Origin of the sequence: Gordonia sp. NPDC057258, assembly GCF_042668985.1 — a bacterium.
GTDB lineage: Bacteria > Actinomycetota > Actinomycetes > Mycobacteriales > Mycobacteriaceae > Gordonia > Gordonia hongkongensis.
In genome coordinates this window covers 1-57,671 of record NZ_JBHUXZ010000003.1, presented here as the reverse complement: position 1 = coordinate 57,671, position 57,671 = coordinate 1, and the positions used below count along the sequence as shown (strand labels likewise).

The 57,671-nt window shown below is 67.3% G+C and carries 48 protein-coding genes (1 of these 48 running past the window's edge); 38 read left to right on the top strand and 10 right to left on the bottom strand.

The features are described 5' to 3' along the window. The 8 genes from ACFUEJ_RS03560 to ACFUEJ_RS03525 all read left to right on the top strand — a co-directional run. Positions 1 to 292: the 3' portion of a CoA ester lyase gene (locus ACFUEJ_RS03560; RefSeq protein ID WP_058251675.1), read on the top strand. 623 nt of this gene lie to the left of the window's left edge; the window shows 292 of its 915 coding nt (coding positions 624-915); the start codon falls outside the window, past its left edge; the stop codon is at positions 290 to 292. Positions 293 to 347: 55 nt separating this feature from the next. Beyond that, positions 348 to 1,991: an AMP-binding protein gene (locus ACFUEJ_RS03555; RefSeq protein ID WP_078113395.1), complete on the top strand. Its 1,644-nt coding sequence runs from the start codon at positions 348 to 350 to the stop codon at positions 1,989 to 1,991. 38 nt (positions 1,992 to 2,029) lie between these two features. After that, complete coding sequence (locus tag ACFUEJ_RS03550) at positions 2,030 to 3,982, top strand: acetoacetate--CoA ligase (protein WP_388027772.1); 1,953 nt, start codon at positions 2,030 to 2,032, stop codon at positions 3,980 to 3,982. Between the two features lie 171 nt (positions 3,983 to 4,153). Continuing rightward, positions 4,154 to 5,353 (top strand): DUF5336 domain-containing protein, encoded by a 1,200-nt coding sequence (locus ACFUEJ_RS03545; RefSeq protein ID WP_388027770.1) that lies wholly within the window; start codon positions 4,154 to 4,156, stop codon positions 5,351 to 5,353. A 136-nt stretch (positions 5,354 to 5,489) separates the two neighbouring features. Further along, positions 5,490 to 7,112 carry a DUF6350 family protein gene (locus ACFUEJ_RS03540; RefSeq protein ID WP_388027617.1) on the top strand — a complete coding sequence of 541 codons (1,623 nt, stop codon included), beginning with the start codon at positions 5,490 to 5,492 and terminating at the stop codon, positions 7,110 to 7,112. A gap of 77 nt (positions 7,113 to 7,189) precedes the next feature. Then, complete coding sequence (gene purN / locus ACFUEJ_RS03535) at positions 7,190 to 7,813, top strand: phosphoribosylglycinamide formyltransferase (RefSeq protein WP_265968870.1); 624 nt, start codon at positions 7,190 to 7,192, stop codon at positions 7,811 to 7,813. Next, on the top strand, positions 7,810 to 9,384 hold the full coding sequence (gene purH, locus ACFUEJ_RS03530; protein ID WP_388027614.1) for a bifunctional phosphoribosylaminoimidazolecarboxamide formyltransferase/IMP cyclohydrolase: 1,575 nt from the start codon (positions 7,810 to 7,812) through the stop codon (positions 9,382 to 9,384). Before purN ends, purH begins: the two co-directional genes overlap by 4 nt. Continuing rightward, a complete protein-coding gene (locus ACFUEJ_RS03525) occupies positions 9,371 to 10,114 on the top strand; it encodes a sulfite exporter TauE/SafE family protein (RefSeq protein WP_211540117.1) in 744 nt (247 codons plus the stop codon). Before purH ends, ACFUEJ_RS03525 begins: the two co-directional genes overlap by 14 nt. 843 nt (positions 10,115 to 10,957) lie before the next feature. Here the strand turns inward: ACFUEJ_RS03525 and ACFUEJ_RS03520 are convergent. Then, positions 10,958 to 12,217, bottom strand: coding sequence for an HNH endonuclease signature motif containing protein (locus ACFUEJ_RS03520; protein ID WP_165630354.1), 1,260 nt, complete (start codon positions 12,215 to 12,217; stop codon positions 10,958 to 10,960). A 667-nt stretch (positions 12,218 to 12,884) separates the two neighbouring features. On the opposite strand from ACFUEJ_RS03520, the gene ACFUEJ_RS03515 reads away from it, so the two are divergent. The 10 genes from ACFUEJ_RS03515 to ACFUEJ_RS03470 all read left to right on the top strand — a co-directional run bounded on the left by ACFUEJ_RS03515 (position 12,885) and on the right by ACFUEJ_RS03470 (position 22,890). Continuing rightward, complete coding sequence (locus ACFUEJ_RS03515) at positions 12,885 to 13,517, top strand: hypothetical protein (protein WP_078112197.1); 633 nt, start codon at positions 12,885 to 12,887, stop codon at positions 13,515 to 13,517. A 137-nt stretch (positions 13,518 to 13,654) separates the two neighbouring features. Continuing rightward, positions 13,655 to 14,521 (top strand): ABC transporter permease, encoded by an 867-nt coding sequence (locus ACFUEJ_RS03510; RefSeq protein WP_078112196.1) that lies wholly within the window; start codon positions 13,655 to 13,657, stop codon positions 14,519 to 14,521. A gap of 5 nt (positions 14,522 to 14,526) precedes the next feature. Next, on the top strand, positions 14,527 to 15,600 hold the full coding sequence (locus ACFUEJ_RS03505; RefSeq protein WP_078112224.1) for an ABC transporter substrate-binding protein: 1,074 nt from the start codon (positions 14,527 to 14,529) through the stop codon (positions 15,598 to 15,600). Beyond that, positions 15,581 to 16,423: an ABC transporter ATP-binding protein gene (locus ACFUEJ_RS03500; RefSeq protein WP_388027609.1), complete on the top strand. Its 843-nt coding sequence runs from the start codon at positions 15,581 to 15,583 to the stop codon at positions 16,421 to 16,423. The genes ACFUEJ_RS03505 and ACFUEJ_RS03500 overlap by 20 nt, the downstream gene beginning before the upstream one ends. A gap of 335 nt (positions 16,424 to 16,758) precedes the next feature. Next, positions 16,759 to 17,664: a TauD/TfdA family dioxygenase gene (locus ACFUEJ_RS03495; protein WP_137808924.1), complete on the top strand. Its 906-nt coding sequence runs from the start codon at positions 16,759 to 16,761 to the stop codon at positions 17,662 to 17,664. Between the two features lie 177 nt (positions 17,665 to 17,841). Continuing rightward, the gene (locus ACFUEJ_RS03490; protein WP_065630232.1) at positions 17,842 to 18,237 is read left to right on the top strand and encodes a helix-turn-helix transcriptional regulator; all 396 of its coding nucleotides are present in this window, start codon (positions 17,842 to 17,844) and stop codon (positions 18,235 to 18,237) included. Next, the gene (locus tag ACFUEJ_RS03485) at positions 18,234 to 18,728 is read left to right on the top strand and encodes an SRPBCC domain-containing protein (RefSeq protein ID WP_137808923.1); all 495 of its coding nucleotides are present in this window, start codon (positions 18,234 to 18,236) and stop codon (positions 18,726 to 18,728) included. The genes ACFUEJ_RS03490 and ACFUEJ_RS03485 overlap by 4 nt, the downstream gene beginning before the upstream one ends. 11 nt (positions 18,729 to 18,739) lie before the next feature. Beyond that, positions 18,740 to 19,348 carry a maleylpyruvate isomerase N-terminal domain-containing protein gene (locus ACFUEJ_RS03480; RefSeq protein ID WP_068970438.1) on the top strand — a complete coding sequence of 203 codons (609 nt, stop codon included), beginning with the start codon at positions 18,740 to 18,742 and terminating at the stop codon, positions 19,346 to 19,348. After that, a complete protein-coding gene (locus ACFUEJ_RS03475) occupies positions 19,317 to 20,795 on the top strand; it encodes a sigma 54-interacting transcriptional regulator (RefSeq protein WP_058251515.1) in 1,479 nt (492 codons plus the stop codon). Before ACFUEJ_RS03480 ends, ACFUEJ_RS03475 begins: the two co-directional genes overlap by 32 nt. A gap of 91 nt (positions 20,796 to 20,886) precedes the next feature. Beyond that, entirely contained in the window at positions 20,887 to 22,890 is a 2,004-nt protein-coding gene (locus tag ACFUEJ_RS03470; protein WP_388027604.1) for a VWA domain-containing protein, read from the top strand. Between the two features lie 60 nt (positions 22,891 to 22,950). On the opposite strand, the gene ACFUEJ_RS03465 is transcribed toward ACFUEJ_RS03470, so the two are convergent. Next, the gene (locus tag ACFUEJ_RS03465) at positions 22,951 to 23,649 is read right to left on the bottom strand and encodes a hypothetical protein (RefSeq protein WP_058251513.1); all 699 of its coding nucleotides are present in this window, start codon (positions 23,647 to 23,649) and stop codon (positions 22,951 to 22,953) included. A 193-nt stretch (positions 23,650 to 23,842) separates the two neighbouring features. Between ACFUEJ_RS03465 and ACFUEJ_RS03460 the strand changes: the two genes are divergently transcribed. Continuing rightward, positions 23,843 to 24,481, top strand: coding sequence for a DUF1707 domain-containing protein (locus tag ACFUEJ_RS03460; RefSeq protein WP_175401102.1), 639 nt, complete (start codon positions 23,843 to 23,845; stop codon positions 24,479 to 24,481). Between the two features lie 6 nt (positions 24,482 to 24,487). On the opposite strand, the gene ACFUEJ_RS03455 is transcribed toward ACFUEJ_RS03460, so the two are convergent. Further along, positions 24,488 to 25,423 carry an AEC family transporter gene (locus tag ACFUEJ_RS03455; protein WP_065630228.1) on the bottom strand — a complete coding sequence of 312 codons (936 nt, stop codon included), beginning with the start codon at positions 25,421 to 25,423 and terminating at the stop codon, positions 24,488 to 24,490. A gap of 61 nt (positions 25,424 to 25,484) precedes the next feature. Between ACFUEJ_RS03455 and ACFUEJ_RS03450 the strand changes: the two genes are divergently transcribed. The 4 genes from ACFUEJ_RS03450 to ACFUEJ_RS03435 all read left to right on the top strand — a co-directional run bounded on the left by ACFUEJ_RS03450 (position 25,485) and on the right by ACFUEJ_RS03435 (position 28,417). Beyond that, a complete protein-coding gene (locus ACFUEJ_RS03450; protein WP_388027600.1) occupies positions 25,485 to 26,234 on the top strand; it encodes a DUF4190 domain-containing protein in 750 nt (249 codons plus the stop codon). A 151-nt stretch (positions 26,235 to 26,385) separates the two neighbouring features. Beyond that, positions 26,386 to 27,336, top strand: coding sequence for a DUF4190 domain-containing protein (locus ACFUEJ_RS03445; RefSeq protein WP_388027597.1), 951 nt, complete (start codon positions 26,386 to 26,388; stop codon positions 27,334 to 27,336). 180 nt (positions 27,337 to 27,516) lie between these two features. After that, positions 27,517 to 27,690: a 50S ribosomal protein L32 gene (rpmF, locus tag ACFUEJ_RS03440; RefSeq protein WP_004020060.1), complete on the top strand. Its 174-nt coding sequence runs from the start codon at positions 27,517 to 27,519 to the stop codon at positions 27,688 to 27,690. A 118-nt stretch (positions 27,691 to 27,808) separates the two neighbouring features. Further along, the gene (locus tag ACFUEJ_RS03435) at positions 27,809 to 28,417 is read left to right on the top strand and encodes a TRIC cation channel family protein (protein WP_311277420.1); all 609 of its coding nucleotides are present in this window, start codon (positions 27,809 to 27,811) and stop codon (positions 28,415 to 28,417) included. 82 nt (positions 28,418 to 28,499) lie between these two features. Here the strand turns inward: ACFUEJ_RS03435 and ACFUEJ_RS03430 are convergent, their stop codons facing one another. Together ACFUEJ_RS03430 and ACFUEJ_RS03425 are read right to left on the bottom strand one after the other, a co-directional pair. Continuing rightward, complete coding sequence (locus tag ACFUEJ_RS03430) at positions 28,500 to 29,423, bottom strand: hypothetical protein (protein WP_058251509.1); 924 nt, start codon at positions 29,421 to 29,423, stop codon at positions 28,500 to 28,502. A gap of 125 nt (positions 29,424 to 29,548) precedes the next feature. Then, the gene (locus tag ACFUEJ_RS03425; RefSeq protein WP_211540828.1) at positions 29,549 to 30,319 is read right to left on the bottom strand and encodes an SDR family oxidoreductase; all 771 of its coding nucleotides are present in this window, start codon (positions 30,317 to 30,319) and stop codon (positions 29,549 to 29,551) included. Positions 30,320 to 30,512: 193 nt separating this feature from the next. On the opposite strand from ACFUEJ_RS03425, the gene ACFUEJ_RS03420 reads away from it, so the two are divergent. The 6 genes from ACFUEJ_RS03420 to ACFUEJ_RS03395 all read left to right on the top strand — a co-directional run bounded on the left by ACFUEJ_RS03420 (position 30,513) and on the right by ACFUEJ_RS03395 (position 36,820). Beyond that, positions 30,513 to 31,436, top strand: a complete 924-nt coding sequence (locus ACFUEJ_RS03420; protein ID WP_004020056.1) for a diiron oxygenase — start codon at positions 30,513 to 30,515, stop codon at positions 31,434 to 31,436. After that, positions 31,436 to 33,055, top strand: a complete 1,620-nt coding sequence (locus ACFUEJ_RS03415; protein ID WP_058251507.1) for an FAD-dependent oxidoreductase — start codon at positions 31,436 to 31,438, stop codon at positions 33,053 to 33,055. The genes ACFUEJ_RS03420 and ACFUEJ_RS03415 overlap by 1 nt, the downstream gene beginning before the upstream one ends. A gap of 79 nt (positions 33,056 to 33,134) precedes the next feature. Beyond that, positions 33,135 to 33,485 carry a DUF2834 domain-containing protein gene (locus ACFUEJ_RS03410; protein ID WP_058251506.1) on the top strand — a complete coding sequence of 117 codons (351 nt, stop codon included), beginning with the start codon at positions 33,135 to 33,137 and terminating at the stop codon, positions 33,483 to 33,485. A gap of 115 nt (positions 33,486 to 33,600) precedes the next feature. Further along, on the top strand, positions 33,601 to 33,948 hold the full coding sequence (locus tag ACFUEJ_RS03405) for a molybdopterin oxidoreductase (protein ID WP_211540833.1): 348 nt from the start codon (positions 33,601 to 33,603) through the stop codon (positions 33,946 to 33,948). After that, positions 33,948 to 36,455, top strand: coding sequence for a nitrite reductase large subunit NirB (gene nirB, locus ACFUEJ_RS03400; RefSeq protein ID WP_388027590.1), 2,508 nt, complete (start codon positions 33,948 to 33,950; stop codon positions 36,453 to 36,455). Before ACFUEJ_RS03405 ends, nirB begins: the two co-directional genes overlap by 1 nt. Next, a complete protein-coding gene (locus ACFUEJ_RS03395; RefSeq protein WP_388027588.1) occupies positions 36,452 to 36,820 on the top strand; it encodes a Rieske (2Fe-2S) protein in 369 nt (122 codons plus the stop codon). Before nirB ends, ACFUEJ_RS03395 begins: the two co-directional genes overlap by 4 nt. 242 nt (positions 36,821 to 37,062) lie before the next feature. Here ACFUEJ_RS03395 and ACFUEJ_RS03390 read toward each other — a convergent pair whose 3' ends face one another. Next, complete coding sequence (locus ACFUEJ_RS03390; RefSeq protein ID WP_388027767.1) at positions 37,063 to 37,347, bottom strand: GIY-YIG nuclease family protein; 285 nt, start codon at positions 37,345 to 37,347, stop codon at positions 37,063 to 37,065. 254 nt (positions 37,348 to 37,601) lie between these two features. After that, positions 37,602 to 41,717, bottom strand: coding sequence for a molybdopterin-dependent oxidoreductase (locus tag ACFUEJ_RS03385; RefSeq protein ID WP_388027765.1), 4,116 nt, complete (start codon positions 41,715 to 41,717; stop codon positions 37,602 to 37,604). 240 nt (positions 41,718 to 41,957) lie between these two features. Here ACFUEJ_RS03385 and ACFUEJ_RS03380 point away from each other — a divergent pair, with 240 nt between their 5' ends. The 7 genes from ACFUEJ_RS03380 (at position 41,958) to ACFUEJ_RS03350 (ending at position 50,881) form a co-directional block, all read left to right on the top strand. Continuing rightward, entirely contained in the window at positions 41,958 to 42,644 is a 687-nt protein-coding gene (locus ACFUEJ_RS03380) for a response regulator transcription factor (protein WP_058251501.1), read from the top strand. After that, positions 42,644 to 44,182 (top strand): HAMP domain-containing sensor histidine kinase, encoded by a 1,539-nt coding sequence (locus ACFUEJ_RS03375; protein ID WP_277244454.1) that lies wholly within the window; start codon positions 42,644 to 42,646, stop codon positions 44,180 to 44,182. The genes ACFUEJ_RS03380 and ACFUEJ_RS03375 overlap by 1 nt, the downstream gene beginning before the upstream one ends. Positions 44,183 to 44,388: 206 nt before the next feature. Next, complete coding sequence (locus ACFUEJ_RS03370) at positions 44,389 to 45,873, top strand: S1C family serine protease (RefSeq protein ID WP_388027585.1); 1,485 nt, start codon at positions 44,389 to 44,391, stop codon at positions 45,871 to 45,873. Positions 45,874 to 45,985: 112 nt separating this feature from the next. Next, positions 45,986 to 46,654 carry a molybdenum cofactor biosynthesis protein B gene (locus tag ACFUEJ_RS03365; RefSeq protein ID WP_058251498.1) on the top strand — a complete coding sequence of 223 codons (669 nt, stop codon included), beginning with the start codon at positions 45,986 to 45,988 and terminating at the stop codon, positions 46,652 to 46,654. Positions 46,655 to 47,358: 704 nt separating this feature from the next. Then, entirely contained in the window at positions 47,359 to 48,036 is a 678-nt protein-coding gene (locus ACFUEJ_RS03360; protein WP_388027582.1) for an MspA family porin, read from the top strand. Between the two features lie 73 nt (positions 48,037 to 48,109). Beyond that, positions 48,110 to 48,793, top strand: coding sequence for an MspA family porin (locus ACFUEJ_RS03355; protein WP_388027579.1), 684 nt, complete (start codon positions 48,110 to 48,112; stop codon positions 48,791 to 48,793). 186 nt (positions 48,794 to 48,979) lie between these two features. Beyond that, positions 48,980 to 50,881, top strand: coding sequence for an ABC transporter ATP-binding protein (locus ACFUEJ_RS03350; protein ID WP_388027576.1), 1,902 nt, complete (start codon positions 48,980 to 48,982; stop codon positions 50,879 to 50,881). On the opposite strand, the gene ACFUEJ_RS03345 is transcribed toward ACFUEJ_RS03350, so the two are convergent. The 3 genes from ACFUEJ_RS03345 to ACFUEJ_RS03335 form a co-directional block, all read right to left on the bottom strand. Next, positions 50,816 to 51,769, bottom strand: a complete 954-nt coding sequence (locus tag ACFUEJ_RS03345) for an alpha/beta hydrolase (protein WP_388027762.1) — start codon at positions 51,767 to 51,769, stop codon at positions 50,816 to 50,818. The genes ACFUEJ_RS03350 and ACFUEJ_RS03345 overlap by 66 nt on opposite strands. 89 nt (positions 51,770 to 51,858) lie before the next feature. Next, on the bottom strand, positions 51,859 to 53,760 hold the full coding sequence (locus tag ACFUEJ_RS03340; RefSeq protein ID WP_388027574.1) for an ABC transporter ATP-binding protein: 1,902 nt from the start codon (positions 53,758 to 53,760) through the stop codon (positions 51,859 to 51,861). Further along, a complete protein-coding gene (locus tag ACFUEJ_RS03335; protein WP_388027571.1) occupies positions 53,753 to 55,516 on the bottom strand; it encodes an ABC transporter ATP-binding protein in 1,764 nt (587 codons plus the stop codon). The genes ACFUEJ_RS03340 and ACFUEJ_RS03335 overlap by 8 nt, the downstream gene beginning before the upstream one ends. A gap of 637 nt (positions 55,517 to 56,153) precedes the next feature. Between ACFUEJ_RS03335 and ACFUEJ_RS03330 the strand changes: the two genes are divergently transcribed. Then, complete coding sequence (locus tag ACFUEJ_RS03330) at positions 56,154 to 56,777, top strand: hypothetical protein (RefSeq protein WP_159370356.1); 624 nt, start codon at positions 56,154 to 56,156, stop codon at positions 56,775 to 56,777. Between the two features lie 289 nt (positions 56,778 to 57,066). After that, positions 57,067 to 57,671 (top strand): helix-turn-helix domain-containing protein (locus ACFUEJ_RS03325; protein ID WP_388027569.1); only part of this gene is annotated, 605 nt, incomplete at its 3' end.

Here is a 57,671-nt window from a genome sequence, read left to right as displayed (position 1 = left end):
CGACATCTCCGACGTCGACGGACTCGTCGCCGAGGTCCGCGACGCGGTGGCCCTGGGATACACCGCGACCGCATGCATCCATCCGTCCCAGGTCGATCACATCCGGAACGGTTACCGCCCGTCGGACGAGGCGGTCGAGTGGGCGCGCAAGGTCCTCGACGGTGCGGCCGAACACGCGGGCGGGGTGTTCAGCCTCGACGGTCAGATGATCGACGGGCCGGTCCTGCGCCAGGCGGAGGTCGTCCTGTCCCGTGTGAGCGGTACGCGTACCGATCCCGCCCCCGAGAACTGACGAAGCCCCCGACCATCCGGGCATCCACCCCCCGAGAACAGACCGGAGCAAGAACATGAGCACCGAGGCTCACCCGAAGCCTGCACACACGCGCGGTGAGGAGACACCGGCACTGCTCACCGAGACCATCGGAGCCACCCTGGCCCGAACCGTCGCGGACCACGGCGAGCGAACCGCGTTGATCGACGCCGCCGCACGGCGGGAATGGCGATACACCGAGTTCCACCGTGACGTACGCGCGCTCGCGGCCGGACTGCTCCGACTCGGCGTGTCGGTCGGCGACCGCGTCGGGCTGTGGTCGCCGAACCGGTTCGAATGGGTGTTGACCCAGTACGCCGCGGCCGAGATCGGCGCCGTGCTGGTCAATCTCAATCCCGCGTACCGGCAGAACGAGATCGAGTACGCGCTGCAGCAGTCCGGGACGAGCGTCGTCCTGGCCGCCGAGAGCTTCAAGGACTCGGCCTATTCGACGATGCTCGAACAGGCCCGGCCACAGTGCCCGGAGCTGCGCGAAGTGGTCCTGTTCGAATCCCCCGGCTGGGATGCGCTGTGTGTCGAGCCGAGCGCCGACGAGCTCACACGCGTCGACGAGATCGCTGCGTCGCTCTCACCCGACGACCCGATCAACATCCAGTACACCTCGGGTACAACGGGTTTCCCGAAGGGTGCGACGCTGTCGCACCGGAACATCGGGAACAACGGGTACCTCGTCGGCGAACTGCTGAACTACACCGCCGACGACCGGATCTGCCTACCCGTGCCCTTCTACCACTGCTTCGGCATGGTGATGGGTAACCTTGCGGCGACGAGTCACGGTGCGGCGATGGTGATTCCGGCGCCGGCCTTCGACCCGCGGGCCACCCTCGAGGCGGTCGCGGAGTACCGCTGCACCAGCCTCTACGGCGTGCCCACCATGTTCATCGCCGAACTCGGCCTGCTCGACGACGGGCTCGACATCGACCTGTCGAGCCTGCGCACCGGCATCATGGCGGGGTCGCCGTGCCCCGAGTACGTCATGCGGCAGGTCGTCGACCGCATGCACATGCGCGAGGTGTCGATCTGTTACGGCATGACCGAGACGTCGCCGGTGTCGACGCAGACGCGGGTCGACGATCCCCTCGAGTTGCGTGTGACCACCGTCGGGCGGGTCGGCCCGCACCTGGAGATCAAGGTCGTCGATCCCGGAACCGGGGAGACCTCGGCGCGCGGCGAGACGGGCGAATTGTGTACGCGCGGTTACTCGGTGATGACCGGATACTGGAACGACCCGGAGAAGACGGCCGAGGCCATCGACGCCGACGGCTGGATGCACACCGGCGACCTCGCCGACATGGACGAGAACGGTTATGTCCGGATCACCGGGCGCATCAAGGACATGGTGATCCGCGGCGGGGAGAACATCTACCCGCGCGAGATCGAGGAGTTCCTCTACACCCATCCCGACATCCTCGACGCCCAGGTGATCGGGGTGCCCGACGTGAAATACGGCGAGGAGCTGATGGCCTGGGTCCGGTTGCGCGACACCGCAACAGAATTCACCGCCGACGACCTGCGCGAGTTCGCGACCGGCAAGATCGCGCGACACAAGATCCCGCGGTACGTCCATGTGGTCGAGGAGTTCCCGATGACCGTCACCGGGAAGGTCCGCAAGGTGGCGATGCGCGACGAGGCGGTCTCGATCCTCGAGCAGTTGCGATGAGCACGTCGAGGACTGCGGAGCGGGTCACGAGCACCCAGATGGACCGGTTCGGCCGCTTCGTCGCCGAGCGTTTCGAGACCGGGCGGTTCGAGACCGACACAGGCGATTACGACGATCTGTGGTCGTGGTCGGTGGAACATCCGGCCCGGTTCTGGCGTGCCGTCTGGGAATTCTTCGACCTCGACGCCCTCGCCGCGGAACCGCTCGGGCCCGGGGACGAGGCGGTGCTCGCCGACGACCGGATGCCCGGTGCGGTCTGGTTCCCCGGGATGCGGTTGAACTACGTCGATCAGATCCTCCGGCACGTCGCCCTGCCCGGTGCCGCGATCGTGGGCATCGACGAGGCCGGTGACCGTTCCGAGATCGCGTGGGCGGAACTGCCGGCGCAGGTCGCGGGCCTGGCCGCGACCCTGCGTGCGCGCGGAGTGGGGTCGGGGGACGTGGTGGCCGCCTACCTCCCCGACATCCCGGAGGCCGTCATCGCCTTCCTGGCCACCGCATCCCTGGGCGCGATCTGGTCCGGATGTGGACAGGACTATGCCCCGCAGGGGGCAGCCGGCCGACTCGGCCAACTCGCACCCAAGGTCCTGTTCACCGCCGCCGGATATCGCTACAACGGCAAGGTCGTCGACAAGCGCGCCGACAGCGCCGAGCTCGCCGGGCTACTGCCGGACCTGGTCGCGCACATCACGATCGGCGCGACCGAGGAGTCCTCGTCGGCCCTCGACTATGCCGACGCCGTCACCAGCGACCCCGGCGACTTCCACCCCGTCAAGGTGCCCTTCGATCATCCGCTCTGGGTGCTGTTCAGTTCCGGCACCACCGGACGCCCCAAAGGCATCGTGCACGGACACGGGGGAGTCCTGCTGGAGCACCTGAAAGCCGGTGCCCTGCACGGCGATCTGTCCGCAGACGACGTGTTCTTCTGGCAGACCGCGCTCAGCTGGATGATGTGGAACTATCAGGTCGCCGGACTTCTCTGCGGTTCGCGGATCGTCTGTTACAGCGGTTCGCCCCTGTACCCCGACGCCGACCGCCTGTGGCAGGTCGTCGACGACGAGCGCGTCACCTACTTCGGCACGAGTCCCGGCCAGCTGCAGGCCTCGCGGAAGGCGGGTCTGGAGCCGGGGCGTCAGCACGACCTCGGCCGATTGCGAACACTCGGCAGTACCGGATCATCGCTCGCCGCAGACCTTTTCACCTGGGTCGACGACCACGTCCGATCCGGTCTGCCCATCTCGTCGATCAGCGGGGGCACCGACATCGTCTCCGCGTTCGCCGGTGGCTCGACCGGTGTGCCGGTCGTCCCGGGGGAGCTGTCGGTGCGCTACCTCGGTGTGGCACTGGAGAGTTGGTCACCCGACGCCCACCCGCAGGTGGGGGAGGTCGGTGAACTCGTCGTCACCGCGCCGATGCCGTCGATGCCCGTGAGTTTCTGGGACGACGCCGACGGTTCCCGATACCGCACTGCGTACTTCGCCCACGAATGGGAGGGCACGGCGTCGAATCCGCAGAAGCCGGTCTGGCGGCACGGCGACTGGGTGACGGTGACCGAACGCGGGTCGCTCGTGATCCACGGCCGCAGCGACGCGACGTTGAACCGCCACGGGATCCGGATGGGATCGGCCGACATCTACGAGGTCGTCGAAGCGCTCGACGAGATCGCCGAGGCCTTCGTGCTCGGTGTCGACGGACCGGACGGCGCCTACTGGATGCCGCTGTTCGTCACCCTGGTCCCCGGCGCGACGCTCGACGACGCGCTGATCGGCCGGATCGCGGGCGCGGTCCGCGACCGCCTCTCCAAACGCCATGTGCCCGACGAGGTCATCGAGGCCCCCGGGATTCCGCACACCCGGACCGGGAAGAAGCTCGAGGTTCCGGTCACCGCGATTCTGGCGGGCCGTTCCGAGGTCAACATCGACCCCAAGGCGGTCGACGACTACGCGCTGATCAACTGGTACGCCGAGCAAGGGCGCGCGCATCGCTGGTGAGCGGGATTCGTGGCCCGGCGGGGCGACCCTGATGTGCAAGGGTCATGGGACCCGGCGGGTATGTGTACTAGCGTGGTCGACAGTTCTGCGCTCGTGGGGGGCGACGGCCGGACGCCGTCACCTCGACGCGACCCGCTGATCCTGACCGACCGACCCGACCAGGAGATCGTCATGACCTACCCACCCGGCGGCTACGGGCAGCAGCAGCCCGAGTCCGGCCAGTCCTACGGCCAGTACGGCAATCAATCCGGATATCCCCAGTCCGGCGGGCACAACACGGGTCCGCAGGCGAGCCCCGCGCCCGGTTCCGATCAGTACGGTCAGGCCCAGCAGTACGGGGGTCAGCAGTACGGGGGCCAGCAGTACGGTCAGAGCGGACAGTCCTACGGTCAGGGGCAGCCGGGTTACGGCCAGAGCCCCGCGCCGGGATATGGCCAGCAGGGATACGGCCAGCAGGGGTACGGCCAACCCGGATACGGCCAGGACCAGCAGGGCCAGCAGGGCTACGGCCAGTACGGATATTCCCCGCAGCCGACCAAGGCGCCGAGTCAGGGACTGCCGGCCATCACCCCGGTTCTCCTCGCCGCCGCGATCGGCGCCTTCGGCCTCATCGTCCTCTTCAGCGGGTTCCTGTCCGCCGCCGAGACCTATGACTTCGCGCTCAAGCTGTTCCAGACCCAGTACAACGCGCCGTACACGCTGATCAGCGTTGCCGGGATCCTGGCGCTCATCTCGCTGATCCCGGGCATCAAGGTGCCTGCGGCGCCGATCGTGGCGTCGCTGGCGATCACCTCGTTCCTGATCACGGTGTTCCAGTTCCTCAACATCGACGACAACGGTGCCGGGGCGATCGTGCTGCTGATCTTCACCCTCCTGTCCGCGGTCCTCGCGGTCGTGTGGTTGCTCGTCGACGCCGGCGTCATCAAGGTGGCGCCCGCGGTGGGCTCGGCAACCGCAGCGGTGGCCCCCGGCTCGTCGGCCGCGCAGTCCGACACCGGCGCTCACCAGCAGACCGGTGGCTACGGCGACGCGCAGACCACCGCCTACGGCACCGGCAGCGCGCAGGCTCAGTACGGCCAGCAGTCGTCGGCGAACTACGACCCGTCGGCCTACTCGCAGTCGTCGGGCGCGTCGACCGCCGGTCAGAGCGGTTACTCCGGCGGTGCGAGCGAATCGTCGGCATCGGCCTCCGGTCACGGCGAGTCGGGCTACGGGGACTACCGTCCCGGCCAGTACGCGGCCGGCGCCTCGGGCGCATCCCCGGCCGCGCCCGGTGGATCCGCTGGCCCCTCGGGCATCGACACCCCGGCCGGAGACCACTCGACCACGGTCTTCCAGAAGCCGGAGCCGCCCACCGGCAGCGGCAACTGACAGAACCCACAGTGCCCCGTCGACCATCGGTCGACGGGGCACTGTCGTTGTGCGGACGGTCCAGCGGTGAGCTGACTCCCTTTCGCAGCCCGCTCGGCGCGTCTACGACAGCCTCGGCCGGGACCGTGTCAGGCTCATGACGATGCCCTCCCTCAAGTCGGACCCGACCACGGACAATCTGGCGTCGCAGCTGCGTAACCTGCGGCGATCACGTCGTGCGCAGCGCACGGCGGCCGAGGGCTCGGCCCGGCAGCTCGCGGTTGTCGCGTTCACCGTTCCCGCGATAGCGCTGGTGACGCTGATCGTCGTGATGCTCTCGGTGCTGCTCCTGGCCGGCAGCGGCCTGACCGGACTGCCGAGTGCGATCGCCTCGGGCTGGCTGGCCGTCCACCAGGTGCCGGTCACGATCAGCGGGGTCACCATAGGTGTGCTGCCGCTGCTGCCGACGCTGGCGGTCGCCGCCGGCACTGCCTGGCTGACGGCCCGGGCCGTCGCCGGTGGCACGAACTCGAACGAACGCGATCGGCACGACCTGTTCGACCTCGGCGCCGTCGTGTTCTCGGCGGTGATCGGTCCCGTTCTCATCACCGCGATGTCCCTGGCGGTCGTCATGGACGGCGGGTCGGTCCTGCCGGTGCAGACGCCCAACGCGCTGCTTGCGTTCCTCTACACCCTCGGCGTACACGGCGGTGCGGCGGTCGCCGGTGTCGTGTGGAGCCGACGACGCGACTTCGCCGTCCGCGGGGGTGTGACCCACGCCGATCGTCGCGGTTTCCGGTACGGGCTGGTGGCGGCCATGCTGCTACTGGTGGCCGGAGCCGTGCTGGTGTGTCTGCGCATGTTGATGAGGCACGGGCAGATCGGTGAACTGATCGAGATCGGTTACGACTTCGATGGGTTCCTGGGACTCACCCTGCTGTCGATGCTCTACCTCCCGAACGTGATGGTCGCCGCGATGGCGGTGCTCGTGGGTTCCGACGTCCAGATCGGTGCGACGACGGTCGACCTGTTCACGGTCCGCGGTGACGCCGTCCCGCCCGTCCCGGTTCTCGCGGTCCTTCCCGACGGGCCGGGTGCCGGGGCATGGGGATTCGTCGGACTGCTCGTGCCGGCCGGTGTCGCCGCGTTCGTCGGCTGGCGATGCCGCGACCTCGATCCCATGGCCCACGTGCGTTCGGTGGGTGTCGCCGCGGCGGTCGCGGCTTCGGTGGTCGCCGTTCTCACCGTCTCGGCGGGTGGAACGCTGGGGGAGTTCGGCGAGGTCGTCGTGACGGTGTCGGCGGCCGGGGTCTTCACGCTGGGTTGGATCGCGGTCGTCGGCCTGCTCATCGTGCTCGTGTACGCCTTCCTGCCGTCGACCCGAGCGGCACGTCTCGCTGTCGGCGATGAGTACTTCGAGGATCCACTCGACCTCGGTTACGAGGACGAATACGTCATCGTCACCGATCTGGACGAGGACGACGAGTACGCCGAGTACTCGGAAGTCGAGGACGGTGAATTCGAGGACGGCGAGTACGAGGACTCGGACTACGACGACGGTGAGTTCGACGACGGTGAATTCGGGGACGCTGACCTCGCGGACGACGACGCGGAGTACGTCGCCGGGTCGGACCCGGACGACTCTGATCTCGACACCGCATCCGGGCGCGCGCCGGCGAAGAACCGCGTGTACGACGACGATCTCGACGTGGCGGATCTCGCCGTCGACCTGGATCACGACCTCCATCCCGGTTCGCACGGGGCCTCACGGCAACGCTGACAGCGCGCTTCCCGGGCGTGCCCCGGCGGTGCCACCCGGCGCGGGCAGCCCAACGTGCGGCGATTAGTCTCGACGACGTGACATCCCCGACGGCACCTGGTCGCACCCCGCTGGTGGTGATGGCGTCGGGCACCGGTTCGCTGCTGGAATCGCTGATCGCGCGCGCCGGTGACGAGGATGCCCCGTTCCGTGTCGCGGCGATCGTGGTCGACCGCTCGTGCCGGGCGCAAGAGGTCGCGCAGCGCCACGACATCCCGCTCATCACCTGCCGTGTCGCCGACCACGCCGACCGTGCGACGTGGGATCGTGCGCTGACCGACGAGGTCGCCGCGATCGAGCCGGAGTGGGTGGTGACCGCCGGTTTCATGAAGATCCTCGGCTCGGCTTTTCTCGGCCGGTTCGGCGGTCGCGTCGTCAACAGTCATCCAGCGCTGCTACCCGCGTTCCCGGGCGCCCACGGTGTCGTCGAGGCCCTGGACTACGGCGTCAAGGTCACGGGCGCGACGGTGCATCTGGTCGACGAAGGCGTCGACACCGGCCCGATCCTCGCGCAACGAGTGGTCACCGTCGACGACGACGACACGGTCGACACCCTGCACGAACGCATCAAGACGGTTGAGCGTGTGTTGCTCGCCGACGTGGTGACCGCACTGGTCACCCGAGGAGTAGTCATCGATGGACGAAAGGCCCGCATCCCGTGAACGCACCCAGCTCTGACAGCTCTCGTCGACCGATTCGGCGCGCGCTGGTGAGTGTCTACGACAAGAGCGGTCTCGCCGACCTCGCGACGGCACTACACGCGGCCGGAGTGGAGATCGTGTCCACCGGGTCCACCGCGAAGACCATCGCCGGCGCGGGCGTGCCGGTCGTGGAGGTGTCCACGCTGACGGGCTTCCCCGAGTGCCTCGACGGCCGCGTCAAGACCCTGCACCCCAAGGTGCACGCGGGCATCCTCGCCGATACCCGTAAGTCCGATCATGTGGCTCAGCTCGACGAACTGGGCGTCGCCGCATTCGATCTCGTCGTCGCCAATCTCTATCCGTTCACCGAGACGGTGGCGTCCGGTGCGACTCCGGACGAGTGCATCGAGCAAATCGACATCGGCGGCCCGTCGATGGTGCGTGGGGCCGCGAAGAACCACCCGTCGGTCGCCGTCGTGGTCGATCCCGATGACTACTCGCTGGTGACCGAGGCCCTCACGGCCGACGGGTTCTCGCTCGTCGACCGGAAGAAGCTTGCGGCAAAGGCTTTCCGGCACACCGCGGACTATGACGTCGCGGTCGCGTCGTGGATGTCGAGTGTGGTTGCGCCCGAGGACGAGTCGCAGTTCCCGGCGTGGGCCGGTGCGACCTGGACCCGCTCCGCGGTGCTGCGTTACGGCGAGAACCCGCACCAGCCGGCCGCACTGTATGTCGGTAACGCCGGGGCCGGCGGGGTTGCGACCGCCGAGCAGCTCCACGGCAAGGAGATGAGCTACAACAACTACACCGACGCCGATGCCGCGTGGCGCGCCGCCTACGACTTCGATGCCCCGGCGGTCGCGATCATCAAGCACGCCAACCCGTGTGGCATCGCCATCGGCGCCGACATCGCGGAGGCGCATCGCAAGGCGCACGCGTGCGATCCGGTCAGCGCCTACGGCGGCGTGATCGCGGCGAATCGTGAGATCACCGTGGCGATGGCCGAGCAGGTCGCCGAGATCTTCACCGAGGTGATCGTCGCGCCCGGCTTCGCCGACGGTGCGCTCTCGGTGCTGACCCGTAAGAAGAACATCCGCGTCCTGGTGGCCACCCCGCCGGCGGCGACCGGGATCGAGACGAAGCCGGTGTCGGGTGGACTGCTGATGCAGCAGCGCGACGTCCTCGACGCCGACGGCGACAATCCGGCCAACTGGAACCTCGTGGCGGGTCCGCCGGCCGACAACCAGACCCTTGCCGACCTCGAGTTCGCCTGGCGTGCGTGCCGTTCGGTCAAGTCCAACGCCATCCTGCTGGCGTCCGACGGTGCGTCGGTCGGCGTCGGTATGGGCCAGGTCAATCGCGTCGACTCCGCGCACCTGGCCGTGCAACGCGCCGGCGACCGGGCAGCGGGGAGCGTGGGGGCGTCGGACGCGTTCTTCCCCTTCCCGGACGGACTGCAGGTGCTGCTGTCGGCCGGGGTGAAAGCCGTTGCGCAGCCGGGCGGTTCGATTCGCGACAACGAGGTGATCGAGGCGGCCGACGAGGCGGGCGTGACGCTCTACCTCACCGGGGCGCGTCATTTCGCTCACTGATCTCGCTCTACTGGTCGTCGCCGGTTTCGGCGCCGGCCTGATCGGCTACATCACCGGGCTGGCGTCGATCGTCAGCTATCCCGCATTGCTCGCCGTCGGACTCAGTCCGATCGCGGCCAATGTCACGAACACGGTCGCGCTGGTCGCCGTCGGGGTGGGCAGTACCGCACAGTCGGGACGCTCCCTCCTCGACGGTGACCGCAGGCGGCTGATCATCGGCGCGATCGCCTCGCTCATCGGCGGCACGGTCGGGGCGGTGCTGTTGCTGTCGACGCCGGCCGAGGCGTTCGAAGCCGTCGTGCCGTTCCTGGTGGCGATCGCCGCGATCGCCCTGCTGGCGCAACCGGTTCTGCGGCGGTGGGCCACCTCGCACGTCGAGCGTCCCTGGGTGTTCATCCTGGGCCTGACGCTGATCTCGGTGTACGGCGGGTACTTCGGGGCGGGCGCCGGCATCATGATCCTCGCGCTGATGCTCGTGGTGACCAGCGAACCATTGTGGCGCGCAGCGTTGTCCAAGTCGTTGTTCCTCGGCATCGCCAACACGATCGCTGCCATCGGTTTCATGATCTGGGGTCCCGTCGACTGGTGGGCGGCGCTCGCCATGGCCGTCGGCTGTCTTGCCGGCGGGTGGTGCGGCCCGCCTGTCGTGAAACGGCTGCCGCCCGGGCCGCTCCGGATCGTGGTCGGGGTGTGCGGGCTCGGACTCGCGGCGTGGCTCGCGGTCAGCTGACGTCGGCGTGATGAGCAGGCGGTTGTCGTCGGTGTGCCCGCGGCAGCCCCTGCTCCCTGAGGAGCGTCCGGAGCTTGCGGAGGGCGCGTCAGCCCCTGCTCCCTGAGGTGCGTCCGGAGCTTGCGGAGGGCGCGTCAGCCCCTGCTCCCTGAGGTGCGTCCGGAGCTTGCGGAGGGCGCGTCAGCCCCTGCTCCCTGAGGTGCGAGGAGCGCAGCGACGAGCCACGAAGGGTCCGGCGACCGGCAAGCTTCAACTCGACCGGCAGACTTCGATCGAGGTCTGGGAGTCGAGTTGAAGTCTGTCGGTCACAAGTCGGGGCAGGTATGCGAGACAGTCCCGCCGGTCGAGGTCGACTGCGCTCCTCGGTTGAGCCTTGCGGCCGGGGGTGGGGCAGCCACGCTTCCTCGGATCGGTTGCGTATGTTGTCAGTAGCGCACGTTCGGCCGAAGGAGCGCTTCAATGTCGGGGGCACGGGCATACAGCGATGCCGGTCTTTCCATTGGGCGCAGTTGTCTAAGAGCAACTTCGGCCTGCAGGTGAAGCTGCCCAACAGGGTGCGCTACCGGACATCGATTTGCCGCAGTCGGAAGTATCGCGGCCCACTGACGGGGCGGCAGCCCATTTGGCAGTTCACGGCGGCCGTCAGCCCGCATGTGGTCCAGGTGCAAGGGCGGGGTAGCGGCGAGGGTTTCACAGTACGGCCCCGTTCCCGGTCCACGATCCGACCGGGAACGGAGCCGACTGCAGTGTCGCTGTGGAGTTGTCAAGGGACGGATGCGGTCCCGGGCGGGCGCCGGGAGCGAGGCTGCTACGCGAACGTCTGGTGGTCTGTGGCGGCAGTGGTCAGGCGGCGTCGTCGAGTCGCATGGTGCGTCGGTTGTAGGCGGGTAGTGGTCGGCGTTGCGGGTCAATACTGGCGGGTGGGACGAGCCAGGGGTGTCGGTCGAAACCCATCACGATGTCCCAGCCGTGGTGGTGGACTTGGGTGTGGCAGCGTTGGCAGAGCAGGCAGCCGTTGTCGAGGTCGGTGGGTCCGCCGTCGGCCCACGACTTGATGTGGTGGACCTGGGTATGTGACGGTGGTGCACCACATTTGATGCAGCAGGCGTCGCGGACGATGATTGCCTTGCGTAGGTGTGCCGGATACAACCGACGGGTGTGACCCATCTGCAGCGGTACGCCCTCACCATCGAGGATGATCTCGGTCAGGGATCCGTCGCAGGAGACCTGTTTCGCGGTGGCATGGCTGACCGATCCGGTCCACGGCAGCGTCGCCAGGTCTCCGGTCGCGGGGATCGTCAGCATCAGTTGCGTGCGTGGGCTTCCGACGGTGTCGAGGGTGGCGCCGATCGCTGCTTGATCGAGGATCAGTTCGAAGGCGTCGGCGCGGCGTTGCTCGGCGGTGCGCCGGTCCTCGGTGCCGTCGGGTTCGGGCCGTGGACACGATCGTTCGTCGATCATGGCCTGGAACTTCTCGCCGACGATCTGGGTGAGGTCGGCCCGGATTTCGACGCGACCGTCGTCGGTGGTGTGCGCGTTGACCGCGTTCAGCGATGGGTCGTCGGCGGCCGGTACGCTGGTGTCGGAGGTGTCCGCCAGAGTGTTGACGATGGCTCGGGCATGCTTGAGTACTTGCGTCGGCGTCGCACCGGACAGTGCTTGGGCGATGAGTTCGAGCTCATACCGTGAGCGCTTGTCGTCGGAAAGCGCCTCACCACAACGCTTGTCGATCTGGTGCATGCCTCGGACGATGGCGTCGACGATCTCGCTGGACAGCCGCCCGTCGGCCGCGTGACGCGCCAAAGCGGGCAGGTTGGGCAGGGCGTCGACACTGCGCATGGTGCGAAGAGCGGCGACCGGGGCATGGCCTGACTCGATCAGCAGTTTCTTGGTGGTGCTGCCCGCTTTCTGGGCGACACAGAGGTCGTCGAGTTGCGCTGTGTGGGTGACGATCTGGTGGTCGACGGTGTTGCGGATCAGGCGCAGTGTCTCGAGGGCGTCGAATGTTGCTCTGCCGGTTGGGTCGTCGGCGGGTGGGGTGGTTTCGATGAGCTGATCGAGGAGGGTGGCGAGCTCTGGCATGACTCCAAGGTACCGGAACATTCGTTCGATTTCGAGAAAATTCCACAGGCCGAGAACCACGAATTCATCGACTGTGCAGCATATTTCGTCGTCTGTGCGTCGATTCGCGTTGAGTGGGCGTGGATTGTTGACAAAGGTGTACTCCAGTCACACTCGTCCCGCAATTCGGTTCACGTTCGATCGGCCTGATTGCGAGCGGTTTTGAGTTCGGCCTGGGGTGTAGACCCCTTCGAGGCTCGTCGCTTGCGCTCGTCGCGCCTCGGGGGACGGAGGGGGTCGGTGCTTGCGCTTCTCCCGTCTCGGGGAGCGGGGGAGGGTTCGTTTCTTGCACCTCAGTAAGTACGGCCTGGCGGCCGTTGTGGACTACGAAAAGCACTCGTGAGCGTTCAGACTTCTGCTTGCTGAGGTGCGAGCGAAGCGAGCCACGAAGGGCTCGCAAGGTGCCTCATCAGGGCCCTTCGTGGCTCGTCGACCTCGACGCGCTCCTTCGTCGCTTGCTCGGCCCGGCGGCTTGCGCTCCTCGCACCTCAGGGACCAGGGGTTTGCGGTTCTTTCGGATCAGGAAGCATGCGTACGCTTCCCGCACCTCGGACGCGCAGGCGTCTTGTCGTGCACCTCGGTCGCAAGGGTTTGTCGCTTAGGGCGGCTGGATGTGTGTGAGATGCTCACCGATCGGGGGTGTGAAGAGATGACGAACAGCAACACAGCGCGGTCGGGTGGCGATGACGCCGGTGACGAGACACCGTTGAGACTCTTCGGTTTCGAGTACGACGGGGCCGGCTACCGCGCGGAGGTCCTCGACTACTCCGGATGTGATGTGACGACGGTGATCTCGGACGCCGATTACTTCTTCACCGATCAGGGCAAGTTGTGGTCGCTCGCTGTCGTCGTCGACGATCGAGCCGACCATGAGCGATTGGTGTGGCTGTCGGGGTACGACTATCGGGAGCCCGCTCGAACACGGGTCGAGCGGGCAGGGCGAGCCGAGATGCAGCTGCGATATCTCGCCTCCCGCTCCGCACAATCCCGACCTGTGGTGCTTCCCGACGGCCTGCGGCTCATCCGCATGTTCCCCGAGTGGAGCGCCGGACCACTCTGGGAGAGCTTCACCGAGAACTACCCCGCCGACCCATTGCGCCTGGGCCTCGACCCCGAGCTGGCAGCGGAGCTCACCGAGTGGAACGACGTGTGGAACGCGCGTCCACACGACGCCGACCTCGACGACGAACCCGGATGGACAGCCGCCGGAGTCGCGCTACACGCTCGCGTCCAGTCCGCGCTGGCCGGTGTCGCCGAGGTGGCCGCGCAGTTCGTGTTCTAGGCAACTTCCCACGGACGCGACCAGCGAAACCCCACGCCACAAGCACATCGCGCCGGATCCGTATGCATCCGGCGTAAGTTTTCCTCTCGGAGAGGAAAACTCTGGTCGCCGGGGTTCGCGATGTCTAGACATGCACGGTGACCTTGTTTGTGGACATCACCCCGGACGAAGCGGGTGGTGGGGCGGAGCGCACGTCGCCCGGCGGTTCGTCTCGCGCGCGATCGCTGTTGACCCGGGTGGGACTCCCGTTGCTCTCGGTGGTGCTGTTCGCCGCCGTGTGGCAGGTCGTCGCCGTCAGCGGGATCTGGAGTGAGACCTTCGTGCCGCGCCTGGGCACCGTGTGGCAGGCCTTTGTCGACATGTCCACGACGCACGACGGAGTCCGCGGCTATGCCGACTATTACTGGTGGGAACACCTGTACATGACGCTGCGCCGGGTCTTCGCAGGTGTGGCGATCGGCGTGATCCTCGGCGTGCTGCTTGGTCTGGCGATGGGAACGGTGGGGTGGTTCCGACGCCTGCTGGAACCGTGGCTCACGTTCCTGCGCGCTCTACCGCCGCTGGCCTACTTCTTCCTGTTGGTCATCTGGCTCGGCATCGACGAGGCGCCGAAGATCACGCTGCTGGCATTGGCCGCGCTACCGCCCGCGGCGGTGGCGACCACCGCCGCCGTCAGTGCCGCGCCGGTGAGTCTCATCGAGGCGGCGCGCGCGCTCGGGGCCTCGCGGTCCGAGGTGATCCGCGACGTCGTCGTACCGTCGGCGCTGCCCGAGACCTTCACCGGCGTAAGGCTTTCGGTCGGCATCGCGTATTCCTCCGTGGTCGCGGCCGAGCTGTTCAACGGCATCCCCGGAATCGGTGGCGTGGTCAAGGACGCCAGCAACTACAACAACACCCCCGTCGTCCTGGTCGGCATCATCGCCATCGGTCTGTCCGGACTGATCATCGACGGGCTCCTACGAACAATCGAGCACCGAGTGGTGCCGTGGCGCGGAAAGGCCTGAAAGACATGACAATCACACGCAAGAGGGCCGGTTCGTACCGGCTGCGCCGGTCGCGCTTCGGTGCGGTGCTCGGGATGATCGCCGCAGTGGCGCTGGTGCTCGCCGGTTGCTCGGTCGACAACTCCGGGGACGACAGCAAGCCGACGATCCGGCTCGCCTACCAGTCGTTCCCGAGCGGCGACCTGATCGTCAAGAACAACGGGTGGCTCGAAGAAGCGCTGCCGGACTACAACATCAAGTGGACCAAGTTCGACTCCGGTGCCGACATCAACACCGCGTTCGTCGCCAAAGAGGTCGACTTCGCCGCCATCGGGTCCAGCCCGGTGGCCCGCGGACTGTCCGCGCCGCTGAACATCCCGTACCAGGTGGCCTTCGTGCTCGACGTCGCCGGCGACAACGAGGCCCTTGTCGCGCGCAACGGAACCGGCATCGAGACCGTCGCCGATCTCAAGGGCAAGCGGGTGGCGACAGCGTTCGCCTCGACCGCCCACTACAGCCTGCTGGCCGCGCTGAACCAGGCCGGCGTGAACCCGAAGGACGTGAACCTGATCGATCTGCAGCCGCAGGCCTCGCTGGCGGCCTGGCAGCGCGGCGACGTCGACGCGGTCTACACCTGGCTGCCCACGCTCGACGAATTGCGCCAGGACGGAACGACTCTCATCGCCAGCCGGCAATTGGCCACCGCGGGCAAGCCCACGCTCGACCTCGGTGTGGTCTCCAGTGAATTCGCGACGGCGAACCCGGAGGTCGTGAACACCTGGCGGCAGGTCCAGGCCCGCGCGCTCACCCTCATCAAGGACGACCCGCAGGCCGCTGCCGACGCCGTCGCCGCGCAGCTGGGCACGACCCCGGAAGATGCGGCCAACCAGTTGAAGCAGGGCACCTTCCTCACCGTCGCGGAGCTGACCAGTCCGACGTGGCTCGGTACCCAGGGCAACCCGGGCAATCTCTCCGAGAACCTGCACAGCGCGGCGGTGTTCCTCGCCGAGCAGCAGCAGATCCCGGCCGCACCGCCGATCGAGACCTTCCGCGAGGCCATCTACACAGAGGGATTGCCGGGTGTCCTCGAACAGCAGTAGTCCGCCGGACCGACCCGAGGGGCGCCGCGGCTCGATCCGTCTGCACAACGTGTCCCAGAGGTACGGGACAGGTGCTGACGCCGTGACCGCGGTCGGCCCGGTCGACCTGGACGTCCCGCCGGGCGAGTTCCTCGTGCTGGTGGGTGCTTCCGGATGCGGCAAGTCCACCCTCCTGCGACTCATCGCCGGGTTCGAACCCGCGACGGCGGGGAGGGTAGAGGTGTCTGGAGCCGCCCCGGTGCCCGGGGTGACCTCCGGGGTCGTCTTCCAGCAACCGCGCCTGTTCCCGTGGAAGACGGTGGGCGGCAACGTCGATCTCGCGCTCAAGTATGCGAAGGTCCCCAAGTCCGAACGGGCGGCACGCCGCGCCGAACTCCTCGAACGCGTCGGTCTGGACGACACCGCCGGCCGGCGCATCTGGGAGATCTCCGGCGGGCAACAGCAGCGGGTGGCCATCGCCCGTGCGCTGGCGGCCGATACGCCGTTGTTGCTGCTCGACGAGCCGTTCGCGGCGCTGGACGCCCTGACTCGGGAACGATTGCAGGAGGATGTGCGGGCGGTGAGCGCGGACAGCGGACGCACCAACGTCTTCGTCACCCACAGCGCCGACGAGGCAGCGTTCCTGGGGAGGCGGATCATCGTGCTCACCAAGCGACCGGGACGGATCGCACTGGACCTCATCTCGACGTTGCCGCGCACCGGCGTCGAACCCGACGAACTGCGCGGTTCACCCGAATACGCCGCCCTGCGCGCCGAGATCGGTGCCGCGGTGAAGGAGGCCGCCGTGAAAGATGCTGAGGTGAAGGATGTCGCGGTCGCATGAGCGGCCGGGCCTTTTCCTCAGCGTGGGCTCAACCCTGTCCGGTGGCGCGGCGGCCGGTTAGAAAGTGGGGGTGCCCTCCCTTCCAGCGTCGTCCGCCACAGCAGTGGCTTCGACTCGGCTCGTCGACCTCGACGCGCTCCTTCGTCGCTTGCTCGGCCCGGCGGCTCCGCTCCTCGCCGGCTCAACCAGCGGAAATACGCGAGGCGCGTTCGGCACGATCAGCGCACACCAGGGCACCCTCCACTCGATGAACTGGGCGGACGGATCGCATCACGGTTCGCCGCCGGCGCACCCCGCTCCGACCCCCGCCTGCATCGACCTGGAGAACAATCCTCATGACCACCACCTCCCACCCCGTCGTCCCCACGCACCGTCCTGACGCCGGAACCATCTCCGGCGGAGTCGAATTCGACATCGACGAGTTCGGCCCGAGTTTCGGTGCCGAGATCCGCGGCGTCGACGTCGCATCCGCCACCGACGCCCAGGTGTCCGCGCTGCGCCGGGCGCTGATCGACTACAAGGTCATCGTCCTGCGCGACCAGCACCTCGACGACGAGGCGCACATCCGGTTCGGAAACCGGCTGGGAGACCTGACCTTCGGGCATCCGGTGTGGAACAGCGGCGACGTTCCCGGCGAGGTCTACTCGCTCGACAGCGCAGACAACGGCTTCGCCGACGTGTGGCACACCGATGTCACCTTCATGCCGCGTCCGCCGATGGGCTCGATCCTGCGTCCGGTTGTGTTGCCGCGCAACGGCGGTGACACCAACTGGGCGGACGCCGAGCTCGCGTACCAGTCGCTGTCGGAACCGGTCCGGCGGATGATCGACGGACTCAGCGCGGTACACGACGGCAACCGCGAATTCGGTTACTACCTCAAGCAACGACGCAACGGCCGCGGCAACACCTGGGACGGTGAGGAGGTCACCGAACTGGTGCCGGTCACCCATCCGGTGGTGCGGATTCACCCCGAGACGGGCCGGAAGTCGTTGTTCGTCAATCCCGGTTTCACCTCGCACATCGACGGCGTCTCCGAGGCGGAGAGCCGCGGCATCCTCGACCTGCTCTACGCACACCTCACCAAGCCCGAACACATCGTCCGGCACCGTTGGCGTCTCGGCGATCTCGTCCTCTGGGACAACCGGAACACGCTGCACTACGCGAACCGCGACTACGGCGACGCCCGCCGGGTGATGCACCGGATCACCCTGCGCGGCGAGGCGCCCATCGGACCTGCCTGACCGCAACCTCCCGACGATCCCGAACTCCCACCATCGGCCACCCGGCCGGCGGTGGGAGTTCTCGTATGCCGCTCAGTGCGTCGTCCACGAGCCGGGACCAGCTTATTCAACCGAGGGGTTGACAAGGTCGACGATCCGGCGCACCATCGTATTCAACCAAACGGTTGAGGAGGTCGGATGGCAGACGAGTTGTCCAAGGTGTTCGCCGCACTCGCGGACCCGACGCGGCGCGACATGGTTGCGCGGCTGGCGGTCTCGGATGCGACGGTCAGCCAACTCGCCGAACCGTACGACGTCAGTATCCAGGCCGTCTCGAAGCACCTGAAGGTGCTGCAGGACGCCGGCCTGGTGACCCGAACCCGGGAGGCCCAAACCCGTCCGGTCCATCTGGAAGCAGAGGTGTTCGACCTCATGACCACATGGATCGAGCGGTACCGGAAGCGGGCGGAGGAGCGCTACCAGCGCCTCGACGCGTTGCTCGCCGAGATGAACGACGGCCCCGAGGCCCAGCATCCGACGGTGTCGGACCCCGAGGTCGAACAACCACTCCACAAGGAAGGAAAGGTGTCATGACCGCAACGCAGACCCGCTATCCCGAGGCCGCCATCGAGGCCGACAAAGAGGTCCCCCTCATCCGGATCACCCGCGACTTCCGCGGAACTCCCGCCCAGCTGATGAAGGCCCACACCGACCCCGAACTCTTCGTCCGGTGGGTCGGGCCGGACGCGATCAGCAGCCGGGTCATCGAGTGGGATGTCCGCGACGGCGGCAGCTGGAGCTATGTCTCCACCCACGAGGGGCAGGAGTTCGGATTCCGCGGGTGCTTCCACACCGTGGGCGAAGACAAGATCGTGCAGACGTTCACCTTCCTCGGCATGCCCGATGCGGTGTCGCTGGAGACCCTGTGGTTCGAGGATCTGGGCGACGGCACGACGCGGCTCCACGCCCAATCCCTGTGCGACAGCTTCGAAGCGCGCGACGGTTGGCTCGCCTCGGGCATGGAGGTCGGCGTGAACGAGGGATACGCCGCACTCGACCGCATGCTCACCGAGGGCGAGATCTGATCGTGTCCGGCGTGACCCTGCCGGAACTGGATGCATCGTCGCGTCACCGAGAGGTGGCCTCCGACTTCGCGGAGGCCATCGCCGACGTCCGCGACTGGGAGGCGCCCACGCCGGTCGACGGGTGGGTGGCACGCGACGTCGTGGCCCACCTCGTCGACTGGTTCACCGGCTTCCTCGCCGCCGGTGGGGTGGCCCTGCCCGCGGGACCCGCTGTCGCCGACGACCCGGCCGGGGCGTGGTCACAGCACGCCGCCTCGGTGCAGGCACTCCTCGACGGACCGACCGCCGAGGACACGTTCACCCACCCGATGGCGGGCGAGCATCGACTCGTCGAGGCAATCGACCGGTTCTACACCGCCGACGTGTACATGCACACGTGGGATCTCGCCCGATCCCAGGGCGTCACCCCCGACCTCGACCCCGGATTCGCCGGACAACTGCTCGAGGGCATGGCGTCCATCGACGACATCCTCCGCAGTTCGGGTCAGTACGGTCCGAAGGTCGAGGTGGACGCCGATGCCGACCCGGTGAGTCGCCTCATGGGATTCATCGGCCGGGACCCGCGGTGGACGCCGGCGACGAGGAGTGATGACGAGCACGCGCTCGACAACGCGGAGTAGCCTCGATGAGGTGCCAGACGACAACTTCACCACGCATGGCTCCCAGTCGACCGAAACCCGGCATCCGTCACCCCGAACCCTGGGTGAACTGCGTGCCAGCGGTCACGTGCAGCGCAGTGTGCGCGACGAGATCCGCAACAACCTCCTGTCCGCACTCCGCGAGGGGCGCGACCCCTGGCCGGGCATCGTGGGCTTCGAGGCGACGGTCATCCCGCAGTTGGAACGGGCGCTGATCGCCGGCCACGACGTCGTCATGCTCGGCGAGCGCGGCCAGGGCAAGACCCGCATCCTGCGCACCCTCGTCGGGCTCCTCGACGAGTGGACGCCGGTCATCGCGGGTTCCGAGCTGGCCGAGCATCCCTACGAACCCATCACCCCCGGGTCGATTCGGAAGGCCGCCAACCTGCTCGACGATCTGCCGATCGAGTGGCGTCACCGTTCGCAGCGCTACAGCGAGAAGCTGGCCACGCCGGACACCTCCGTGGCCGACCTCGTCGGTGACATCGACCCGATGAAGGTCGCCGAGGGTCGCAGCCTCGGCGACCCGGAGACGATCCACTTCGGGCTCATCCCGCGCTCGCACCGCGGCATCGTGGCCATCAACGAGCTGCCCGACCTCGCCGAGCGCATCCAGGTGTCGATGCTGAACGTGATGGAGGAGCGCGACATCCAGGTCCGCGGGTACACCCTGCGACTGCCGCTCGACGTCCTGGTGATGGCCAGTGCCAACCCCGAGGACTACACCAACCGCGGCCGGATCATCACCCCGCTCAAGGACCGCTTCGGCGCCGAGATCCGGACGCACTACCCGCTCGAGCTCGACGACGAGGTGTCGGTGATCGAGCAGGAGGCGGATCTGACCGCCAGCGTCCCGACCTTCATCACCGAGATCCTGGCGCGGTTCACCCGCTACGCCCGTGACCACCCGTCGATCGACCAGCGATCGGGAGTCTCCGCCCGCTTCTCCATCGCCGGTGCCGAAACCGTTGCGGCCGCGGCGCTTCACCGGGCGACGGTGACGGGCGAGGACCAGGCGGTGGCACGCGTGGTCGATCTCGAGTCGGTGATCGAGGTGCTGCGCGGCAAGATCGAGTTCGAGTCCGGCGAAGAGGGCCGGGAACTCGAGATCCTCGAGCACCTGATGCGCAAGTCCATCGCCGACGCGGTGCGTGCCCACCTCGGCGGCGTCGACATGGCGCCGCTCGTCGCCGCCCTCGAGAACGGCGAGCCGGTGGTCACCGGCGACCGGGTGCGTGCCGACGACCTGCTGGGTTCCATCCCGTCGCCGGACACCACGTCCGGCGTTCTCGACCAGATCGCCGAGCGCCTCGAAGCGGACTCGGACGGGGAGCGTGCCAGTGCGGTCGAGCTCGCGCTCGAGGGACTCTTCCTCGCCCGTCGGATCGGCAAGGAGGCCGACGAGACCGGGCAGACCATCTACGGCTAAGCCCTTCGTGGCTCGCTCCGCTTGCACCTCAGGGGGCAGGGGAACGCAGCTCCGCTCGCACCTCAGGGAGCCCCGACACTAGGGAGAACACATGGCGCGCAAGAGCTTTCACCGTTCGCGCTACCAGCGGTACAGCGGCGGCCCCGATCCGCTCGCGCCGCCGGTCGATCTGCGCGAGGCATTGGAGACGATCGGCGACGATGTCATGGCCGGCGCGTCGCCGCAGCGGGCGCTCCGGGAACTGCTGCGTCGCGGGACACCGAACATGCGCGGACTCGACAAGTTGCGCGAGCAGATCAACCGTCGCCGGCAGGAACTGCTGAAGAAGCGCAACCTCGACGGCACCTTCGCCGAGATCCGCGAACTCCTCGACCGTGCGGTACTCGAGGAGCGCAAGCAACTCGCGCGTGATCTCGACGACGACGCCCGCTTCGCCGAGATGCAGATCGGGAGTCTGCCGCCGTCGACCGCCCAGGCCGTCGAAGAACTGTCGGAGTACAACTGGCGCAGTCCGCAGGCGCGTGAGGACTACGACAAGATCAAGGACCTGCTCGGCCGGGAATTGCTCGACCAGCGCTTCGCCGGCATGAAGGAAGCGCTCGAGGGGGCGAACGAGCAGGACCGGCAACGAATCTCGGAGATGCTCGGCGACCTCAACGAGCTCCTCGCCGCGCACAACCGGGGCGAGGACACCACCGAGGCATTCGACGAGTTCATGGCCAAGCACGGTGAGTTCTTCCCGGAGAACCCGCGCAACACCGAGGAACTCATCGATTCCCTCGCCCAGCGCGCGGCCGCGGCCCAACAGTTCTACAACTCGCTGACCCCTGAGCAGCGCGCCGAGCTCGACCAGCTGGCGCAGCAGGCGTTCGGGTCGCCGGACCTCATGAACCAACTGGCGCAGATGGATTCGCAGCTCCGGGCGGCTCGACCGGGTCTGGACTGGGACGACGCGCAGTCGTTCTCCGGCGACCAGCCGATGGGACTGGGCGAGGGGGCCGCGGCACTACGCGACATCTCCGAACTCGAGGCGCTCTCCGAGCAGCTGTCACAGCAGTATGCCGGCGCGCAGATGGACGACATCGATCTCGACGCGCTCGCCCGGCAGCTCGGCGACGACGCGGCGGTCGACGCGAGAATGCTGGCCGAGCTCGAGAAGGCGCTGTCCGAGCAAGGCTTCTTCGACCGCACCGCAGACGGTCAGCTCCGGCTGAGTCCGAAAGCGATGCGCCAGCTCGGTCAGTCGATCTTCCGCGACATCGCCGAGCAGCTGTCGGGCCGCCGGGGCGATCGCCAGACCCGCCAGACCGGACTGCTCGGCGAGCCTACCGGCGCTTCCCGGGAGTGGGAATTCGGCGACACCGACCCCTGGGACGTCACCCGGACCGTGTCGAATGCGGTGCTGCGCACCGTGTCCGAGACACACGAACCGTCGCTCGCGACGTCGGAGATGGCGCGATCGGGAGTGCGTATCGACGTCCGCGACGTCGAGGTCTCGGAGACCGAGAGCCGTACGCAGGCAGCGGTGGTCCTGCTCGTGGACACGTCCTTCTCGATGGAGATGGAGGGCCGGTGGACGCCGATGAAGCGCACCGCGATCGCCCTGAATCATCTGATCTCCACGCGCTTCCGCAGCGACGAACTCCACCTCATCGCGTTCGGAAGATACGCGCGGTCGATCGACATCGCCGAGCTCACCGGTCTGCAACCGCGGATGGAGCAGGGGACCAACCTGCATCACGCACTGTTGCTCGCCCAGCGGCACCTCCGGCGGTTCCCGAATGCGCAGCCGGTGGTCCTGGTGGTCACCGACGGAGAGCCGACCGCGCATCTCGATCCGAGTGGGGAACCGTTCTTCTTCTATCCGCCGCACCCGCAGACCATCGCGCTGACGGTTCGGGAACTCGACCATGTCGCGCGAATCGGCGCCCAGGTCACGTTCTTCCGTCTCGGCGAGGATCCCGGGCTGGCCCACTTCATGGATCAGATCGCCCGCCGGATCGGCGGACGCGTGGTGGCGCCGGACGTCGACGGTCTCGGTGCCGCCGTGGTCGGCGACTATCTGCGGACCCGGAAGGGGCGTCGGCGCGGCTGATCGACGCCCCGTCGATGAGCGCCGCGGCGACGTCGGCGCGAATGTGTCGGCGCGAGAATGTCAGACGGTCTTCGGCTTTCGGCCGGCGATGATCCAGAGCACGATGCCCACCAGTGCGAGCAGGCCGCCGAAACCGCCGCCGACAACGGCCAGCAGCACGCCGCCGACGCCGCGGAGGATGCCGGACGCGTCGATGGATGCGACGACGGCCGGCGAATCGCACTGGAACGAGTAGGTGCCGGATTCCACGACCTCGAACGAATCGAACGATTCGACCCCGGAACCGTCGAAGGTGAACTCGGTCGTCGAGTTCGTACCCGACGCCAGCGCAGCGGGACCGGTGATCTCGCAGGCGGGTACGCCGTTCGTGCTGCTGCTGCTGAACAACTGGAACTCGTCACCGGCGTCGTAGTACTGCTCGGCGGTGGGGTTGACCTCGAACGCCTTGTCGGCCACGTTCCCGATACCGGCGATCGCCATGACCACCCCGACGGTGACCGACAGGACCAGGATCAGCACACCGAGCAGGGTCAGGATCTTGCCCCACCGTCGCATCCCGGCGCGGTCCTTGCGCGGGGGAGGGGGCGGTGGATACCCGCCATACGCGGCGGGTTGTCCGAAGCCGCCCGACGGCGCGTACCCGCTGTCCGGGTAGGGCGGCTGCTGGGGATGCGATTGGCCGTACGGCGACTGGTAACCCGAGGGCGTCGGTCCCGGTCGGCCGTCGCCGGGCTGCCCCGGATCGTAGGGCTGACTCATCTTCGCCTCCGATGTACGCCGGTCGGCCGTCCCGCCCGGACGTGTTGGATTATGCCGCTCGGCCGGGCCTTTCGTCGGGCAGTTGGCCGTAGGGGTCGTCGGTGCGGGGTACCGGTCTGGCGACGCCTCGGGGTCGTCTCCGGGGAAAGATCAGGGTGGTCGTGCCGGACGCGGGCAACTAGGGTTTCCAGACGTGACCCAACCCGGCGATTCACCGATGCCCGACGACCGTCGTGCCCGACTCCGCGCCGCAGATGCGGACCGCGAACTGGTCCACGAGATCCTCTCCGCCGCCATGGCGCACGGCAGCCTGTCCCCGGTCGAGTACGAGGAGCGGGCCGGAAAAGCGGTCCTCGCGAAGACCTTTGGTGACCTCGACGCCCTGACCGACGACCTCCCGGTGGCACAACTCGGCGTCGCGATGCCTGCGGCCAGCCTGTCTCCGGGCCCGCGGGTGACGGGCGGCAGCGCGGACACGGCCGTCCGCCACCGGTTGGCCATCATGTCCGGGAGCGAGCTGTCCGGGACGGCGGTGGTCGCTGATCAACTCACCGCCACCGCCATCATGGGCGGCGTCGAACTGGACCTTCGCGAGGTGGAGTTCACCGCGCCGGTGCTGACGGTCCAGTGCGTGGCGATCATGGGCGGGGTCGAGATCAAGATGCCCGACGGAGTGACCGTCGAGATCGGGGGACTGGGCATCATGGGCGGATTCAGCGGGCGGTCGCAGAAGGCGTCCCGGCCCGGCGCGCCGGTGGTACGGGTGACCGGACTGGCGCTGATGGGCGGCGTCGACGTCAAGTACGTGCCCCGGGAGGAGCCCGACGCCTGAGGAAGTTCAGGCGAGCAGCAGGGCGATGATCATGATGATGGGTATCGACGTGAGCGTCGTGATCAGTGCCGTGTCCCGGGCGAGGATCTGGCCGCGCCGGTAACGGGTCGCGTACACCAGGACATTCTGTGCGGTCGGCAACGCCGCGATGACCACCTGCGCGAACAACGCCTCGCCGGTCTGCCCGAATCCCCAACGGGCGATGGCATAGACGGCCAGCGGCATGACGATCATCTTCAACACGCTTGCCAGTGCGATGTCGCGGCGGGGGCTCGCACCCTTCTTGAACACCGCGACGCCGGTGAGCGACAAGCCGAATGCCAGCAGCGCCGCCGGCACGGAGGCGTCACCGAGCATCTTCAGCGGGGACATCACGGCCGCGGGCGGGCTCCAGCCGATCAGCGAGACCGACAGACCCGCGAGTCCGCCGACGACGATCGGATTGGTGATCGGCGCGACGAGCGAGTCCCGCAGCAGCGATCGCCCCGAATCCCGGTCCAACGCAGTGAGATCCAGCGCGAGCAACGCGATCGGTGAGTAGATCAGGATCTGGAACAGCAGCAGCGGCGCGATGAACGACGCATCGTCGAGAACAAAGATCGCAATCGGAAGACCCAGATTGACGCTGTTGACATACGACGACGACAGGCCGCCGATCACGAGTTCGGGAACCGCGCGTCGAAACCACAGTTTGGCGACGACGACGTACACCGCTCCGATCAGAAAGGCGCTGCCGCCCGCGATCACCAGCGTCGAGGAGAAGACGACCGACAGATCGGAGGTGACCATGGAATGGAACAGCAGCGCCGGTGTGAAGACGAAGAACACCAGGCGGGAAAGGACTTCGTGGGCGTGGTCGCCGATGACACGCGTGCGCCCGAGGAGATATCCCACCCCGACTACAATGAAGATCACCGTGAAGCCGGAGATGACGCCAGACACCGGTTGAGTCTAATCGTTAGGCTGGTGAACACATCGTGTCGGATCTACATGGGGGTTGTGCGTGAGTTATCCACCGGGACAGGGCTCGGGCCAGGGCCAGGACGACTGGGGTACGGTTCCGAGCTCGGGGTCCTCGGGCAACTCGGGTCCCAACCTCTCCAAGGGTGACCAGGGCCAGGGTGCCGCACCCGAGTACGCGCCGACCGAATACGGCCAGACCTACCAGCCGGGTCCGTCGTCGGACCCCTACGGCCAGAACGCCTACGGCCAGAACGCCTACGGTCAGAACCCGTACGGTCAGGAGCAGTACGGGCAGAGTCCGTACGGATCGCCGGCCGGCAACCAGGGCTACGGGACGCCGAGCCAGGATCCCTACGCACAGCCGCCGGGTGGGTCCTACGGTCAGGTCAACGATCCCTACCAGGCGCCGGCGTACGGCGGCGCGTACGGGTCGCAGAACCCCTACGGCGCGGCACCTTACGGCGGCGGTTATGGATACGCGCCGCCGCAGAAGACCAACGGCAAGGCGATCGCGGCCCTCATCTGTGGCATCGTCGGCGTCGTCTCGCTGATCGCCTGCTTGTTCTTCTCGTTCTTCCTGTCGATACCGGTCGGCATCGCGGCCGTCGTGCTGGGGTTCATGGCGCGACGGGACATCGAACAGTCCGGTGGCACGCAGAGTGGTTCGGGGATGGGCCTGGCGGGGATCATCACCGGCGCGCTCGCCATCGTCGGTGGCGTGGTGTGGACCGTTCTGTTCATCGTCCTGATCGTCGCCGGCGACACGAGCTCCTCCACCTACTACTACTGAACGAATTTCGGGCCGATCCGGGGTCGTGTTCATCGACTCCGGCCCAGTTCGGAGCCCTTTCTCACTAAGCTGTGCGTGATGCACGGCCGGTTGGTCGTGCACGCATCTCCCCGCGTTGTCCCGCTGCGGCACAGCTTGTGAAAGGCATCCGATGACCACTCCGACCGGGGGTAGCGATCCGACGGATCCGGCCCAGGCACCGCAATCCCCACCGTCCGGCCCACCTTCGGACACCTCGGCAACCGACCCGTCGCCGTGGGAACCGACCCAGAAGGCGGCGGTCCCCGACGAGGTGCCGGACTCGGTGCCGGTGACCTCGACACCCGGGACCGGACCGGATGACACGGAGATTCCCGAGTCGCACAGTCCGGCCGACGGTGTCACCCGGGTCATCCGCACCGGTGGACCGTCGAATCCGTCCGCTGCACAGCCGGTTCCGCCGCCACCCGCGCCCAGTGGCCCCGGGGACCCGGGTCCGGGTGGCCCGGCCCCGTCCGGTTACGACGCCACGCGCGTGATCTCGACGCGGTCCCCGGCGGGACCGCCACCGGGACAAGCCCCACCACCTCCCCGGCCGGGCTTCGGTCAGCAGCAGGGATACGGACAGCAGGGATACGGACAGCAGGGATACGGACAGCCGCAGGGTTACGGACCGCCGGGTCATTGGCAACCCGGACCCGGCCGGCCGGGATATGGACCCCCGCCGGGGTACGGTCAGCCTCCGCAGGGTCCGCCCCAGGGTCGGTCCGGGCAACCGTTCGCCACGCTCGGTGATGCCCGATCCGCGGAATCGGCCTCCGCCGACTCCCGCCCCGCAGGCGGCCGGCCCGTCGACGCCGATGGCCCGTCGACCAACAAACTGGCCGTGGCCGCCCTGGCGGCCTCACTGCTGGGTCTCCTGTGCGTCGGGGTCGGCGGCATCGTCGGGCTGGTGCTCGGCATCGTCGCGCGGAGACAGATCGCGGCGTCGGGTGGCAGGCAGACCGGTGATGGGGTGGCGCTCACCGCGGTCATCATCGGGGCGTTCATCATCGTCGTGTGGGTTGCATACTGGGTGGCCATCGCGTTGACCGACCTCCGATCGCCGTGGGGCTACCTCTGAAGTAGGCGACCCCGGGCGCGTGCGGATCGGCCATTTTGGAATCGGGCGTCCTCGCCAGGTAGTCTGGTCGGGTTGTGTGCCGCGGCCGCGCCGGGTCGAGGGGTGCACTGATGGGGCCGATCCAGTGATGCCAGGCGTCACCACCGGCCACGCAGACCACAGTAGGAGAAGGGCTCAACCATGGCTGTACCGAAGCGCCGGATGTCGCGGGCGAACACCCGTAGCCGTCGTTCGCAGTGGAAGGCGGAAAACCCCGCACTGCAAGAAGAGAAGGTGAACGGCGTCCCCGTGCGGATTCCGCGTCGCCTGGTCAAGGCGGCTCGCGCCGGTCTCATCGACCTGGATCGTCGCTAGCCTCGTTCGGTCGCCGTACCGGCGCCGCACTGTCATACCGATGACCGCCCCTGGCTCGCCCGGGGCGGTCATTCGCGTGCTGACCGACTGGCCTGTCCCTGGATATTGAGGTGATCTCGTGGTGTTCGACGTGCTCAACTTCGCGGGTATCGCGGTGTTCGCGGCGTCGGGGGCGATGCTCGGGGTCCGCAAGGACTTCGACATGTGGGGGATCATCACCGTCGGCGTGCTCACCGGGGTCGGCGGCGGCGTATTGCGCGACGTCCTGCTGGGGATCACCCCGCCCGCGTCGATCAGCGGGTGGGGTCCCATCGTCACCGCAACTGTCGCCGGCCTCGTCGTCTTCTTCTTCCATCCCGCCTTCACGGCACTGCACCGGTCGATACTCGTGCTCGACGCATTCGGGATGGGGCTCTTCGCGGCCACGGGTGCGAGCATCGCCCTCGACGTCGGGGCGAGCCCGTTCGCCGCGACGACCGTCGGGCTCCTCACCGCGGTGGGTGGCGGCGTGCTCCGCGACATGATCTCGAACGAGATCCCGCTCCTCCTCACACCCGCCGACCTCTACGCCGTACCCGCGGTACTCGGTGCCGCCATCGTCGCGATCGGCGCGACGTACACCTCGGTGGCGCACTGGATCTGGCTCGTCGTCGGATCTGTCCTCGCGACCGCGCTGCGCCTGGTGAGCCTTCGGTTCGCGCTGCGGCTCCCGACCGCACGACGCTGACCTTGCCGCAAACCCACCCTTTCTCCGTGAACCCACCCGGTCCGAGCGCGGTGGATCTACGGAAAAGGGGTGGGTTTACGGATCACTCGACGCCGCCGAGTCGAAGTGCTTTCTTGATCTGCGCGTAGAAGCGCGCCTTGTCGGCGAGGTCCGGCCATGTCCACCGCACGACGGTGTACCCCTGCGCGCGCAGCCGGTCCTCACGCGCCTTCTCTTCGACCACCGTCTGCCACGCGGGCTCGTCGCCGAGGCCGCCGCTGTACTTGATCATGCCGTCGAATTCGCCTATCACCCTGTTCGCCAGCAGGAAGTCGACGCGAGCGATGAACACGCCGTGGTCGTCGAAGATCTTGACCTGCTGTCGTGGTATCGGCAGGTCGGGGAACTCGAGCATGACTGCGCGACTGAGGGATTCGCCGATGCTCTCCGACGATGCGTTCGCGTGTGCCAGCGCGCGGCGGAGCATCTCGACCCCCTTGAATCCTCGGCACGAGTCGAGGATCTGTCTCATTCGGTCCGGATCGGCGTCACGTCGAAGCGCGGCGTCGAGCACCGCGAGGGCCTGCCGGTTGGTTCCCAGTCGGGCGACATCACATGCCGTGCGCTCGATGGATGTCACCGTGACCCCGTCGATGACGTCGATGTCCTGCGGCTTGACGGTGGCCTGATGTCTGACGATGTGCTTGGCCCGTTTTCCGACTTTCGGCGACGTCACATGGACCTGCGACAGGTCGGGCCACAGCATCGGCAGCCTGTGCATGGCAGCTGACGAAGTGTGACTGAAGATCCGACCGGGTCGTCCAGCCCTTGCCGCAGCAATGACGGTCAAGCGGTGCTTCTCGACTGCCTGGAGTTCGCTGACCGCGGTGAAGTCGGCCAACGCGCCCGGCCAGAGCCGCACGAGGGTCTTGTTGCCGACCATGTGCTGCAACTGTTCATCACTGATGTGGGTGCCGGCGGTTTCTTTGCGGAGAATCAGGCCATGCGGGTCGGTGGGTAGGTCCATACGAATCAGACGCACGAATGCGCCGTCCGGACCCACCTTCCGACAAACCCACCCCTTCTCCGTAGACCCACCTGGTTCGAGAGTGGTGGGTTCACGCAAAAGGGGTGGGTTTGCGGGTGGTGGGGTTACTGCGCGATGTACTTGTTGACTGCCCGGTTCAGGAAGTTCGGGATGAACTTGGCGGCGTTCTGCAGGAACAGGGTCTGCGCGCCGACGGAGTAGCTGGTGCGGTGCAGCAGTTTGTCCTGACGGGTCGGGTGCACCGACTCCCAGATCTTCTCGGCGACCTGTTCGGGAGTGATCCGGATGCCCAGGGTCTTCGTCGACTTGGCGCCGCCGGTGGCGAGGGCGGTCTTCGCCCACGGGGGCCAGATGCTGACGACGCGGATGTCGTCGTGCTCCCATTCCAGTTCGAGCGCCTCGGTCAGGCCCGCGACGAAGAACTTGGTCGCCGAGTAGACCGCGATGCCGGGCTGGCCGTAGATCGCCGACGCCGATCCGATGTTCACCAGGTGCGCGCCCGGCGTCTTCTTCAGGTACGGGTATGCGGCCTGGGCGCCGAGCGCGACGCCGAGGGCGTCGATGTCGATCTGCCGCTTGATCTGGTCTGGCGTGATGTGGTCGATCTGGCCCTCGTGGAGGATGCCGGCATTGTTGTCGAGGACGTCGAGTGTGCCGCCGGTGTGCGAGGTGAACTCGGCGAGAGCTTCGGCCCACTGCTCCGGCTCGCGGACGTCGAGGGTGCCGGTGATGAAGTCGGGATGGTCGGCCTTCACCTTCGCCAGCGCGTCGGCATCGACGTCGTAGACGCCGACTGTCCACCCGTCGCGGCCGAAACGCTCCGCGGTGGCGAGACCGATTCCGGCAGCGCCGCCGGTGATGAAGATGGAGGGCATGGAGGACTCCTTGCAACTGAACGGACGGCTTCGACGCCGCTGACCTGCGAGGACGATCCTCGGCGCTGAACTTACCGGTGAGTATATTCGTCGATTCGTTTACTCGGTCACACGGCGGTGCTATCTTGACAACACGCATTGTCATTACATCGATCATTGTCACGATCGACGACGACCGGGAAGTGAGTTCTCCATGACCGCCGCGATGGAACGATCCGAGAATGTCATCAGTCTCCGGGACCAGGGCACCGAGGAGGTCTCGGCACGGCTGTTGGCGTCGGCCGCCCGGCTGTCGCGCAACGCGATGACCGAGATCGACTGGTCGAAGCCGATGGACCCCACCAAGTACGGGTGCAGTCCGGAATGGTCGTCGCTGTACGGGACCGCGTACTGGGACGAGCTCACCGAGGAACAGCGGATCTCGGTGACGCGCCACGAGTTCGCCTCGATCATGAACATCGGGATCTGGTTCGAGATGATCCTGCAGGAGATGGTCATCCGCGACCAGTACCTCGGCGACTACCACGGTTCGGAATTCCAGTTCGCGCTCACCGAGGTCGCCGACGAGTGCCGACACTCGTTGATGTTCGCCAAGGCGTCGGAAAAGATGGTCGGCGCCTCCTACCATCCGTCGAAGAAGGTCTCGCGCCTCGGCAAGATCTTCATGCAGACCGCGAAGAACGAGGTCGCCTACGCCGGCATCCTGGTCGCCGAGGAGGTCCTGGACGTCTTCCAGCGCGGCTGCATGCGCGACGACCGCGTGCTCGACTTCATCCGCACGGTCAACGAGATCCATGTGCTGGAGGAATCGCGCCACATGAAGTTCGCGCGCGAAGAGGTGCGTGACTCGCTGGAGGGCGTCAGCTGGGCGCGCCGCCAGTTCAGTGCGTTCGCGGTCGCCGTCGGCGCCTACTTCATCGTGACGAGTCTGGTGCAGCCCAAGGCCTTTGCCGACGCCGGGCTCGACGTCGACCGCGCGGTCCGGGAGATGCGCAGCAACTCGCACTTCCACTCGATGATCCGCAGCAGCTGCGCGCACCTCATGGAATTCCTCGACGAGGTCGGACTCCTGACCAAGCCCGCCATGCGGTACTACCGGAAAGCGCACATGCTCTGATGTTCGTCATCACCCAATCGTGTTGCAGTGACGCAGCATGCGTGGCCGTGTGCCCGGTCAACTGCATCCATCCGACACCGGAGGAGCGCGGCTTCGGCAGCTCCGACATCCTGCACATCGACCCCGAGGCGTGCATCGACTGCGGCGCATGCGCCGATGCCTGCCCCGTCGACGCCATCTACCCGGCGGACAAACTCGGCACCCGGGACAAGGTCTTCATCGACATCAACGCGGACTACTACAAGAACAACCCGGAGGTTCGCTCGGGCTGGGCGCCCATCGGTGACGACTCCGCGTCGTCGATCACCTATCCCGAGGTGCCGAAACTGCCTGCGGGACTTCGGGTCGCGCTGGTCGGAACGGGTCCCTCCGGCGGTTACGCCCTGCGCACGCTGCTCGACCGCACCGAGGCGCAGGTCACCGTCATCGACAAACTCCCCACTCCCGGTGGGCTCGTGCGCGCCGGCGTCGCCCCGGACCACCCGGGCACCAAGGGCGTGCTCCGCGGGTTCGACCTGCTTTACCGCGACCCGCGCGTCACGATGCTGACCAACGTGACCATCGGGGACGGCGCCGACCAGATCACCCCGGCCGAACTCGCGGAGCATTTCGACGCGGTGTTCTACGCGGTCGGTGCCAGTGAGTCACGGCGCCTGGGTATCCCGGGCGAGGACCTTCCGGGTTCGACGTCGGCCACCGATCTCGTCGCCTGGTACAACGGCGTGCCCGGTGTCGATGCCGGGCCACCGCTGCGCCGCGGAACCGCCGACGACCCGGCGACGGGTCGTGCGGTTGTGGTCGGTACGGGCAACGTGGCCCTCGATGTTGCGCGAATCCTCGTGTCCCCGCCGGACTTGTTGGCCACCACCGACATCGCCGACCGGGCGCTCGAGCTGCTCGCCGAGCAGAACGTACACGAAGTGGTGCTGCTGGGCCGTCGTGACCAGGCGTCCGCAGCCTACACCGCGGCCGAATACCGTGCGCTGTCGGAGATCCCGGGCGTCGAGGTCGAGGTGATCGAGGACGCCGAAGGTGCCGATCTCGCCCGGTTCCGTCAACCCGCCGACCCGAAGCGCCGTCGGATCGTGTTCCTGTTCCACAGCAGTCCCGAAGAGATCACCGGTGATTCGCAGGTCGAGTCGATCACGGTGCGCACGGGGGAGGGGCGCCACCACGTCGCCACCGATCTCGTGGTGCGCTCGATCGGCTATCGCTCCACCCCGATCCCCGGCCTCACCTTCGACGACGCGCGCGGCGTCTTCAGCAACGTCGACGGTCGCCTCGTCGACGAGACAGGTGCGATCGTGCCGGGCGGATATGTGCTCGGCTGGGCCAAGCGCGGACCCAGCGGCGGCATCGGCGCCAACAAGATGTGTGCGACGCGGACTGTCGAGGACTTCATCGCCGACGCCGCGGCAGGCCGGCTGCCCCGGACCGAACGCGAGCCCGGAGCCTTCGGTGCGTTGGTGCGCGCACGCGTCCGGACGGTGATCGGCTACCGCGGGATGCGGGCCATCGACCGTCGCGAACGGCGTCGCGGCCTCGAACAGGGCCGGCCCCGTGTGAAGTTCACCCAGGTCGCCGAGATGGTGGGCGCCGCGGGATGGCGTCGGACCTGACGGCCACCGCTCCGGTTTCGGGCCGGGGTGCCGCTCTGCCGTGCCACCATCGAGGTTCCGACACGTCGAGGAGGGCCTGATGACCACCGATTCCTACCAGAAGTGGCGAGAGCGATCGTTGTTCGTCGTCTTCCTGTCCGCGCTGGTCACGCAGAACGCCATCGCGATCCCCTACGTACGACAGAACGGGCCGGGGTCGGTCAAGGACTTCTTCGTGGGGGACATCCTGAAGACGACGCCCGGACGGTTCGCGATGGTCGACCTGACGTTCGTCGTCATCGGCTTCCATGTGTGGGCTCTCGCGGAGGCCCGCCGCCTGCGCATCCTGCCGTGGTGGCTGGCGTCGGTCGTGCTGACCTTCGGCGTCGGCATCGCCACCGCGATCCCGTTCTTCTTCCTCGCCCGGGAGCGTGCGCTGGGTTCGCGGTAGCGGAACCGCGCGCTCGGTGGCGCTCTCGCGGGCGGGCCGGGCCGGTGAGAACCAGACAACGTCGCCGTAACACCGAGGCAAGTCGCATTTCATGCGCCTCGCGGATAGTGGCGGAATGTCGAGCACTCCACAATTCCTGCAGGGTGTCTACGCGTTTTCCGGTTCGGGCCTGTCGAAGCCGGGGCCGATCGATGCGTCGCTGACCTTCGTCGTCCCGCCCGGGATGACTGCTCAGCCGTTGTACTTTCGCGGCGGCAACAGCTCCGACGAACTCATCTGCGTGACCCTGGTTCGCGACGGCACGCCGATGCGGATGTTCCCGATGGGCGCGAGGTCGTCGGTCAACGTGCCGTTGCGGGTCGTCGAAGACGTGGAACCCGACACCACCCTGGAGCTCCTCCTCGCCGCGCCGGAGGGCGCGAGCGGTGAGGTCGTCGTCGACTTCGGGATGGTCATCTTCTGATGGGGGACGAGCACGTGACGCCGCCGGTTCCCACGCGTCGGTTGGTCGTGGTCGGCAACGGCATGGCCGGCGCGCGCACCGTGGAGGAGATCATCTCCCGCGGCGGCCGGGAACAGTTCGCCATCACCATGATCGGCGACGAGCCGTACGGGAACTACAACCGGATCATGCTCAGCCACGTGCTGGCCGGGGAGACCGCGGTCGACGACGACGACCTGATGCTCAACCCGATGGCGTGGTACCGGGAGAACGACGTCACGCTCCATTCCGGTGATCGCGCCGAGTCGATCGACCGGTTCGCCAAGACGGTGACCTGCGCGAGCGGACGGATCATCGAGTTCGACGTGCTGATCATCGCGACCGGGTCCCACACCTTCTTCCCCAACATGGACGGACTCCGCGAGCCCGACGGCAGGCTCGCACGCGGCGTGTTCGGCTTCCGCACCATCGAGGACACGAACGGCATGCTGCAGATGGCCGAGTCGCGCGACAACGTGCGCGCGGTGGTGATCGGCGGTGGGTTGCTCGGACTCGAGGCCGCCTACGGACTGCAGACGCAGGGTGTGGCCGTCGACGTCGTGCACTCGCCCGGGCACCTGATGAACCAGCAACTCGACGAGCGCGGCGGCAAGGTGCTGCGCAACCAGATCGAGGCGTTGGGGGTCGGCGTCCACACCGGCAAGCGGACGACGGCGGTGCTGCGCAACGACGACGGGACCGTCGCGGGAGTCGGTTTCACCGACGGCGATTCGCTGCCCGCCGACATGATCGTGGTGACGGCCGGCATTCGTCCCAACGTCGAGATCGCCCGCGGCGCAGGTCTGGTCGTCGAGCGCGGCATCGTCGTCGACGACCAGATGCGTTGCGAGGACGAGGCCTTCATCTACGCGGTCGGGGAGTGCGCGCAGCACCGCAGTGAGGTGTACGGTCTCGTCGCACCGCTGTGGGAGCAGGCAGTCGTGCTCGCCGACGTCCTCACCGGCGCGAATCCGGCTGCCGAATACCATGGTTCGCGACTGACCACCAAGTTGAAGGTCGCCGGTGTCGACGTCGCGGCCATGGGGGTCAAGGGGCCGGAACGCGAGGACGACGAATTCGTCCAGTTCTACGAACCACGCAACGGCGTCTACAAGAGCGTCGTGGTCCGTGACAACAAGCTCATCGGAGCGATGCTGCTGGGCGACATCTCGAAGGTCAACTTCCTCACGCAGGCCTTCGACGACAAGGTACCGCTTCCCGACGAACGCATCTCGATGCTGTTCGACCTGGGCACCCCCAGCGCCGAGACCGGGGCGGCCGAGCTCGCCGACGACGTGCAGGTGTGCAACTGCAACGGGGTCACCAAGGGCGACATCGTGGCCTGCGTGGCGTCGGGGTGCACGAGCGTCGGCGAGGTGTGCGCGAAGACCCGCGCCGGCAAGGGATGTGGTTCCTGCAAGGGGCTCGTCGCCGACATCGTCGAACTCGCAGCGGGGGACGAGCTCACCGCCGACGCGTCCGCCGATTGGTACGTCCCGGCCATCCCACTGACGAAACCCGAACTGATAGACGCCATCCGACGGCAGGACCTGCGGTCGGTCAGCGAGGTGTTCGACAAACTCGCGCCCGGCGGCGAGGACGCGACCGCCAAGATGCCGCTCGCCTCACTGTTACGGATCATCTGGGGTTCGGAGTGGAAACGCGAACCCGGTGCACTGTTCGTCAATGACCGGGTGCACGCGAACATCCAGCGTGACGGCACCTTCTCGGTGGTGCCGCAGATGAAGGGCGGGGTGACCTCACCCGAGCAGTTGCGCAAGATCGCCGACGTCGCGGAGAAGTACTCGATCCCGATGATCAAGGCGACCGGTGGGCAGCGACTCGATCTGCTCGGCGTGAAGAAAGAAGACCTGCCAAAGGTCTGGGAAGATCTCGGCATGCCGTCGGGGTACGCGTACGGCAAGAGCTTCCGGACGGTCAAAACCTGTGTCGGCACCGACTATTGCCGATTCGGTCTCGGCGACTCGACGCAGCTCGGCATCGACATCGAGACGCGCTACCAGGGTCTGGAGTCACCGGCGAAGCTGAAGCTCGCGGTGACCGGGTGTCCGCGCAATTGCGCCGAGGCGCTGTGCAAGGACTTCGGCGTGGTCGCGATCGGTGACGGCAAGTGGGAGATCTACGTCGGTGGCGCCGCCGGCGCGCACATCCGCAAGGGCGACCTGCTGGCCACCGTGAATTCGGCCGACGAGGTGATCCGGTTGTGCGGCATCTTCATCCAGTACTACCGCGAGCAGGGCAAATGGCTGGAGAGGACGTACGCGTTCGTACCGCGCATCGGCATCGAGGAACTCCGCGCGATCATCGTCGACGACCGTGACGGACTGGTCGCCGGGTTGCAGGAGCGGATCGACGCCGCGGTCGAGGCCTACGTCGATCCCTGGCTGGACCGCGCCGAACCCAAATCGCCCGCGCAGTTCACCTCGGCGCTTCCGCTGCTGCCGCTGCCCCGGGTGCCGGTCCGATGACCAGTGTGTCGGCGGACGCCGGCGTCGTCGTGGGGCAGCTGGACGACCTGCAGGTCGGCGAGAGCCGAGCATATGCGATGCAAGACAGGCAGATCGCGGTGTTCCGCCTGACCGACGGGACCCTGCGCGCCACCGACGCCGTCTGCCCGCATCGCGGGGGACCGCTCGCCGACGGCCAGTTCGATCTGGGCAAGGTCGTCTGTCCGTTGCACCAGTACGCCTTCGAACTGGCCGATGGCCGATGCACCTCGGACGGTATCGACTCCATCGGCGTCTACCGCGTCGAGGACCGGGACGGGGACATCGTCGTCTGGTTGGGTGCTCCTGCGGGCGTTGGTGACAAACGACTGCTCCCTGAGGTGTGAGGAGCGATAGCGACGAGCCACGAAGGGCCTGGTGAGACGCGTTGCGGTGCCCTTCGTGGCTCGCTTCGCTCGCACCTCAGGGAGCATGAGTTCAGTCGCCCAGGAGTGGTCTTTCGTGGCCCACGACGGCCGTCAGGCCGGAGACCCTGATCTGTGAGGAGCGATAGCTACGAGCCACGGGGGGGCTGGTGACGGCACTGAAAGTCCTCCTGCACGTTTGTTCACAAAGCCTCGTGTCAATGTCAGCGTGGGCGACCGCCCCTGCGCCCTGCCCGGGCGCGAAGTAGATCGATATCCCCGTCGATCAGTGCCTTCTTCTTCGCACGAGACCAGCCGTGAATTCGTCGCTCGATCGCGTAGGCGTCGTCCAGTGACAGTTCAACCGACCACGCCAGCCTCACCGGCTGGCGGTGAGCAGTGAAACCAACCTGCGCCGAGCTGTGTTGGCGTAACCGATTGTCGAGGTCGCGCGTGCTTCCGACGTAGTACTTCCCGCCCGCGCACTCGAGGATGTATACCCATGCCACGGAGGTATCTTCGTGGATGCTCGGCGTCTCTGGCAGATCGATACGATCGTCTGTGTACAGGTTCGAGGTGGCCGCGGAGCTTGTGCACTCGGGTTTGCGGCGCCCTTCGTGGCTCGTCGCTAACGCTCCTCGCACCTCAGGGAGCATGGGGTGGCGTCGCACCTCAGGGAGCGTGGCCTCCGCAGGGAGCGTGTGGGGTCACCCTCCGTAGGCTCCGGGCCTCCTCAGGGAGCGGAAGGCGTTGCGAGGGCTTGTCAGTACACGTCCCGCACATAGCGTTTGTCGGCTGCGAGGGCCTTGACGTAGGACTCCGCGCTCGCGGGGGAGCGGCGACCATGCTGCGCGACAATGCCTTTCAGTGTCGCATCGACGTCCTTGGCCATCCGTGTCGCGTCCCCGCAGACGTACACGTGCCCGCCATCGTGTAACCACTGGTAGAGCTCCTCGCCGTGTTCGCGCATCCGGTCCTGGACGTAGATCTTGCGATCCTGATCGCGCGAGAACGCGACGTCGAGGCGGGTGAGCAGTCCGTCGCCGAGCATGGTCGTCAACTCCTCGCGATAGTAGAAGTCGGTCGCCGAGTACTGCTCGCCGAAGAACAGCCAGTTCTTCCCGGTGTGCCCCAGGGCCTCGCGTTCGCGGAGGAAACCGCGGAACGGGGCGACGCCGGTGCCGGGGCCGATCATGATCATCGGGGTGTCGGGATCGGCCGGCGGCCGGAAGTGACTCGTGGAGATGACGAACACGCCGATCTCGTCGTCGGCGCGGTCGGCCAGGAAGGTCGAGCAGACTCCACCACGCGGCGTGCCGAACAGGTTGTAGCGCACGGCCGACACCGTCAGTTGGATCTCGTCAGGACTCTCCAGGGGACTCGACGAGATCGAATACGACCGGGGGACCATCGGTTTGAGGACCTGCATCCACTCCAAGGCGTCGGCGGTGACGGGATGATCGGCCAGGACATCGACCGACTGTCGCCCCCACGCCCAGTCGTTGAACTGCTGTTTGTTCCCGGGTGCGATGAGCGTCTTGAGATCGGCGGAACCGGTACGGTCGGCGACGAAACGAATGAGATCCGGTGTCACACGAGCGAATTCGATGCGGTCGCGCAGGGCGGTGTGCAACGCGACCTCATCACCGCCCACGGTCACCGACGCGTCGGCGTCGAGGCCGGTGCGGTCCAGGAACTCCTCGACGAGGGTCGGGTCGTTGCGCGGCCAGACCCCCAACGCGTCCCCGGCCTGGTACGACATCGTGCCGGCGGGCAGGTGGAACCCGAAGTTGCGCACGTCCTTACCGGACCCCTCGGAGTTGAGCTTGACGTTCCGCACGAGCGAGGTGAGCAGCGGCTTCTTCCGCGAATAGGCCGGCGCGGAACGTACCGAGGGTGCCGCCGCGGAGTCGGCCGGTTCACTGACCACGGTCACCCGGTCCCCGGTCACCCCCGAGGTGGGTGCCCGGTTCGACATGCTGATCGCCCGGATGACCTCGGTCAGCCAGCCGCCCGCCATCTCCTCGAAGTCGGGTTCGCAGTCGACGCGCTCGAGTAGGCGACGGCCACCCAGTTCACCGATGCGGGTGTCGAGTTTGCGTCCGTGGCCGCAGAAGTCGTCGTAGTTGGAGTCGCCGAGCGCCAGCACCGCGTAGTCGACGCCGGACAGGTCGGGTGCGTCCTCGGAGTTCAGCGCGTCCCAGAACGACGTACCGTTGGCCGGCGGATCGCCGTCCCCGGTGGTCGAGGTGACGAACAGGGCCGTCCCCTTCAGTTCGCCGACCTCGACATCGTCCATCGACCGCGCGTCGACCCGGAGGCCGCTGGCCTTGACGCGCTCGGCCGCTTCTGCGGCGAGCTCCTCGGCGTTGCCCATCTGCGAGGCCCAGAGCACCGTCACCGTGTCTGTGTCCGGTTCCGACGACGATGAGTCGGACCGGGGGACAGCGGGATCGGGTGCGGCGGCCGCGCGGGAGTACAGGCCGGCGAGAACACCCGACACCCAGATGCGGAGCTCGGCACCCAGCGGTGCATCGGCCGGGAGCACCGGACTGCCCGCGGGCGAGTCGCCCACGCCGGCCACCAGGCCGGCCAAGTAGAGGCGCTCGGCAGGGGTCATCGCAGGTGGTACGACACCCGAGACCCCCAGTGCGACACCGAGTTCCGTCGAACCCGCGGCGACGACCGGCGCATCGTCGACGTCACCGCGCGAGCCGGGCACCCGGATCAGGGTCACCGCACACACTTTCAGCTCCGGTTGCTGCGACAACGGATCCACCGCGTCGGACGTGACGGCATTGATCGCCAGGTGTTCACCGAAGACGTCGTTCCAGTGAAACGGTACGAAGCAGTTGCCGGGTCGCACGCGGTCGGAGATCCGCGCCGGCAACACCGCCCGGCCGCGACGGGAGGCCACCTCGACCTTGTCCGCGGCGGTGATGCCCAGCCGATCGGCATCGTCGGGATGTATCTCGACGAAGGGCTCCGGGTTCAGTTTGTTGAGCTTGGCCACCCGGCCGGTCTTGGTCATGGTGTGCCACTGGTGGGGCAACCGGCCCGTGTTGAGCAGGAAGGGGTAGTCGTCGTCGGGCATCTCGGCCGGGTCGAGGTGGGGGCGGGCGAAGAACTGGGCGCGGCGGCTGGGGGTGGCGAACGCGAGGCGCGGCGTCGACCCGTCGTCAAGGCGGTGGAGAGTCTGACTGCGACCGTCGTTGAGATATCGGATCGGGTTGCGGGCACCGGTGTCCACCGGATCGGGCTCGCCGTCTTCGGCCGGCGGGCACGGCCATTGCATCGGCGTGCGGCGGAGCCGGTCGTAGGTCACCCCGCGCAAGTCGTAGCCGGTGTTCGGGTTCGCGAACCGTTTGATCTCCTCGAACACCTCCTCGGCGCTCGCATAGTCGAAGGCGTCGGCGTACCCCATCTCGGCGGCGATGCGCGCGATGAGCTGCCAGTCCGGGATCGCCTGTCCGGGGGCGTCGAGCGCGGGTTCGAACAGGGTGAGGTTGCGTTCGGAGTTGACCATCACACCGGTCGACTCCGACCACAGTGTCGCGGGCAGCACCACGTCGGCGTACTGGTTGGTCTCGGTGTCGACGAAGGTGTCCTGGGTGATCACGAGCTCGGCGCGCTCGAGTCCCTCGATGACGGTTCGACGATTGGCCACCGAGGCAACGGGATTGGTGCAGATGATCCAGCATGCCTTGATCTCGCCGTCGGCCATCCGGCGGAACATGTCGATGGTGCCGCCGCCCACGTCGGTGCGTAGGGTCCCGGCCGGAACACCCCAGACGTCCTCTACGAACTCGCGATCCGCCGCGGATACGACGGCGCGCTGGCCGGGCAGGCCCGGGCCCATGTAACCCATCTCGCGTCCGCCCATGGCGTTCGGCTGTCCGGTCAGTGAGAACGGTCCGCTGCCGAGCCGGCAGATCGCACCGGTGGCGAGGTGGAGGTTGATGAGCGCGTTGGTGTTCCAGGTCCCGTGGGTGGACTGGTTGAGGCCCATCGTCCAGCAACTCATCCAGTTGGCTGCGTTGCCGATGAGCTCGGCCGCGGCCCGCAGGTCCGACGCCGCGATCCCGGTGATCGATTCGACGACATCCGGCGGGTACTGGGCGGCGAAGTCGGGGATCTGGTCGAAGCCGTCGGTAAACGACTCGATGAACTCGGTGTCGGTGTGGCCGTTCTCGATGAGCAGGTGCAGCAGGCCGTTGAGGAAGGCGAGGTCGGTCCCGGATCGGATCTGCAGGAACAGGTCCGCCTTGTCGGCCGTCGCCGTGCGTCGAGGATCGACGACGATCAGCTTCGCCCCGGCCTTGACCCGGTCCATCATGCGCAGGAACAGGATCGGGTGACAGTCGGCCATGTTGGCGCCGATGACCAGGAAGACGTCGGCGTGGTCGAAGTCCTGATAAGACCCGGGCGGCCCGTCGGAGCCGAGCGACAGTTTGTATCCGGTCCCGGCGCTCGCCATGCACAGCCGCGAGTTCGACTCGATCTGGTTGGTGCGCAGGAATCCCTTGGCCAGCTTGTTCGCCAGGTACTGCGCCTCCAGAGACATCTGGCCCGACACATACAGGGCCACCGCGTCGGGCCCGTGCTCGTCGACGATGTCGCGCAGGCGTCGCGCGGTGTCGGTGACGACGGCGTCGAGTGCGTCGGGCCGGAGCTGGCCGCCCCGATCGTCTCGGACCAGCGCGGTGGACAGGCGCCCGCCGGCGGCGAGCATGTCCGCGGTGGTGGACCCCTTGGTGCACAGTCGCCCGAAGTTCGTCGGATGATCGGGCCGGCCGATCGTCTTGGTGACGCGGTCGGAATTGTCGTCGAGCTTCATCTCCATGCCGCAACCGACACCGCAATAGGCGCACAGCGACATCACCGATCGGGACACGACAGATCGAGTCGGGGCAGACAGGGTCACGGGTTCCAGCGTCGGAGGTCGATGTTTCGCGACCCGAAGCCCGGCGTTACGCATCCATCAACTTGACCTCACAGAACTCGGTCCCCGATGTGAAAGGCCGCCGGAACCGCAGGTGAACGCCGACTCCGTCACTTGAACGGGTGGGTTTCGGCGTTGCTCAGCCGGATCTCAGCCGGGGTGGATAAGACTGTAGCCATGCGCATCCTCGTGGTCGATGACGATCGGGCCGTCCGGGAGTCGTTGCGACGGTCGCTTACCTTCAACGGCTACAGCGTCGAGACCGCGGGCGACGGCATCGAGGCACTCGAGAAGATCCTGGCCGACCGGCCCGACGTGGCGATCCTCGACGTGATGATGCCTCGGCTCGACGGCCTCGAGGTGTGCCGCCGGCTCCGCTCTGCCGGTGACGACCTCCCCATCCTGGTGCTGACCGCACGCGACTCGGTGTCCGAGCGGGTGTCGGGCCTCGACGCCGGAGCCGACGACTACCTTCCCAAGCCGTTCGCCCTCGAGGAACTCCTCGCCCGGTTGCGGGCGCTGTTGCGCCGTGCCTCGCCGGACGAGGACGCGGATTCGGAGACCCTGACGTTTGCGGATCTGTCGCTCGATCCCGTCACCCGCGACGTCACCCGCGGCGAGCGCTCGATCAGTCTGACGCGCACCGAGTTCGCCCTGCTCGAGATGCTCATGGCCAATCCGCGCCGGGTGTTGTCGCGCAGCCGCATCCTCGAAGAGGTCTGGGGCTACGACTTCCCGACGTCGGGTAATGCGCTCGAGGTGTACGTCGGCTATCTCCGGCGCAAGACCGAGGCCGACGGCGAACCCCGACTGATCCACACCGTGCGCGGGGTCGGGTACGTCCTGCGGGAGACGCCGCCCTAGTGATCGGCAAGTCGTCGAACTCGACGTCGCGACACCCGAAGACCCCGGATCTCCTCCGCGACCGCCTCACCCGGGCGATCACGGGGCACACCACCGGTGTCGGGTCGGACGAGAAGGAGATGCGGGCGCCGATGCCGCTGATGCGCGCGGTGTCGCTGCGTACCCGCGTGACGATCCTGTCGGCGACCGTCGTGCTGGTCTCGGTGAGTCTGATGGCCGCGGCCGCGTATTTCGTCGTGTATCGCGCGATGTACAACGATGTCGACCAGCAGCTCGAGAGTCGCGCCGACGGGATGGCCGCGCTCGCCCGCGCGGGGGTCCTGCGTACGCAACCCGAGCAGCTGGTGGCCGGAACGGTGTTCTCCACCAACATCTCCATCGCGCTGGTGACCCCCAGCGGCGAGACGTATCTCATCGGTCAGGTGCCGTTCGACGACGTCGAGCGCGGCATCGTCCGGTCGCCGTCCGTGCCCGGTTCCACGCAGCAGAGCCTGCGCACCACGCGCAATCAGCGTGTCCTGACCCGCAAACTCGACGACGGCAACACCCTCGTGCTCGCACAGAGCCTCATCCAGACCGACCGAGTGCTCAAGCGTCTGGCCTGGGTGCTCTTCGTCGTCGGTTGCGGCGGGGTCGCCCTCGCCGCCCTGGCCGGGACGACGGTGGCGCGAGCCGGGTTGCGGCCGGTCTCACGTCTCAACCGCGCCGTGGAGCGGGTCGCGCGGACCAACGACCTGACGCCCATCCCGGTGACCGGCAACGACGAACTCGCCAAGCTCACGGTCAGTTTCAACGCCATGCTGCGCGCCCTCGACGAGTCCCGGGATCGGCAGGCACGTCTGGTCGCCGACGCCGGACACGAACTGCGGACCCCGTTGACCTCGTTGCGGACCAATCTGGAGTTGCTGATCGCCGCGAGTCGTCCCGGGGCGCGGGCGGTACCGGAGGAGGACATGGTCGATCTCCGTGCCGACGTGATGGCGCAGATCGAGGAATTGTCCACGCTCGTGGGCGATCTCGTCGACCTCGCCCGCGAGGACGCGCCGGAAGTGGTCTACGAGGAGGTCGATCTCGCCGAAATCGTGGAGCAGGCCCTCGAACGAGTTCGACGCCGCCGCAACGACGTCGAGTTCGAGGTCGACCTCGCCCCATGGTTCGTGTTCGGCGAGGCACATGGACTGTCGCGTGCGGTGCTGAACGTGCTCGACAACGCGGCGAAGTGGAGTCCTCCCGGCCGCACGGTGCGCGTCGGCCTGACCCAGGTCGGGATGTCGACCGCGGAGCTCACCGTCGCCGATGCCGGTCCCGGAATCCCCGAGGAGGACCGGGGTCTCGTCTTCGAGCGGTTCTATCGGTCGACGCAGTCGCGGTCGATGCCGGGATCGGGTCTGGGACTGGCGATCGTGCGTCAGGTGGTCGAACGACACGGCGGCACCGTGGTCGCCGACACGTCGCCGCTCGGGGGAGCGCTGATCCGGATGACCCTGCCGGGCCGGGCAACTGCGGCGGAACCATCCCCGCAGGTGATTCGTCAGTAGAGGAGAAGCGGGTGGCGCCGGGCCGACGACTCGGTTGTCGACGACTGCGAACAGCCTTGAACTCGCCCGGTGTGACCTGGTCTCGGATCACCTAGGGTTGACCGAAGGCGCAGTTCGGGTACGACGATGCCGAGGTGTTGCGGTCCCGGCCCGGCCACTGACAAAAAGCACCGGCGCATGGCCGGGCCGACGAGGAAGAGACGAAGATGACGACTGGCGGTTCGCACGGTGACGGCTCCTACGGGGGCGGTCAGCACGGCGGTGGTCAACACGGTGGTGGTCAACACGGTGGGGGCCAGCCGGGCGGGGGCCACCGCGCGGCGTCCGGCAACGAGGCGTCGGGACAGGGCGGGCCGTTCGGTCCGCCGTCGGGCTCCTTCCCCGCACCGGGCGGCCAGGGCTACCCGGGTACCAACGCGCCGACATCGTCGTACGGCAGGCCCGGGACGAGTCCGTTCCCGCCCCAGGGCAACTTCGGTCCGGGTCCCTCGTACGGACAGTCGGGACAGCCGCCGTTCGGCTCCCAGCCCGGCTTCGGGAACCAGGGCCCGGACGGCCCCTCGGCCGCACCCGCCAAGAAGAAGAGTGGCGGACGCCTCGTGGCGCTGGGGGTGGCCGGACTCGTCCTGGCGTTGGTCGCGGGCGGTGTGGGTGGCGTGGCCGGATACAACCTCGCCGAGTCCGACGGTGGTTCCAGTTCCAGCAACGGTCCGCTGGGCGGCGATCCCGGCAACGACAACACGACGCCGGTCGCCGCGCCGGCCGGTTCCGTGCAGGAGGTCGCGGCCCGGGTCACCCCGTCGGTGGTCTCCATCGAGGTCGCGTCCGGCGGGGCGATGGGTTCCGGCTCGGGCGTCGTCCTCAGCGAGGACGGCGTCATCATGACGAACAACCACGTCGTCAGCGCCGGCGGCAACGGCCCGGCGTCGAGGGTTGCGGTCAACTTCGCCGACGGTTCGCGGGCCGAGGCCCGTGTCCTGGGCGCCGACCCGATCTCCGACATCGCGGTCATCAAGGTCGACCGCGACGACGTCACACCGATCACCGTGGGCAACTCGAACAACCTGGCCGTCGGGCAGGACGTGATCGCGATCGGTTCACCGCTGGGACTCGCGGGCACCGTCACCACCGGCATCATCAGCGCGCTCAACCGTCCCGTGCTGACCTCGCGTGACCCGGGGACCAACACCACCTCGGTCATCGACGCCATCCAGACGGACGCGGCGATCAACCCGGGCAACTCCGGCGGTGCCCTGGTGAACGCCCGGGGCGCGCTGATCGGGATCAACACCGCGATCGCCACCCTCGGTGGGGGTGAGCAACAGGCCGGTGGCAGCATCGGACTCGGGTTCGCGATCCCGATCGACCAGGCGATCCGGGTGGCCCGGGAACTCGAGGCCACCGGCAAGGCCAGCCACGCCAACATCGGTGTGTCGGTACGGCCGAGCGGCGCGTCCGACGCACCCGGAGCCGTCGTCACCGCGGTGACGCCCGGCGGTCCGGCCGCGAACGCGGGCATCCCCGAGGACGCGGTCATCACGAAGGTCGACGACCGCGTCATCGCCTCCGGAGACGCCCTCGTCGCCGCGGTCCGATCGCACGCCCCGGGCGACACGGTCACCGTGACGTACCTGGACAACGGCGCCACCAAGACCGCCCAGGTGAAGCTCGGCACGCTCGAGGCCGGCTGACCGCCCACCACAACTGCATCGAGGAGGCTGTTCCGGCGCCCACCGCGGGCGCCGGCACAGCGCAGCACGAACGACCGTTTCGACGGTCCCACCCATCGAGAAAGGGCCTGTCATGTCCGACGCTGCTCCGCGCAACCCGGGTACCACCGCTGTCTCCGCCGAGACCGATCTCGACGAGAACTCATTGGACGTCCGCCTGGCGGGCGGGCCGGGTCCGGTCGACCCCGCCGACGTGGTCGCGGCCGACGCCGCGGCACGGGAGTTCGTCGCGCGCCACGAACAGGCCGCTCACCGCCCGCAGGGCGAAGAGATCGGTCGTGCGCTGGTCGTCGTCGTCGACGACGAGGCGGCCCACGGTGAGGACCAGCGTCTGCTCGGGCCGCTCGTGAGCGAATTGCTGGCCGAGGCGGGGTTCCACGTCGACGCCGCCGTGGTCGTCTCCGGGGACGAGGTGGAGATCCGCAATGCGCTCAACACCGCGGTGATCGGCGGAGTGGACCTCGTGGTCTCGGTGGGCGGCGTCGGCGTCGGCGCCCGGGATGTGACGCCCGAGGCCACCGAACCCCTTCTGGACCGGCGTCTGCGGGGTATAGAAGAGGCCGTCCGCAGCTCCGGTCTGGCGGCGGGAGCCACCGACGGCGGACTTTCGCGCGGGCTGGCTGGAATCTCCGGACAGACACTCGTGGTGAACCTGGCCAACTCGCGGGCTGCGGTGCGCGACGGCATGGCGACTGCCGCACCCCTCGCCAAGTACGTCATCGAGTCGATCAGCGAGTTCTGAGCCGGTCGCTCGGCAGGGCCTCCGAGCGGCCCCGAAATCTGTTCAGCAATACAAAGAAAACTCCTGGTTAACAGGGTGACGGGCCACTTTCGATGGGATATCCGACCGGTGGGAACAGAGTCTTCAGAACCCCGGAAATTGCCGATGAACAGCGATGATGACGCCGCGCAGCAGCGAGCTGCGCGGCGTCGTCGTCTCGACGCGGTGTTCGGAAACACCCTTCCTGAACTGACTTCAGACGAGAGTGACGAACATCACACAGGGTGCTCTAAGGATTGGTACGAGGCGCAGCGGCCGCCGCATCACGGGTGATTTCGCTCTTTACGTACGTAGTCACATCAGCGTGTTTTCCTGTCGTTAACTTTCGCCGTTCTATCGTTGGCGAATCCGAGATTCACGCTGGTGCGTGCCCTCTTCGTGACACGGCCGAGTCCTCCTGTTGCCCGAGTTGAGACCGCTCCGATAACGTTCGGCTCGACGACGCGCGGTCCCCAGAGTCGGGGACCGGGGGGAGTCCTGCGATCTGTCGCGAGTGACAACGCAGCAGTGACCAGGAATTCGATGGATTCTCAACGACAGCTAAGGCATGCGTAAGAGCTGGCTTGGTGGTAACTGTGTGGAAGCCCATCGAACGTCGTGGGTCATGACTTGCGGGTGTGAGTGCATTCCGCGGGGTAACAGCCGAATCCTGTGAGAGGGAACGAATGAGCAAGTTCAGCAAGCTTGGGCTGCGCCGCGCCGCGGGCGCGGTCGCGATCGCCTCGGCCGCGGTCGTGGGCCTGGCCGGCATGGGCGTCGGCGAAGCGGCGGCAGCTCCGCTGGCCAACGGCTACAAGGTGGCCTCGGGCATCGATGGTGAGAAGGTTCAGACCTGGCGTACGCAGGAGTCGCAGTACTCGGTCAAGCGTGTTGCCTACAACGGTGGCCTTGGGCGTACAGCGGTGCTGTCAGGTGTGTACACCTCGAAGGCGACTGCGGAGGTCGCGGGATCGCTGAAGGTCTACGTCATCGCAGGCTGCCAACTCGATGTCAGTAGTCTCCAACTCGGAGGTGGCGGCGGACTCTCGCTCGGAGGCTCCCCGCTGATGCCGGCGTCCCCCACCTTCGGACTCAATGGAGGCGTTTCGATCCCGATTACGCTGGGCGAAGCTGCAGTGGTCGAGGTTGGTGACAAGGATATCTCCGAAGGCGGCGTGGCCTCGATTCAGCTCCAGGACTTCGAGATCAATTTCCCCAATTGTGGTGGTTATGCTTCGGCCCGCAGTGTTACCCAGACGATTGCCGCCAAGGGTTACAACATCGAGGATGATGGCTCCACCGTCGAAGGTGAAGGCACCCTCCTCAAGTCCACCCTGTACGGCCAGCCCTTCTTTGTGAGCTGAGCGACAGCAGATTACAAGCATCTCTGAGATCTACCTGCTCGCGAAGCAGAACTACTTTCCACGAAGGGGAATCATGAACAAGAACATCACGCGCCGCGTGGTTGCGGCTGCCGGGCTCACCGGTGTCGTGGCGATGGGCCTCACCAGCCTCGGCGCCGGCGGAGCTACCGCTGGTCCGCTGCCCGGTGGCAAGATCACCAAGAACCTCGTCGACGGCACCCCGATCACGGTCCAGCTGTTCGATGAATCCGTGACCGTGACGAAGCCCCTGATCAACGTGCCAACCAACCGTGAGGTCTGGGCGTCGGGCAAGGTCAAGGTAACTGTTGGCGGCAAGGCCGAAGGCGGCGAGATCGAGGCCGGCTACATCGTGGGTTGCCAGGTGCACATCGGTGCAGAGGGTCAGGCCGGAGGCGGAATCGGTTACAGCGGGACGATCGATGATCCTGCTGGCGGCACGCTTGGGTGGGACAGCGACGACGGTTACGGTACCCCCGGTGTGGGTGCCGGATTCGAAATCGGCCCCGGACAGGTGACGTACGTGCCGATCATTCAGGAGGAGAACGACGACGATGATGCCGTCAACTCCTATACTTTCGGCGGCAGCTCGGGTGGCGTGGCTTACAGCCAGGAGCAGTTCACCATCGATCGCTGCGCTGGCTTCGCCGAGGCCAAGGCTAAGGTGACTGTCACAGTCGAGACAGATGCGGTCAAAGGCATCGTGACCCTGTATGGCAAGCCGTTCAGCCTTGGCTGATCGCCTCTTTTACTACGCCGCGGGGCGGGAATCCGACTGGGTTCCCGCCCCGCGGTCGTTCTTGTGAGGTCGGTTCGGTGTCGCTGTGAGTCTGCTGTATTCGGCTGTCTGGCAGTGAAACTCATCGGTCCTCGGTCGTAGTCTCGGTGCCGGCGGTGCTCATCCCGCCGGTGAGGAGCCATCGACATGTCCACCGCCACCGAACTGCGACCGGTTGACGATCCGAGCGCGAGCGACGTGGGGCCACGCGTCCCGACGCCGGAGTCCCGTCCGGCGACTCTCACCGTGTCGATGACCATCCGCCGTTTCGCGCCCTTGGTCGCCGGTCTGAGGTGGCGTCTCGCGCTCGCCGTCATCTGCCATCTCGTGCAGGTCGGCACCACGGTGGTCACCGTCGCGCTGTTCGCGCACATCGTCGACGACGTGCTGGTGACCGGCGATCTGAGCGCGCTGTCCACCCCGATGATGATCTGGGTGGGTGTCTCCCTTCTCGGCGCCGTGTCGTCGTATGCGGGCGGGATCCTGACCGCAGGCGTGACCGAGACGGTACTGCTGCGTCTCCGGGGTCAGCTGTACGCGCACATCCAGCGACTCGCGCCGCACACGCGGGACCGGTTCGGTGACGGAGACCTGGTGTCGCGCACCACCGCCGACGTCGAGGCGGTCGACAGTCTCGTGTCGTCGGGTGTGGTCTCCGGCGTCGTCGCCACCGTGAGCCTCCTCGTCTACGGTGCCGCCGCCTTCGCGACCAACTGGCAGTTGGCCCTCGTCGCCGCCGTTCTCGCGCCGCTGCTCTGGGCGACGGCCCGCCGATTCGGCGCCGTGGTCAAACATGCGTCGCGTCGCGAGCGGCAGGCTGCCGGCCGAATCAGTTCACTGGTCGCCGAGGGGATCGGCAACATGGTGGCGTTGCAGGCCGACAACCAGACCTCGCACCACCGAGCCCGGGTCCTGGAGCAGAACCGCCGATGGCGGGAGGCCCGGATGTCGGAGTCCCGCGCCGGGGCGGCGTTCGCCGAGGCGGTCACGGTCGTCGAAGTGCTCTGCATGATCGTCGTCATCGCGTTCGGGGCGTGGCTCATCGCCGGCGGTGATGCGCAACTGGGCACGCTCATCGCCCTGACCGGATATCTCGGGTACCTCTACCCGCAGATCCAGGCACTCGGCGGTCTGCTCGTCGAGGTCACGTCCGCGACCGCGAGCGCCGAACGGGTGGCCGAGGTCCTCGACGCGCCTGCGGGTGTCGCCGAACCGATTGCGCCCGAATCGATTGCGCCCGAATCGATTGCGTCCGAACCAGCGGCCATCGACCCGATTCCGGCCCGTCGTCCGGTCGCGCCCGCATCGGTGAGTCTGTCGTTGACCGGGGTGTCCTTCGCGTACCCGGACAACGGGTCCCGAGTCCTCGAGGACGCCCACCTGGAGATCCGTGCGGGCGAGACAGTCGCGGTCACGGGACCCAGTGGTGCCGGCAAGAGCACCCTGACCCGTCTGCTGCTTCGTCTGTACGACCCCGACGCGGGGTCGATCCGACTGAACGGCACCGACATTCGCCACCTCGACGTGAGCGATCTGAGAGAGCACCTGTCGGTGCTGCATCAGCGGCCGGCGTTGATGCGCGGCACGATCGCGGACAACATCCGCTTCGGCTGCACCACGGCGACCAGAGCGGACATCGCAGCTGCCGCGCGGGCCGCAGGGGCCGCCGAATTCATCTCGCGGATGAACGGCGGCCTCGACGCCGAGGTCGTCGAACGTGGGGAGAACCTGTCCGGTGGTCAGCAGCAGCGAATTGCGCTGGCGCGCACTATCCTTCGGAACCGCCCGGTACTCGTCCTCGACGAACCGACCACGGGCCTCGACGACGAGACCGTCAGCGGGATCCTCGAACCACTCGCCAGTGTCGCGTCACTGCGGACCACTATCCTCATCACCCATGATCCGCGTGTGCTCGACCTCGCCGACCGGACAGTCGAGTTGCGCGACGGACGGTTTGCCGATGCGGCTCCGGTGGCGCCGCGGTCAGGCGAGGGCGCGCTCGTAGAACGACCACGAACGGTGCAACTGGTCCTGCCAGTACAGCCATGAATGGGTTCCCGCCGGCGGGAGGTCCACCGTCGCCGGGATGTTCAACTGCCCGAGACGATTCAGGAGCTGGACGGTGCAGCCCAGGGTGGCGCCCTCGATGACTCCGCCCACGACGATCTGGTCGGCCAGGGTGTCCAGGTCCTTCACGTAGCGAGGATTGTCGTACTGCCCGGGCAGACCGCCGGCGTTCGAGATGTAGAGCTTCTGGCCACGCAGCTTGGCGGCGTTGACCACGGGATCGTGGGCGCGCCAGCCGGAGCCGCCGTACGGACCCCACATGTTGGTGGCGTCGCCGTCCCCGCGGATCTCCACGACGAGTCGGATGTATTCCTGACCGAACGGGTCGGACGTCGTCGGACATCCGCTGTAGGAGCCGACGGCCTGGTAGAGATCGGGATGCTCGATGGCGAGATTCAGCACCGACGTCGCCGACGAGGAGATCCCGCCGATGGCGTTGCGCCCTGAGGTGTTGTAGGTGGCATCGACGACCGCGGGGAGCTCCTTGCCCAGGAAGGTCGACCACTTGTGCACGCCGAGAACCGGATCGGGCTTCTGCCAGTCGGTGTAGTAGCTGTACTGGCCGGCGTTCGGGATGACCACGTACAGGTTCTTGTTGCGCGTGAACTCGACGATGTCGGTCTTCTCCAACCAGTTGGCGCGATCCTCGCCGCCGCCGGCACCGTTGAGGAGGTAGAGCACCCCGCGCGGCTTGGACTCGTCGGCCGGCTTGATCACGGTCAGCGGTACATCACGGTTCATCGCGTCGGAATGCACGACGATGTCGGTCACGCGCCCGGGCGATCCGGCGTCGACGAGTCGTGGTGCGGCGCTCGCCCCGCCGGTCATCGGAGCGACGAGCGAGATGCTGAGCGCGACCGCCGCTGCCATCCCGAGCTTGCGCAAACCTCTGTACACGTTTCCTCCTGATCGGGAGACGACGAGCCGATGATCCGACTCGCGCTGGCTCCTGTCATCTGTCACGGGTCCGACCTCGCGTCCGGACCGCTGGGACTGCTGCCGCTCACGCTCTCGTCGTCGCCGGCCGCGGCGTCTGCCGGCGCCAGTCCGCACCGTCGGGCGTAGATCCCGCCCGCGGCGAGCAGCTCATGGTGGGTCCCTGCTTCGGCAATCACCCTATCGTCGAGGACGACGATCTGGTCGGCCAACGCCGCGGTCGCCATGCGGTGGGTGATCAGCAGGGTGGTGGTCCCCGCACGCAGACGGTGCAGGGCACGTTGAACGAGCAACTCCGTGCGGGGGTCGGCGGCGCTCGTCGCCTCGTCGAGAATGAGGATCCCGGGCGACGCGGCAATCGCGCGCGCGACGGTGACCAGCTGTTTCTCGCCGGCGCTGAGGTTCTCGGATTCCTGGCCGATCACGGTGTCGATGCCATCGGGGAGCGCTGCGACGATCTGCGCGACGTGGCTGTCCGTGAGAGCCGCATCGACCGCACGGCCGTCCTCGATGCCGAAGGCGATGTTCTCGCGGACTGTCCCGGTGAACAGCCACGGTTCCTGGGTGACGACGGCCATGTCCGCCCGTGCCCGGTGCGGTCCGAGTTCGACGAGATCGACGCCGTCGATGGTGATCGAGCCCCGGCTGGGTGCGTAGAACGCCTGCAGGAGATTGGTCAGCGTGGTCTTGCCCGACCCGGTGGTCCCCACCACGGCGGTGGTCGTGCCGGGCGCCATCCGGAAGCTCACCGAGTCGAGAACGGGGTTGTCCTCCTCGTAGGCGAAGCCCACGTCGTCGAAGACGATCTCGGGCGGGAGCTGGTGCCGGCCGGACGAGACCGGCACCGGTCGGTCGGTGTCGGCGCCGCCGTCCTCGGGAGCTTCGAGCACCTCGCGGACCTTGCTCGCCGACACGGTGCCGGACTGCACCTTGGTGACGAACCCGGCGAGTTCGCGAACCGCGCTCGTCAGCTGCTGTGCGAACACCACCACAACCTGAGCCGCCCCGAGACTGAGGTGCCCGTCGACCACCATGATCCCGCCGAGGACCGCCAGGATCAGGAACACCAGGGCGTTGACCGCGGTGAGGACCGAGGGCAGGGAACCGCCGATCCACTGGGCAGAGCGGACCGACGAGAAGAGTTTGTCGTTGAGGTCGTCGAAGCGGCGCGCGGCGGTCGGTTCGGCGTTGTACGCCTGCAACATCCGGCGCGCGCTGAGTTCCTCTTCGATGTGCCCCGTGAGCGCGGCCGTGGTCGTCCAGCGGGACTCGAGGTGCGGTCGTGCCCGGCGGGCGAGCAGGACCGCGGCCAGCGCCGACACGGGTGCCGCGACCAGGGCGACACAAGCCAGCATCGGGGAGATGACGAACAGCACGGCGGTGACGACGAGAAGCGTCAAGGCATTCGTCGGAACGGTCACCAGCACCGGTGCGATCACCGTCGCGGCGTTGTCGGTGTGGGCGGTCAGCTTGCTCACCAACACACCACGTGTGGTGTTTTCGAAGTAGCGCCACGGAAGACGGTGGATCTTGTCCTCGATGCGTGCGCGCAACCCGGCCACCGACCGCTGCACGGCGACAGTCAGCAACCGGCCCTGGGCGAGGTTGCAGACCGCGGCCGCCACGAACACCCCGACCTGGATCGCCAGCAGCGTCCAGAGCAGTCCCCAGTTCATCGTCGCGTCGCCGACCGTGCCGTCGACGATCACGTTGGTGACCGCACCGAACAGGATCGGCGCTACGACGCCGCCGACCGCGGCGAGGATCGCGAAGAGGGAGATGGACGCCCCACGTCCTCTGCTCAGGTCGAGTTGCCGGACGATCCAGCGCAGCGATTTATCGCGCCGTCGAGCCGTCGGTCGGTCTGCCGACGCCTGCTTCCCCCTCGGCCCGACCGCCGGCGCCTGCGATCTCTGGTCAAGCATTGGTCACCGACTGCGCGTAGGCGATCTCCCGATAGATGTCGCTGCGTGACCGCAACTCCGAATCTGTTCCGAGGCCGACGATCCGTCCCGCGTCGAGCACCGCGATGAGGTCCGCATGCTGGACCGACGACACACGCTGCGCGGCGATCAGGACCGTCGCATCCGGATCGGTCCGGCGCAACCGTCCGATGATCTGGGCCTCGGTGTCGACGTCGAGAGCGCTGAACGGGTCGTCGAGGACGTACAGCGCGGGCCGGCGGAGCACGGCACGCGCGAGTGCGAGCCGTTGGCGCTGACCACCGGAGAAGTTGCGTCCCTCCTGCGCCACCGTGGCGTCGAGAGCGCCGGGTCGAGCCGAGACGAAGTCGGCCGCGGCGGCGACCTCCAGGGCGTCCCACAGCTCGTCGTCGGTGGCGGTCGGTCGGGCGATCCGGAGATTGTCGGCGACCGTCCCGGTGATGAGCTCCGCACCCTGACCCACGAAGGCGCTGCGTGCGCGAACCCAGGCGGGCGCCAGGGCGGTCACGTCGGCGGCATCCCATCGGAGCACGCCCGACGTGGGGTCGGCGAACCGCAGGGGTAGGGACAGCAGCGTCGACTTGCCGCTTCCGGTTCCGCCGAGGACGCCGGTCACCGTGCCGGGTGCGCAGAACAGGGAGACCTGGTCGACGGTGGGGGACTCGGCGCCCGGATAGGCGACAGACACCGCGTCGAAGACGATCGCGGGCGGTGAGGGCGCCCGGCCGTCACCGGGGTCGCCGGGGTCGAGCGGCTCCGTGTCGAGTACCTCGGTGATTCGTCCGGCGCTGGTCACCGCACGCGGGATGACCCCGGCGATCATGGTCAGCAGCGACACCGCCAGCAGGATCTGGGCGAGATAGCCGACCGTCGCGGTGATCTGGCCGATCTGCATCTCACCGCGGTCGACGAAGATCGCACCCAGCGCGGTCACCGCGACCACGGCGAGGTTCGAGACCACGGTGACCAACGGCAGCATCAGGACCTGCAGTCGGCCGAGGCGCAGGGCCACGTGGGTGAGTTCGTCGTTCTCCACCGCGAACCGGGCGCGTTCCCGGTCCTCTCGCCGAAAGGTGCGGATGATCGCGATCCCACGCAGCTGCTCGCGCAGCACCCGGTTCACGACGTCGAGGCGACGCTGCAACTGCGCAGCCCACGGCACCAGACGCCGGACGAGGACGGCGACGAGGACGACCAGCACCGCCCCGGCGACCACCAGCACGGGCGCCATCCGCCAGCCCTGCGCCAGCGACAACACCAGCGCGCCGAACAGCATCAACGGCGCGGTCACCACGACGGTCAGGCTGATGAAGAGGAATCCCTGGATCTGGCCCACATCTCCGGTGGAGCGCGTCAGCAGGCTCGAGAGGCCGATGGAGTGGACCTGCGGATCGCTGAAGGCGCTGATCCGACCGTGCACACGCGTGCGGAGGTCGCGAGCCGCGCTCGCCGAGATATGGGAGGCCAGGAATGTGGCACCGATCGACACCACCAGGTTGACCACGGCCACCACGACCATGAGCACCCCGACGCGCTTGATGGTCGCCACGTCACCGCGCAGGATTCCGTCGTCGATGATCGCGGCGTTGAGAGCGGGCTGGGCGAGCGTGGTGAACACCGACGCGAGCTGGAAGACGACGAAACCGGCGCAGGCCCAACGGGTTGTCCGGAGCGCGTCGAACAGGAGCGCGAGCAACGCGCGTACCTCATCCTTGCTCATCGAGCGGGTGACGGGCATCTGGTGAGGCTACTCCGGGTCGTCGTGACGCTGGCGCGGTGGTTTGCTCGGTGACGGAAGCCGCTCACGCCGGTTCCAGCGCAGTCTATGCAATTGATCCATGTGGCAAGCTCTTACCAGGAATGCTGATCAACAATGTGTCTCAAACGATTGTTAAATGGAGTGTTCAGCGATCAATTCGAGGAGCTCCAGAGACGAAGAAAGCCGCTCCGCAGTTGACCACGGAGCGGCTCAGTATTCGGGTCGTTCAGGCGGGTGCGTCTTCAGAACCCGATTCGATCGAGCCGGTGACGAGTTCGACGATAGCGTCGGAAATTGCGCCCTGAATCACTTCTGCCATGAGATCTCCTTCGTCGGTGGTGGTGCATACGTGCTCGCACGCACTTCGATTGGCGAGCACGTCGCAGACAGTACGTTATTCGATTACAGGAGGGCTAGCATTTCGTGCGGGGTCGATAAATAGGGTTGACCGCAAGAGTTCGGCGTTCGGTCATCTCTCGGTCATCGTCGTGATGGTGAGGGGACAAATACTAGAAGAGTTCTCGCAACCCCGTATGGTTCAGCTTTCCGAATGCCAAGACCGGGGTTGTTGCTGACCGGTGGCGCGTACAGGCAATCGATGTGCTGATATGAACCGATGACGCATCGCGTACAAGTGGGCGGCACGACGACCCGACATTTGGTCGAATCGGATCAAGATGCCGCCCTCGATCTGCTCGAACACGGCCTGCGCGAGGTCCCGGTGTACCGATGGCTGATCGGGCGGGACTCGCCAGTCGAGGCGTACCGCTGGTACGGAGAAATCTTGTTCGTCGAGTACCTGCGAGGCCTACACGGAGTCTTCGACGAGTGGGGTGACCTCATTGCGCTGATCGCGGTCTCGGCCCCCGGTGACGAGGCCGGGCGGATCGACGAGGACATGAAGGCGCGCACCAAGCATCAGGTGCAGGTCATAGACGGCTTCATCCACCGCTTCACCGAGTTGCAGCGGAAATCGGAGGAAGCGCAGGTCGCGGAGAATCCGATCCGGGTGATCTTCGCGCTCGTCCATCCGGATCATCGGCGAGGCGGGACCCTCGCCGGGCTGGTCGACCCGGTCATCGAGCGCGGCCGTCGCGAAGGCCTGCCGGTCACGTGCAGCACGAGTGACGAACAGCTGTCGGCCCTCTACGCGCGCCGGTGGGACGCGCAGGTCCGGGCTCAGTTCACCCTGACCGACGGGCCGACCGTCTGGGTGCAGCGCGTCGATCCGCCGGCGTGAACTGGCACTGCCCCTGAGGTGCCCTCCCCATGCTCCCTGAGGTGTGAGCGAAGCGCCCTCCCCATGCTCCCTGAGGTGTGAGCGAAGCGCCCTCCCCATGCTCCCTGAGGTGTGAGCGAAGCGAGTGTCCATGGCCATGAGAAAGTCCCCACTGGTGGCCAGGTCGAGGTCCCCGCTGGTGGCCAGATAAAAGTCCCCACCCTGTGTTCGTCGTGTCGACCCGGAACTGAGGGCCCAGGCGATGACGGTGAAGGTGCCAACCGATCACCATCACCGCCTGGGAGTTCCATTGAAGTCTGCGAAGGACCGTATGGACATCATTTCTGCTTACCGAGAACTCGGAAGCTATCGCGCCGCAGCCGAGGTGTGCGGCACCACCCACAAGACCGTCAAGCGTGTGGTCGACCGGTTCGAAGCCGACGATCAACCACCCGATCGCAAGGAACGGGCCCGCAACTACGATGCGGTCGCCGAGTTGGTCGCTGAGCGAGTCGAGCGGTCACACGGCCGGATCACCGCCAAGCGACTGCTGCCGGTAGCACGTGCCGCGGGCTATGAGGGCTCGGCCCGCAACTTCCGTCGTCTCGTCGCCCAGGAGAAAACACAGTGGCGCCGTGATCATCATCGTGGCCGCCGCCCGGCGGTGTGGGCTCCGGGTGACTACCTGGTCATCGATTGGGCCGTAATCGGCGGGCTGCACATGTTCTGCGCGGTGTTGGCGTTCTCGCGGTGGCGGTTCGTTCGGTTCGCCACCAACGAAACATCCACCACCACACTCGGATTCATCGCCGAGGCGTTGGAAGAGATCGGTGGAGTGCCCAACAAGGTACTCGCTGATCGGATGGGTTGCCTCAAAGGTGGAGTCGTCGCCAACGTCGTCGTACCCACCCCCAC

What these genes read in the sequence shown, in the direction of transcription:
- ACFUEJ_RS03505 (WP_078112224.1), top strand. Translation starts at nt 14,527, where the DNA reads ATGACAATCACACGCAAGAGGGCCGGTTCGTACCGGCTGCGCCGGTCG.
- ACFUEJ_RS03370 (WP_388027585.1), top strand. Translation starts at nt 44,389, where the DNA reads ATGACGACTGGCGGTTCGCACGGTGACGGCTCCTACGGGGGCGGTCAG.
- ACFUEJ_RS03475 (WP_058251515.1), top strand. Translation starts at nt 19,317, where the DNA reads ATGACGAGCACGCGCTCGACAACGCGGAGTAGCCTCGATGAGGTGCCA.
- ACFUEJ_RS03355 (WP_388027579.1), top strand. Translation starts at nt 48,110, where the DNA reads ATGAACAAGAACATCACGCGCCGCGTGGTTGCGGCTGCCGGGCTCACC.
- ACFUEJ_RS03550 (WP_388027772.1), top strand. Translation starts at nt 2,030, where the DNA reads ATGGACCGGTTCGGCCGCTTCGTCGCCGAGCGTTTCGAGACCGGGCGG.
- ACFUEJ_RS03515 (WP_078112197.1), top strand. Translation starts at nt 12,885, where the DNA reads ATGACGAACAGCAACACAGCGCGGTCGGGTGGCGATGACGCCGGTGAC.
- ACFUEJ_RS03490 (WP_065630232.1), top strand. Translation starts at nt 17,842, where the DNA reads ATGGCAGACGAGTTGTCCAAGGTGTTCGCCGCACTCGCGGACCCGACG.
- ACFUEJ_RS03405 (WP_211540833.1), top strand. Translation starts at nt 33,601, where the DNA reads ATGTCGAGCACTCCACAATTCCTGCAGGGTGTCTACGCGTTTTCCGGT.
- ACFUEJ_RS03445 (WP_388027597.1), top strand. Translation starts at nt 26,386, where the DNA reads ATGACCACTCCGACCGGGGGTAGCGATCCGACGGATCCGGCCCAGGCA.
- ACFUEJ_RS03350 (WP_388027576.1), top strand. Translation starts at nt 48,980, where the DNA reads ATGTCCACCGCCACCGAACTGCGACCGGTTGACGATCCGAGCGCGAGC.
- ACFUEJ_RS03465 (WP_058251513.1), bottom strand. Translation starts at nt 23,649, where the DNA reads ATGAGTCAGCCCTACGATCCGGGGCAGCCCGGCGACGGCCGACCGGGA.
- nirB (WP_388027590.1), top strand. Translation starts at nt 33,948, where the DNA reads ATGGGGGACGAGCACGTGACGCCGCCGGTTCCCACGCGTCGGTTGGTC.
- ACFUEJ_RS03345 (WP_388027762.1), bottom strand. Translation starts at nt 51,769, where the DNA reads ATGGCAGCGGCGGTCGCGCTCAGCATCTCGCTCGTCGCTCCGATGACC.
- ACFUEJ_RS03410 (WP_058251506.1), top strand. Translation starts at nt 33,135, where the DNA reads ATGACCACCGATTCCTACCAGAAGTGGCGAGAGCGATCGTTGTTCGTC.
- ACFUEJ_RS03380 (WP_058251501.1), top strand. Translation starts at nt 41,958, where the DNA reads ATGCGCATCCTCGTGGTCGATGACGATCGGGCCGTCCGGGAGTCGTTG.
- ACFUEJ_RS03425 (WP_211540828.1), bottom strand. Translation starts at nt 30,319, where the DNA reads ATGCCCTCCATCTTCATCACCGGCGGCGCTGCCGGAATCGGTCTCGCC.
- ACFUEJ_RS03330 (WP_159370356.1), top strand. Translation starts at nt 56,154, where the DNA reads ATGACGCATCGCGTACAAGTGGGCGGCACGACGACCCGACATTTGGTC.
- ACFUEJ_RS03360 (WP_388027582.1), top strand. Translation starts at nt 47,359, where the DNA reads ATGAGCAAGTTCAGCAAGCTTGGGCTGCGCCGCGCCGCGGGCGCGGTC.
- ACFUEJ_RS03540 (WP_388027617.1), top strand. Translation starts at nt 5,490, where the DNA reads ATGACGATGCCCTCCCTCAAGTCGGACCCGACCACGGACAATCTGGCG.
- ACFUEJ_RS03335 (WP_388027571.1), bottom strand. Translation starts at nt 55,516, where the DNA reads ATGCCCGTCACCCGCTCGATGAGCAAGGATGAGGTACGCGCGTTGCTC.
- ACFUEJ_RS03365 (WP_058251498.1), top strand. Translation starts at nt 45,986, where the DNA reads ATGTCCGACGCTGCTCCGCGCAACCCGGGTACCACCGCTGTCTCCGCC.
- ACFUEJ_RS03470 (WP_388027604.1), top strand. Translation starts at nt 20,887, where the DNA reads ATGGCGCGCAAGAGCTTTCACCGTTCGCGCTACCAGCGGTACAGCGGC.
- ACFUEJ_RS03420 (WP_004020056.1), top strand. Translation starts at nt 30,513, where the DNA reads ATGACCGCCGCGATGGAACGATCCGAGAATGTCATCAGTCTCCGGGAC.
- ACFUEJ_RS03485 (WP_137808923.1), top strand. Translation starts at nt 18,234, where the DNA reads ATGACCGCAACGCAGACCCGCTATCCCGAGGCCGCCATCGAGGCCGAC.
- ACFUEJ_RS03495 (WP_137808924.1), top strand. Translation starts at nt 16,759, where the DNA reads ATGACCACCACCTCCCACCCCGTCGTCCCCACGCACCGTCCTGACGCC.
- ACFUEJ_RS03385 (WP_388027765.1), bottom strand. Translation starts at nt 41,717, where the DNA reads ATGTCGCTGTGCGCCTATTGCGGTGTCGGTTGCGGCATGGAGATGAAG.
- ACFUEJ_RS03395 (WP_388027588.1), top strand. Translation starts at nt 36,452, where the DNA reads ATGACCAGTGTGTCGGCGGACGCCGGCGTCGTCGTGGGGCAGCTGGAC.
- ACFUEJ_RS03430 (WP_058251509.1), bottom strand. Translation starts at nt 29,423, where the DNA reads ATGGACCTACCCACCGACCCGCATGGCCTGATTCTCCGCAAAGAAACC.
- ACFUEJ_RS03520 (WP_165630354.1), bottom strand. Translation starts at nt 12,217, where the DNA reads ATGTTCCGGTACCTTGGAGTCATGCCAGAGCTCGCCACCCTCCTCGAT.
- ACFUEJ_RS03340 (WP_388027574.1), bottom strand. Translation starts at nt 53,760, where the DNA reads ATGCTTGACCAGAGATCGCAGGCGCCGGCGGTCGGGCCGAGGGGGAAG.
- ACFUEJ_RS03555 (WP_078113395.1), top strand. Translation starts at nt 348, where the DNA reads ATGAGCACCGAGGCTCACCCGAAGCCTGCACACACGCGCGGTGAGGAG.
- ACFUEJ_RS03545 (WP_388027770.1), top strand. Translation starts at nt 4,154, where the DNA reads ATGACCTACCCACCCGGCGGCTACGGGCAGCAGCAGCCCGAGTCCGGC.
- rpmF (WP_004020060.1), top strand. Translation starts at nt 27,517, where the DNA reads ATGGCTGTACCGAAGCGCCGGATGTCGCGGGCGAACACCCGTAGCCGT.
- ACFUEJ_RS03415 (WP_058251507.1), top strand. Translation starts at nt 31,436, where the DNA reads ATGTTCGTCATCACCCAATCGTGTTGCAGTGACGCAGCATGCGTGGCC.